The sequence below is a fragment of the Micromonospora sp. CMU55-4 genome, assembly GCF_011602315.1.
In the GTDB taxonomy this organism is placed as follows: Bacteria; Actinomycetota; Actinomycetes; order Mycobacteriales; family Micromonosporaceae; genus Micromonospora; species Micromonospora chalcea.
This window is the reverse complement of the sequence record NZ_JAAOLH010000007.1, coordinates 1-56,407: the sequence shown is the minus strand read 5'-3', so window position 1 is coordinate 56,407 and position 56,407 is coordinate 1. Positions and strand designations below refer to the sequence as shown.

Here is a 56,407-nt window from a genome sequence, read left to right as displayed (position 1 = left end):
GTGTCACCTCATTGGAAATTCGCGCGCTGGGGCGCCGGACGTGCCGGTACAGTCGCCCGGTCCAGCACGTCGTGGCTGCGGAAGGAGGGTAACGGCGTGGGCTCGGTCACCGCCACTGTGGCACCACCCACCGGCGCACACGTTACCCCATGGTTTCGGACATTCGGCGCGATCGCGGCGGCCGGGTTCCGGCGGCACGCGACCTACCGTCAGGCCGCCGTGGCGGGGCTGTTCACCAACACCGTGTTCGGCTTCCTGCGCTGCTACATCTTCCTCGCCGCGACCGGCGCGGCCGGCACCGTGGCCGGCTACGACAGGGCGCAGCTCGCCACGTTCGTCTGGGCCGGCCAGGGGCTGCTGGCGGTGATCGCCATCTGGGGCTGGACCGACCTGGCGGACCGGATCCGTACCGGTGAGGTGGCTGCCGACCTGCTGCGACCGGTGCACCCGGTGACCAGCTACCTCGCCACCGACCTGGGCCGGGCCGGGTTCGCGGCGCTGGCCCGGCTGGTGCCGCCGCTGGTGATCGGCCCGTTCTTCTTCGCGGTGTACGTGCCCCGGCACTGGGCAACGGTGCCGCTGTTCCTGCTCTCCGTGCTGCTCGCGGTGGTGGTCTGCTTCGGCTGCCGCTACCTGGTGAACGCCACCGCGTACTGGCTGCAGGACGTCCGAGGGCCGATGATCCTGTGGACGCTCGGCTCGGGCGTGCTGGCCGGGCTCTACTTCCCGCTCGGGTTCCTGCCCGGCCCGCTGGAGACAGTCCTGCGGTACGCGACCCCGTTCCCCAGCATCCTTCAGGTGCCGCTGGACGTGCTGGTGGAGCGGGAGCCGATGTCCACCGGTCTCGCCCTGGTCGGGGTGCAGGCCGCCTGGGTGGTGGCGCTGCTGGCGCTGTGCCGGCTGGTGCAGCGCCGCGCCGAGCGCCGCCTGGTGGTCCAGGGTGGCTGAGCGCGACAGCGCGCCCGGGGTGGCTGAACTGCGGGCGTACCGGGCGCTGCTCGGCGCGCAGGCGCGTTCGCAGGCGGCGTACCGCACGTCGTTCGTGGTGGACCTGGTCGGCAACGTGGGCGCGACGGTGTTCGACGTGGTCACGGTCCTGGTGATCTTCGGTGTGACGCGGGAGCTGGGCGGCTTCACGCTGCGCGAGACGCTCGTCGTGGTCGGGCTGTCGGCGTGCGGCTTCGCCACCGCCGACCTGCTGGTCGGCAACATCGAACGGCTTCCCCGGTACGTGCGCACCGGCCTGTTCGACGCGGTGCTGGTCCGTCCGCTCGGCGCGCTGCCGCAGCTGCTGCTGATGGACCTGCCGCTGCGTAAGCTGTCCCGGGCCGTGTTCGGGCTCGCCGTGCTGCTGTTCGCGCTGGTCTCGGCGGGGATCGACTGGACACCGGGCCGGGTGGCGCTGGCGGTCGTCGCGCCGCTGGCCGCCGTGGTCTTCTTCGCCTCGGTCTTCGTGCTGACCGCGACGGTGTCGTTCTACTGGGTCGACTCGGGCGAGCTGGCCAACTCGGTCACCTACGGCGGGCGTGACTTCACCTCGTACCCGGTCACCGTGTACGGCGGCTGGTTCCGCGCGTTGTTCGCGTACGGGATGGGGTTCGCCTTTGTCAGCTACCACCCGGCGCTGGCGTTGCTGGGCCGCGCCGACCCGCTCGGCCTGCCGTCCTGGGCGGGCTGGGCCGCGCCGGGGGTCGCGGTGGTCGCGGCGGCGCTGGCCGCCCTGGCCTGGCGCGTCGGGGTCCGTCACTACCGGAGTACGGGGTCATGAGCGTCATCGAGATGGACGGGCTGCGCAAGGAGTTCACGGTCCGGGTCCGGGCCGGGCGGTTGCGGCGTGAGAAGCGGACGGTGACCGCCGTCGACGGGGTCGACCTGCGGGTGGAGCGCGGCGAGATGCTCGGCTACATCGGCCCGAACGGGGCCGGGAAGTCGACCACGCTGAAGATGCTCACCGGCGTGCTGACGCCGTCGTCGGGGCGGGCCCGGGTGTGCGGGCTGCGCCCGGTGGCCGACCGGACCCGGCTGGCGCTGCGCATCGGCGTGGTGTTCGGGCAGCGTTCGCAGCTGTGGTGGGACCTGCCGCTGCGGGACTCGTTCGACCTGCTGCGGCACGTCTACCGGGTGCCGGCCGGCGAGCACGCGGCCCGGCTGGCCCGCTGCCGGGACCTGCTCGACCTGGACGGGTTCCTGGACACGCCGGTCCGGCAGCTCTCGCTGGGTCAGCGGATGCGCGGTGAGCTGACCGCGGCGCTGCTGCACGGCCCGGAGGTGCTGTTCCTGGACGAGCCGACGATCGGCCTGGACGTGGTGAGCAAGCAGGCGGTGCGCGGTTTCCTGGCCGAGCTGGGCCGGGCCGGCGACACCACGCTGGTGCTCACCACGCACGACCTGGCCGACATCGAGCGGCTGTGCCGGCGGCTCGTGGTGATCGACCACGGGCGGGTGGTGCACGACGGGTCGATCGCCGAGCTGCACCGCCGGTACGGCTCGCGCCGGATGGTGGTCGCCGAGCTGGACGCGGCGCTGCCCGAGCCGCCGGTGCTGCCCGGCGCGCCGGTGCAGCGGGTGGAGGCGGACGGGCGGCGGCTGGTCTTCGCGCTGGAACGGGCGAGCGTCGCCGAGGTGGTGGCCGGGCTGGCCGGCCTGGCCACGCTGCGGGACATCTCGATCGTGGAGCCGGACATCGAGGAGGTCGTGGCGCGGCTCTACCGGGCGCCGGCCGCGGTCACGGGTGCTCCATGACGAGTACGGCGAACGTGCCGGGGGCCAGCGCCTCGTACCGGTGCGGGGTGTCGCCGGGGAAGGTGACGTAGTCGCCGGGTCCCAGCTCGACCGGGTCGGTCTCCGGGCCGACGCGCATCCGTCCGGCGGCCACCACGACGTGCTCGACGCTGCGCGGGGTGTGCGCCTCGGCGATCCGTACCGCGCCGGGTTCCAGTTCCATCACGTAGACGTCCCGCCGGGCGTGCGGCGCTCCGGCGGCGAGCAGGGTGGCGGAGAAGTCGGCGTGCTCGGAGCGGATCCGGGGGCCCTCGCCGGCCCGGACCACCCGCACGGCGGCGGCGGGTGGTTCGACCAGGCGGCTGAACGGTACGTCCAGCGCCACGCCGAGCGCCCAGAGCGTCTCCACGCTGGGGTTGCCGGAACCGGACTCCAGCTGGGACAGGGTGGACTTGGCGATGCCGGCGCGGCGGGCCAGCTCGGTGAGCGACAGGCCGGCCCGTTCGCGTTCGCGGCGTAGCGCGGCGGCGATGGTCGCGAGTGGGGGAGCGGGGTCGATCGCCATGTGTTCGCTCCAACGGTCGGTTTGTTCGGTTTGACGAACAAGCGTTCTCGCGTTCAGGATAATGGACATGCGTACGGCATACCGAACGGGCGACGCCCGGGTGCTCCGCGACGTCGCCGCCATCGGCGCGGCGATGCTCGCCGTGGGCGCGTCGTTCGGCGCCGTGGCGGTAGCCGCCGGCCTGCCCGCCTGGGCCACGCTCGCCATGTCCGCGGTCGTCTACGCCGGTGGCGCCCAGTTCATGGCGGTGGGGCTCGTCGTGGCCGGCAGTCCGCTCGCGGCGGTCCTCGCCGGCCTGCTCCTCAACGCCCGCCACCTGCCGTTCGGCCTGGCCCTCGGCGGCGCGCTCGGCTCCCGGCGCTGGCAGCGGCTGCTGGGCAGCCACCTGATGACCGACGAGGCGACCGCGTTCGCGCTGGCCCGCCCGGCCGGTCCGGGGCGGCGCCGGGCGTTCTGGCTCGCCGGGGTGCTGCTCTTCCTGGCCTGGAACACCGGCACCGCGCTCGGCGTGCTCGCCGGCGGCGCGGCCGGCGACCCGGCCGCGCTGGGACTCGACGCCGCGTTCCCGGCCGGGCTGGCCGCGCTGCTGCTGCCCAGCCTGCGCGACCGGGAGACCCGCCGGGTGGCGCTGACCGGCGCCGGCCTGGCCGTGCTGGCCACGCCGCTGCTGCCGGCCGGGTTGCCGGTGCTGCTCGCGCTCGCCGCGCTGGCCCTGCCGCTGCTGGCCCGCCGCCGCCCGCCCGCCGCGCCACCCCGGACCGCTGACGAGGCGGCTGATGATCGGAGCGTGCGGGCCGGGGAGGTCTCGTGCTGATCGCCGTGATCCTCGCGCTGGCCGCCGGCACCTACGGCTTCCGCGTCGCCGGGGTGCTGCTGCGGGACCGGCTGGACCTGCCCGAATGGGCCCGCCACCTGCTGCCGGTCGGCGCCGCCACGCTGCTGGCCGCGCTCGCCGCCACCGCGGCGCTGACCGAGGCCGGTGGCTTCGCCGGGTACGCCCGCCCCGCCGGGGTGCTGATCGGCCTGGTGCTGGCCTGGCGCCGGGCGCCGTTCGTGCTGGTCGTGGTCGCGGCGGCGGCCACTACAGCGGTGCTGCGCCTGCTCGGGGTGGACTGACGCCGGCCCTCGCACGAGAACGGCCCCGCACCGCCGGAGCGGGAAGGGGCCGATTTCGGAGCGGGGCCGGTCAGACCTTGTCGCCGATGTTCACCCGGGGCGCGGGAGCGCGCATCCGGCGGAACGTGATCGACCGCATGATCGCGTAGAAGTAGAGCGAGCCGAGCTTCTCGGTGCTCTTCGGGAAGCGCTCGCGGACCAGCCGCTTGATCTTCCGGGAGATCAGCACCGAGTCGATCAGCACGCCGAGCGCCAGCGCGCCCCACAGCAGGTTGGACAGCAGCCGCACGATCGGCGGCATGGCCTGGTTGGAACCGACCAGCACGATCAGCGCGCCGCCGAAGAACCAGGTGCCGACCGTACGCCGGGAGTCGACCACGTTGCGGGCCAGCAGCCGCTCGGGCCCCCGGTCACGCGGGCCGCCCTCGCGCCGGAACTCGGCGGCGGCCTCGGCGCGGGCGGCGCGGCGCTGCGCGCGGGCCTCCTCCTTGGTCAGCGGCTTGGCCGGCGCGGTCGGCCGGCGGCCGGCGACGGGGCGCTTCGGCGTGACCTGCCCGAGTTCCTTCTTGCTGGGCGTGTAGCCCCGGGGACGGGCGGCGGCGGACTCCTCGTCGGTCGTCACAGTGGTGACGGACTCCTCGACGAGGTCGGCGGACTTGCGGCGAAACAGCGACGGCACGCGGCAAGGGTAGCCAACCGGCCGCGCCCGGTGCACATCACGGGTGCACCGGGCGCGGACGGACGGTTGAACGGGACGGTCAGGGACGCTCGACGTGCGCGCCGAGGTCGGCCAGCTTGGCCTCGAAGTCCTCGTAGCCGCGGTTGATCAGGTCCACGCCGTACACCCGGGAGGTGCCCTCGGCGGCGAGCGCCGCGATGAGGTGGCTGAACCCGGCCCGCAGGTCCGGGATGACCAGGTCGGCGGCGTGCAGCTTGCTCGGCCCGGCGATCACCGCGGAGTGCTTGAAGTTGCGCCGGCCGAAGCGGCACGGGGTGCCGCCGAGGCAGTCCCGGTAGACCTGGATGTTGGCGCCCATCGTGTTCAGCGCCTCGGTGTAGCCGAGCCGCTGCTCGTAGACCGTCTCGTGGACGATCGACAGGCCGCGGGCCTGGGTGAGCGCGACCACCAGCGGCTGCTGCCAGTCGGTCATGAAACCCGGGTGTACGTCGGTCTCCAGCGCCACCGCGTTCAGCTCGCCGCCCGGGTGCCAGAAGCGGATGCCGCCCTCCTGGCCGGGGCTGCCGCCGCGCGGCGGGCGCAGGTCGGTGACCTCGTACTCGCCGCCGACCGAGCGGAAGATGTTCAGGAAGGTCATCATGTCGGCCTGCTGGGCGCCCAGCACCTCGACGTGACCGCGGGTCGCCAGCGCCGCCGCCGCCCAGCTGGCCGCCTCGATCCGGTCCGGGATCGGCCGGTGGGTGTAGCCGTGCAGCTTCTTGACGCCCTGGATCTCGATCACCCGGTCGGTGTGCACCTTGATGATCGCGCCCATCTTCTGCAGCACGCAGATGAGGTCGATGATCTCCGGCTCGACCGCCGCGTTGCGCAGCTCGGTGACGCCCTCGGCCATCACCGCGGTGAGCAGCACCTGCTCGGTGGCGCCCACGCTCGGGTACGGCAGCGCGAACTTCGTGCCGTGCAGCCCGTTGGGCGCGGACAGGTGCAGGCCCTCCGGCGTCTTGTCGACGGTGGCGCCGAACTCGCGCAGCGCCTGGAGGTGGAAGTCGATCGGACGCGGGCCGATGTGGCAGCCGCCCAGGTCGGGGATGAAGGCGTGGCCGAGCCGGTGCAGCAGCGGGCCGCAGAACAGGATCGGGATCCGGCTGGAACCGGCGTGCACGTTGATCTGGTCGGTGCTGGCGCTCTCGACGTTCGAGGGGTCGAAGACCAGCTCGCCCTCCTCGTCGCCGTCGCTGACCTTGACGCCGTGCAGGCCGAGCAGACCGCGGACCACCTCGACGTCACGGATACGCGGCACGTCGAACAGCCGGCTGGGTGTGTCGCCGAGCAGGGCGGCGACCATCGCCTTGGACACCAGGTTCTTCGCGCCGCGGACGCGGATCCGCCCTTCCAGCGGAGTGCCTCCGTGTACGACCAGGACGTCGTCGGTCAACGCAACCTCCAGCGCGTTGGGTGCTGCCGTGTCTAGTGATGGGTGCACGAAGTTCATCGCTACCCGGAACGCGGTCATGGGAAAACGGGCCGCGTGTGTCGTCGCCCCGGCAGCATAGCCCTCCGTGACGAAAATGGAATCGGTCACATCACCAGCGAGGGCACGAACCGGGGTGTCCGGTGCGTTTACGTGCCAGTGGGGTGACCGAGGGTGATCACGCTCCCGGAAGCGCGAGCATCTGGTCCAGCGCCGACCGGGCGTGTCGGGCGGTCTCCGGATCGACGGTGATCTGGTTCACCACGCGGCCGGCGACCAGCTCCTCCAGCGCCCACACCAGGTGCGGCAGGTCGATCCGGTTCATCGTCGAGCAGTAGCAGACCGCCCGGTCGAGGAACATGATCTGCTTGTCCGGGTGGGCCAGCGCGAGCCGGCGTACCAGGTTCAGCTCGGTGCCCACCGCCCACGCCGAGCCGGCCGGGGCCGCCTCGATCGTCCTGATGATGAACTCGGTCGAGCCGACCAGGTCGGCGGCGTTCACCACCTCGTGCCGGCACTCCGGGTGCACCAGCACGTTCACGCCCGGCACCCGCTCGCGTACGTCGTTGACGCTGTCGAGCGTGAACCGGCCGTGCACCGAGCAGTGGCCGCGCCACAGGATCATCTTCGCGTCCCGCAGCTGCTCGGCGGTCAGCCCGCCGCCCGGCTTGTGCGGGTCGTAGAGCACGCAGTCGTCGAGCGAGAAGCCCATCTCCAGCACCGCGGTGTTGCGGCCCAGGTGCTGGTCGGGCAGGAACAGCACCTTGCGGCCCTGCTCGAACGCCCAGTCCAGGGCCCGCTTGGCGTTCGACGAGGTGCAGACCACGCCGCCGTTGCGGCCGACGAAGCCCTTGATGTCGGCCGAGGAGTTCATGTACGTCACCGGGACGGTCTCCGCCGCGATGCCCAGGTCGGTGAGCGTGTCCCAGGCGGCCTCGACCTGCGACAGCACCGCCATGTCGGCCATCGAGCAGCCGGCCGCCAGGTCGGGCAGGATCACCTTCTGCGCGTCCGAGGTGAGGATGTCCGCGCTCTCGGCCATGAAGTGCACGCCGCAGAAGACGATGTACTCCGCATCAGGGCGCGCCGCCGCCTCCCGGGCCAGCTTGAACGAGTCGCCCGTCACGTCGGCGAACTGGATCACCTCGTCGCGCTGGTAGTGGTGGCCCAGCACGAACACCTTCGTGCCGAGCGCGGCCTTCGCGGCGGCGGCGCGGGCCACCAGGTCGGGGTCGCTCGGCGCGGGGAGATCACCCGGACACTCCACGCCACGTTCGGTGGCGGGGTCGCTGCCGCGGCCGAGGAGCAGCAGCGCCGTGGCGGTGTTGGACGGCTCAACCCAGGTCGAAGTCACGCCCCCATGGTCCCACAGCGCGACCACCGCGCAGCCGTCCCCGATGTGGCCTGCCACACTGCTGCGCATGCGCGTGCTGCTCTGCCCGGACAAGTTCGCCGGCACGTTGTCCGCCCCCGAGGTGGCCGCCGCGGTGGCCGAGGGCTGGCGGGACGTCGCCCCCGGCGACGAACTGCTGGTCCGGCCGCTGGCCGATGGCGGACCGGGGTTCGTCGAGGTGCTCGCCGACGCGCTCGGCGGACGTCGGCTGCCGGTGCCCACGGTCGACCCGCTGGGCCGCCCGGCCACCGGTGAGATCCTGCTCACCGACGACGGCACGGCGTACCTGGAGAGCGCCCAGGCGTGCGGCCTGCACCTGCTCTCCGACGCCGAACGGGACCCGAAGGCCACCACCTCGTACGGGCTGGGGCTGCTGGTCACCGCCGCGGTCGAGGCGGGCGCGCGCACAGTGGTGGTGGGGCTGGGCGGCTCGGCCACCAACGACGGCGGCGCCGGGATGCTCGTACCGCTGGGTGTCACGCCGCTCGACGACGCCGGCCGGGCGCTGCCGTACGGCGGCGCGGCGCTCACCGCGGTGGCCGCGCTCGACGGCGAGCCGCGGCTGCGCGGCGCGACGCTCGTCGCCGCCACCGACGTGGACAACCCGCTGCTCGGGCTGCACGGCGCGAGCAGCGTCTTCGGCCCGCAGAAGGGCGCCGACCGGGCCGACGTGCTGCTGCTCGACGCCGCGCTGACCCGCTGGGCGGACGTGCTGACGCAGCGCCTGCCGGGCTGCCCGCCCGGTCTGGGCGCGCTGCCCGGCGGCGGCGCCGCGGGCGGCCTCGGCGCGGCCGTGCTGGCGCTGGGCGGCCGGTGCGAGTCGGGCATCGGGCTGGTCACCCGCGCGGTGAAGCTGGACGCCGCGCTCGACGCCGCCGACCTGGTGATCACCGGCGAGGGCTCGTTCGACCACCAGTCGCTGCGCGGCAAGGTGGTCGCCGGCGTGGCCGGCGCCGCCCGGGACCGGGGCGTGCCCTGCGTGGTGCTGGCGGGACGGGTGAGCACCGGGCGGCGGGAGGCCGCGGCGGCCGGCGTGACCGACGCGTACAGCCTGGTCGACCACTTCGGCGGCGAGGAGCGCGGGGGAGTGGACGCGGCGATGACCCGCCCGGCCGAAGGGCTGCGCGCGCTCGGCGCGCGGCTGGCCGGGCAGTGGAGCCGCTGACCGGTTCCGCTGGTCACGCCGCCGGGTGGTGACGCCGACGGCGGCGTACGATCGAAACGGACCACACCGGGAATCACTGGCGGACGTGCGGCGTTGGCCAGGACGTCCGGACCTATACCGCGCAGGGAGACTTCCACGTGACCACGCCAGCGCAGACCGAGTCGACCGAGGCCAAGGCCCCCAGCACCGTCGTCCTCACCGACGTCGCGGCGCAGAAGGTCAAGGCCCTGATCGAGCAGGAGGGCCGCGACGACCTGCGGCTCCGGGTCGCCGTGCAGCCGGGTGGCTGCTCCGGCCTGCGGTACCAGCTGTTCTTCGACGAGCGCTCGCTCGACGGTGACATCGTCACCGACTTCGACGGTGTCGAGGTCGTCGTCGACCGGATGAGCGCCCCCTACCTGACCGGCGCCACCATCGACTTCGCCGACCGGATCGACGCCCAGGGCTTCACCATCGACAACCCCAACGCGGGCAACTCCTGCGCCTGCGGCGACTCCTTCAGCTGAGTCGACGCACCGACCGCAAGCGGCGGGCCGTCCCGGTGGGGCGGCCCGCCGCTTCGTCGTACCCCCTGGGGGTGACGTCCGGATGTGCGCTGATCGACCGGTTGGTGACCGACCGCCGTCCGTCCGGTCCGGGGGCCGGTAGGCTGACCGCGCCGTGCTCCCGACCCCGAGGGTTGACATGAAGATCGCCGTGACCGGCTCGATCGCGACCGACCACCTGATGAGCTTCCCCGGCCGCTTCGCCGACCAGCTCATCGCCGACCAGCTCGACAAGGTCTCGCTCTCCTTCCTCGTCGACGAGCTGGTCCTGCGGCGCGGCGGCACCGCCGCCAACATCGCGTTCGGCATGGCCCAGCTCGGGCTGCGCCCGGTGCTGCTCGGCGCGGTCGGCGCCGACTTCGCCGACTACCGCTCCTGGCTGGAGCGCCACGGCGTCGACTGCGACTCGGTGCACGTCAGCGAGGTGGCGCACACCGCCCGCTTCGTCTGCACCACCGACACCGACATGTGCCAGATCGCCTCCTTCTACGCCGGGGCGATGAGCGAGGCCCGCAACATCGAGCTGCACCCGGTCGCGCAGCGCCTCGGCGGCCTCGACCTGGTGCTGGTCAGCGCCAACGACCCGGCCGCGATGATCCGCCACTCCGGCGAGTGCCGGGACCGGGGCTACGCCTTCGTCGCCGACCCGTCCCAGCAGCTCGCCCGGATGGACGGCGCGGACGTGCTCGGCCTGGTCGAGGGCGCCGACTACCTGATGACCAACGAGTACGAGAAGTCGCTGCTGCAGAGCAAGGCCGGACTGACCGACGAGCAGCTGCTCGACCGGGTCAAGGTGCGGGTCACCACGCTGGGCAAGCAGGGCGTGGAGATCGCCGGCCGGGACGTCGGCACGATCCGGGTGCCGATCGCGCGGGAGATCCAGGCGGTCGACCCGACCGGCGTCGGCGACGGCTTCCGGGCCGGCTTCTTCGCCGCGCTCGACTGGGGCGTCGGCCTGGAGCGGGCGGCCCAGGTCGGCTGCCTGCTGGCCACGCTGGTGCTGGAGAACTTCGGCGGCCAGGAGTACGAGGTCCGCCGTGACCTGTTCGTGAAGCGACTCGCCGAGTCGTACGGTGACGCGGCCGCCGAGGACGTCCGGCCGCACCTGCTGTGACCGGCGCGGCCGTCCCGGCGGGCGGGGTGGACCCGGAGGCGGTCCGCCCCGGCTCCGGCGGCCCGGTTCTGGTCGCCTTCGCCGGGCTGCCCGGCGTGGGCAAGACCACCCTGGCCGCCCGGGTCGGCGTCGCGCTGCGCGCCCCGGTCCTGCCGGTCGACCCGGTCGAGCGGGCCCTGCACCGCTACGGCCTCACCGGCGACGTGCCGGGCATGGCCGCGTACGGCGCGGTCGCCGGGCTGGCCGAGGTGCAGCTCGGTCTGGGGCTCAGCGTGGTGGTCGACGCGGTGAACCCGGTCGCCAGCGCCCGGGGCCTCTGGCACGACGTGGCCGAACGGGCCGGCGTGCCGCTGCGGGTGATCGAGGTGCACTGCGGCGACGAGGAGGAGCACCGGCGCCGGGTCGAGGCCCGCCCGCCCGAGGACGGCACCTGGGAGCTGACGCTGCGCCGCCGCGCCGAGTACGAGCCGCTGATCGGCCCCCGCCTGGTGGTCGACACCGCCGTGGCGGCCGACCCGCTGCCCGGCATCCTCGCGTACCTGAGCTGAACGTCGGGCGTTAAGAAGGGTCCCTTCCTCTACCCGAGGCGTTAACAAGGGGCCCTTCCTTACACCCGGACGTCGTAGGCGGGCCCGTCGTGCGCGGCGAGGAACTCGTGGCCGCGCATCCGGCACCACGCCGGGATGTCCACCGCCGCCGCCGGGTCGTCGGCCAGCACCCGCACCACCGCGCCGGCCGGCAGCCCGGGCACCAGCCGGGCGAGATTGATCACCGGCAGGGGGCAGCGCTGCCCCCGGCAGTCCAGCACCTGATCCGGCTCGCTCACAGGTCGGTCACCCCCGCCTGCGCCCGCAGGTCCGCCACGATTCCGGGCAGCTCGGCCAGGAACCGCTCCACGTCCGCCTCGGTGGTCTCCCGGTGCAGCGACACCCGCACGTTGCCGTGCGACAGCACCCCCATCGCCTCCAGCACGTGCGACGGGCGCACCGTCGACGACGTGCAGGACGAGCCGGAGGACACCGCGAACCCGCGCCGGTCCAGCGCGTGCAGCAGCGCCTCGCCGTCCACGTACAGGCAGGAGAACGTCACCAGGTGCGGCAGCCGGTCGACCGGGTCGCCGACCACCTCCACGTCCGGCACCTCGGCCGCCACCCGCGCCCGGATCCGGTCCACCAGCGGGCCCAGCCGCGCCGCCTCGGCCGCCGCGTCGGCCGCCGCCGCGCGCAGGCTCGCCGCCGCCGCGACCACCGCCGGCAGGTTCACCACCCCCGGGGTACGCCCCGACTCCCGCTCGTCGGCCGGGTACGGCGACTCCCACCGGGCGCCCTTGCGCACCACGAGCAGCCCGACGCCGGGCGGCCCGCCCCACTTGTGCGCGCTGGCGCTCAGCACCGACCAGCCCGCCGGCAGTGGCGCCCGGCCGGCCAGCTGCGCCGCGTCCACGTACAGCGGCACGCCCGCCTCGGCGCACAGCTCCGCCGCGGTGGGCACCGGCTGCACCGTGCCCACCTCGTGACTGGCAGCGATCAGCGCGGCGAGGGCCACGCCGGGCGTGGCCACCGCCGACGCCCAGGCGTCCAGGTCCACCCGGCCCAGCCGGTTCACCGGTACGGACACCGCCGCGCCGCCGGCGGCCGTGTGCCGCTGCGCGGCGTGCAGCACCGCCGAGTGCTCGACCGCCGAGTGCACAAGCGTCGCCCCGGCCCGCCGCCGCCCGGCCAGGCCACCGAGTACGGCGGCGTGCGCTGCCGCCGTACCGCTGGGGGTGAAGGACAGCTCGTCGGCGCGGACGCCGAGCGTCTGCGCGGCGGCCTCGCGCGCGGCGTCGAGGAGTTGGCGGGCCCGGCGGGCCGCCGAGTAGAGCCGGGCCGGGTCGGCCCAGCCGTCGTCCAGGGCGGCCAGCATCGCCTGCCGCGCGACCGGATGCAGCGGCGCCGCGGTGGCGGCGTCCAGGTAGACCGGGGAAGCGCTCATGACGTTCCACGCTATCGCCCGGTTACGCCCAAGATCCCCCCGATGGGGGTGGACAGCGACCCCAAGACGGCCTGGCCGGTCATGGTCGAGTAATCTGCGACCGTCGGTGACGCCTTTGCCGTCGGTGTCAAGGAGAACAACCGCCGCGGCGCGCTAGGGAGGCAGGACCAGGTGGTCGCAAGGAGTTCGGAGGTACGGCGCTCGGCCGTACGGGACAGCGCTTCCCCGGGGGCCGGTGGACGCCGGCGGCGTGGTGCTGGTCGAATCGCCGGGCTCGGTCTCGGCGCGGCGGCGCTGCTGGTCTCGCTCACCGGCTGTGACGTCGGCAAGGCGTTCGGCGGGTTCGGCTGGCCGCAGGGCGGCATCACGCCCGAGTCGCAGCGCATGTACGACCTGTGGATCGCGTCCTGCATCGCGGCGCTGGCCGTCGGTGTGTTCGTCTGGGGCCTGATCTTCTGGTGCGTGGTCCGCTACCGCAAGCGCGGCAACGAGCTGCCGGTGCAGACCCGCTACAACCTGCCGATGGAGTTCCTCTACACCATCGCGCCGATCCTCGTGGTCTCCGTGCTCTTCTACTACACCGCGGTCGTGCAGACCGACGTGATCAAGGAGTCGAAGAACCCGGACGTCACCGTCGAGGTCGTGGCGTTCAAGTGGAACTGGCAGTTCAACTACCGCGACGGCCAGGGCCGCGACGCCAACACCGTCGCCTCGGTGCTGGGCACCAGCGAGGTCATCCCGGTCCTGGTGCTGCCCAGCGGCCGCTCGATCCGGTTCGAGGAGACCAGCCGCGACGTCATCCACTCGTTCTGGGTGCCGGAGCTGCTGTTCAAGCGCGACGTCATGCCGGGCAACGTGCGCAACACGTTCGAGGTCTCCCGCATCGACCAGGAGGGCGCGTTCGTCGGCCGCTGCGCCGAGCTGTGCGGCAGCTACCACGCCTTCATGAACTTCGAACTGCGGGTCGTCTCGCCGGAGAAGTACGACCAGTTCCTCGCGGCCAAGAAGGCCGGCAAGTCGACCCAGGAGGCGCTCGGCGCGATCGGTGAGCCCGAGTACGCCACCGAGACGAAGCCGTTCGACACCCGGCGCGACGTGAACAACTTCAACCCGTCCGACGCCCAGGCCGGCGCGGGAAGCTGAGAGGTCCGGCATGAAGACCGAGTGGAAGATCTTCCTCACCATCGCCACGTTCCTCCTCGGCGCGACCATCCTCTACGGCGCCTGGACGTACGCGGACAGCGACGGCCGCATCGAGTGGATCGGCACCGTGGCGCTGCTGCTCTCCTTCCTGCTCTGCGCCATGTGCGGCGGCTTCTTCTGGTTCGTGTCCCGCCGGATCGACCTGCGCCCCGAGGACCGGCCGGACGGCGAGATCGCCGACGGCGCCGGTGAGGTCGGCTTCTTCAGCCCGGGCAGCTACTGGCCGTTCGCGTTGGCGCTGGCCGCCGCGATCGCCGGCCTGGGCCTGGTGTTCTGGCAGTTCTGGCTGCTGGGACTGGGCCTGGTGACGGTCGTCTTCGCCACCTGCGGGCTGCTCTTCGAGTACTACTCCGGCACCCGCCGCACCGCCGAGCACTGACCCAGAGCGCCACGGCAGGCCCGCACCCCCTCCGGGGGAGCGGGCCTGCCGCGTTCTGCGTCCCCCTCCGCCGTCCCCGTTGATCATGAAGTTGACGGCACCGGCGGTCCTTTTTGTCCCCGCCAACCTCATGATCACCGCCCGTGCGGCGCCGCTCTGGCGCTCTCCCGTTCCGCCTCCGGTGCGCACCACCGGCTCACGCCGGACTGTTCCATCAGCCGAGAGCGCCGTTCCGGTTGGCAGGACCACGAGAGATCTTGGAAGGAAACGGTCTCCATGACAGCCGTTTCCTTCCAAGATCTCGCCGCGCGGCTCGGCCAGGTGGGGCGAACCGCAGTCCGCTCCCCATGACGCGGTGCCGCCACCGGGTCATCGTTGACACTCACGCCCGAGCCCACCGCGCTCCCGGCGCCGCCCCGCCCCGTTGATCAAGGAGTTTGTGTCCGCCTGGACAGCCGTGGGGGACACAAACTCCTTGATCACGCGAGGCAGGCGGTTGGGCTGTCGGGCGTGGCGGGGAGGGAAAGGGCGCCGAAAGGGAGTGGAGGTCAGGCGGCCTGGGGGTGAGAAGGGCGGCGGGTGCGGCGGCCGGACAGGCGGGCCGGGCGGAAGGTGAACGTGGCGATCACCACTGCCGCGCCGCAGCGGGTGCAGATCAGCTCCGGGCAGTCGGCGCCGTGCCCCTCGCCGCAGGGCGGCGCCTCGAACAGCACGACGTCCTCGCAGGTGTCGCAGTGCAGCTCGCGGTCAGACACGGGTGGCTCCTCTCGCTCCGGGCCCGGGGCGAGGCGGTGTGGCGCCGGGCCGGTGGACCGAAGACCGAAAACGGATAGACCGAAAACGGAAAATAACTCCCGTGTAGTTTGGCACGCGGGTACGACACCCTCGCCGTCAGGCGGCGCGTGCCACCTCCAGCCAGCGCTCCAGCGCGGCCGCCGCGGCGCCCGAGTCGACGGCCTCGGCGGCCCGGTCCAGGTTGGTCCGCAGCGCCTCGTGCAGATCGCCGTCGAGCGGGCCCTGGGTGGACAGCGCCACAGCGGCGTTGACCAGCACCGCGTCCCGTACCGGGCCGGTCTCGCCGGCGAGCAGGCGGCGTACCACGTCGGCGTTGTAGGCCGCGTCTCCGCCGCGCAGGTCGGCCAGGGTGGCCCGGGGTACCCCGAGCTCCGCCGCGTCCAGCAGCGCCTCCGTGACGGTGCCCTGCTGCGCCACCCAGACCCGGGTGGGCGCGCCGGTGCTGAACTCGTCCAGGCCGTCCTCGCCGCGTACCACGATCGCGGAGTCGCCCCGGGCCGCGAACACGGCCGCCATCACCGGGGCCATCCGCTTGTCGAAGCAGCCCACCGCGCCCGCGCGGGGCCGCGCCGGGTTGGTCAGCGGGCCGAGGAAGTTGAACGCGGTGGGTACGCCGATCTCGCGCCGGACCGGGCCGGTGTGCCGCATCCCGGGGTGGAAGCGGGCGGCGAAGCAGAAGCCGATGCCGGCCTCGGTGACGCAGCGGGCCACCTGCTCGGGCTCCAGGTCCAGCGGTACGCCGAGTTCCTCCAGCACGTCCGCGGTGCCGCACGAGGAGGAGGCGGCCCGGTTGCCGTGCTTGACCACGCGGACGCCGGCCCCGGCGACCACGAGCGCCGCCATGGTGGAGATGTTCACCGTGTGCGCGAGGTCACCGCCGGTGCCGACCACGTCCAGCGCGGTGTCGCGTACCTCGTCGGGCAGGAGCACCGGCACCGCGCGGGTCAGCATGGTCTCGACCAGGCCGCCCAGCTCGGCGGGGGTCTCGCCCTTGGTGCGCAGCGCCACGGCGAACCCGGCGATCTGCGCCGGTGTCGCCGAGCCGGCCATGATCTCGCCCATCGCCCACGCCGTGTCGGCGGTGGAGAGCTCCTCGCCGCGCAGCAGCGCGTTGAGCAGAAGCGGCCAGGTCCGTTCGCCCATGACGGGCCTCCCGAGCGGCGTGAGGAAAGCGGTTGGGGCTTGCCACGGCCGCGTCGCCGTGGCGCGCGAGGGTCGGGGGATCAGGCCGCGGCGTGGGTGCGGCGCAGCAGCTCCGCGACGGTGCTGCCGGCGACCACCGGGTCCAGCGGGTGGGTCAGCGTCGCGTCGACCTCGGCGTACGCGGCCAGCCAGCGGTCGGCGGCGCGGGCCAGCACCACGCAGGTCGGCGGCGCGTCGTCCCGGTCGTCCTTGATCTGGCGGGCGATGCCGATGCCGCCGCCCGGGCTCGCCTCGCCGTCGAGCAGCAGCAGGTCGATCTCGTAGTCGTCGACCAGCCGGACGCAGGCGGCGTACTCGTCGGCCTCGACGAACTCGATCTCGATGCCGGGCGCCGGGCGGGTGCCCACGGCCAGCCGCATCCGGTCGCGGACCTTCGGGTCGTCGCTGTAGAGCAGGACGGTGCAAAGACGATCGCTCATCGTGACGTGGCTCCCACCTCGTAGCTGCCCGCTGATCGTAGCGGGCGTCACGTTCGGCCTGTCCTCCGCCCGGGCGGGGGAGGGCGTACCCCGTCAGGGGCCTCAGGCGCTCGCTTCCGCGGCGCGCTCGCGGGCCTCCTGGCGGTCCAGCTCGCGGTCGAGCCGGCGGGCCTCGCGCTCGGACTGTTTGACCCACTGGACGACCAGGACGGCGAGCATGGTGACGCTGACGAACTCGCCGCCGGCCCAGAGGACGCCTCCGGCCACCACCTGGTCGTTCCAGGGGTCGGACCAGGACAGGTTGAGCGACGGGTACCAGTCGCCGCCGAACAGCGTGGTGCTCTGCATGATGGTGAGCCCGAGCACGGTGTGGAACGGCACCGAGAGCAGCATGAGCAGCGCGCGCGCCGGGTACGGCCAGCGTCCGGGCAGCGGGTCGAGGCCGAGCAGCGGCCAGAAGAAGACGCAGCCGGTGGCGATGAAGTGCGCGTGGACGAGTTCGTGCGCCCACTCGTGGCGCAGGGTGAACTCGTAGAGGTCGGTGAAGTAGAGCGCGAACGGGTTCACCACGAAGATGGTGAACGCCACGAGCGGGAAGCTGTAGATCCGCGCGATCCGGCTGTGCACGATCGCGAGCAGGCGCTTGCGCGGGCGTACCGGCAGCGTGCGCAGCGCCAGCGTGACCGGCGCGCCGAGCGCCAGGAAGATCGGCGCGATCATCGACAGCACCATGTGCTGGACCATGTGCACCGAGAGCAGGGCGGTGTCGTACGCGCCGAGCCCGGTGAGCGTGACCAGCGCGATGCCGCCGAGGCCGGGGCCGAGGAACGACACGGTACGGATGACCGGCCAGCGGTCGCCGCGCAGCCGCAGCCGGTGCACCCCGTAGAGGTACAGGCCGGCGGCGAGCACGATGCCCAGCGTGAGCCAGCTGTCCAGCCGGGTCTCGGTGAACACCCGGGCCACGGTGAACGGCGGCGGGGCGCTCTCGCCTCCCGCCGCCAGCGTCGCCGGAACGGCCGAGGTGACGGCGAGGATCTGATCGACGTGCAGCACGCTTTTCAGGGTAGGTCAGGCGAAGCGGACCACCACGATCGGGCCACGGAAGGGCCGGGTTTGGCACCCCGCTGATCGTCGGTCCCGGTCAGGGGCAATAATGACCGCGTGACTGCGGCCCCAGCCATTGACAAGAGCCGGATCCACTCCCTGACGCGACCCAACATGGTCAGCGTCGGGACGATCGTGTGGCTCTCCAGCGAACTCATGTTCTTCGCGGCGCTGTTCGCGATGTACTTCTCCATCCGCGCGGCTGCGCCGGAGCAGTGGGAGAAGCACACCGAGGTGCTGAACATCCCGTACGCGACCACGTTCACGGTGATCCTGGTGCTCTCCTCGATCACCTGTCAGATCGGCGTGTTCGCGGCCGAGCGCGGCGACGTCCACGCCCTGCGCCGGTGGTTCACGATCACGTTCATCATGGGTCTGATCTTCGTACTCGGTCAGCTGAACGAGTACCGGACCCTGGTGCACGAGGGCGTGAAGATCAACGAAGACGGCTACGGGTCGATGTTCTACCTCACCACCGGATTCCACGGTCTGCACGTGACCGGCGGTCTGGTCGCCTTCATCATCTTCATGATCCGCACCACCATGGGTCGGTTCACCCCAGCCCAGGCGACCTCGGCGATCGTCGTGTCCTACTACTGGCACTTCGTGGACGTCGTGTGGATCGCGCTCTACGCCATGATCTACTGGCTCCAGTGATCTTGGCGCGTCACGAACCGCGCCGCTGCTCCGTCCCCTGAGACAAGGTCCAACCGGTTAAGGACACAGGTCATGACTTCTGACAACGACCGCCGACGCGGTCTGCTCGCGCGGCTGCGCGGGCGGCCCGTAGCGCGCAGCAGGGGCCGCCGCCGGCTGGGCGCCGCGGTCCGGCTGTTCGCCGCGCTGATGCTGGCCGGCGGTGCCTACACCGTCTTCGCCCCCGGCGTGCAGGCGCAGGACAACCCGCCGTTGACCGCCGCAGGCAACGAGGGTAAGGCGATGTTCGACGTGAGCTGTGTGACCTGTCACGGTCGCAATGCCCAGGGCGTCGAGGGCCGTGGTCCGAGCCTGATCGGCGTCGGGTCCGCCTCGGTGGAGTTCCAGGTGAGCAGCGGTCGCATGCCGATGGCCCGGCAGGAGGCCCAGGCCATGCGCAAGCCGCCGCAGTTCACCGACGAGCAGGTGCGCCAGCTCGGGCAGTACATCCAGGAGCTCGGTGGCGGTCCGGAGGTGCCCAACGGCGACCTGCGTGAGGGCGCCAACCTGGCCACCGGTGGCGAGCTGTTCCGGATCAACTGCTCGCAGTGCCACGCCTTCGGCGGTGGCGGCGGTGCGCTGTCCTCCGGCAAGTACGCGCCGAGCCTCGCGCCGGCCAGCGACCGGCAGATCTACGCCGCGATGCTGAGCGGTCCGCAGAACATGCCGGTGTTCGGTGACAACCAGATCACGCCGCAGGAGAAGGCGGACATCATCGCCTACATCCAGGACACGCTGAAGAACGACGGCGACCCGGGCGGGTTCAACCTGGGCCGGTACGGCCCGTCGACCGAGGGCATCGCGATCTTCCTGGTCGGCATCGTCGCGCTGGTCTTCGCGAGCCTGTGGATTGCGGGCAAGTCGTGACCGGACGGATCAATGGTTCCAGTGCTGTGGCGCCGACCCCCGGCGTCACCCGTAGCGAGGTGACGGCATGAGCACCCACACCGAGCACCAGGCCCAGCGGGGCCCGGAGCCGCTCGACGTGAACGACCCCCGGCTCTCCCGGTTCGAGGTCGTTCAGGAGGGCGCCCGGCGGGACGACATCGAGATCGTCCACTACGAGCCGCAGGTGGTCCCGGGCAGTAAGGCCGAGCGCCGGCTGACCCGTACCGTCGCCCTGATGTTCCTGCTGACCGGCGTCTTCGCGACCGCCTTCCTGGTGGTCTACATCTGGTGGCCGTGGCAGTGGGAGCCGGGTCGCGGCGGCGACAAGCTCTACACGCCGCTGCTCGGCGTGACGCTGGGCCTGGCGCTGCTGGGCATCGGTTTCGGCATCCTGACCTGGGGCAAGAAGCTGCTGCCCAAGGAGGTGTCGATCCAGGACCGGCACGACCAGGTCGACGACCCGGAGGGTCGCAAGATCACCGGTGAGACGATGCTCTACCTCGCCGACGAGATGGGCGTACGCCGCCGGCCGCTGCTGGGCATCTCGCTGCTCGCCGGCCTGGCGCCGGTGGGCGCGGTGGCCGCCGCGCCGCTGATCGGTGGCCTGATCGAGCAGCCGCACAAGAACAACCAGATGTTCACCACCGGCTTCCAGCCGGGCGAGGGCGGCAAGAAGATCCGGCTGATCCGTGAGGACGGCCGTCCGATCCGCCCGGCCGACGTCAGCGTCGGCGGCCAGCTCACCGTGTTCCCGGGCATCGACGGCGGCGTCAGCAACAAGCACGCCGACTCGCCCACCCTGCTCATCCACCTGCGGGAGGACGACGCGCAGAAGTCGCGCGCCGCGAACGAGCGCAAGGGCCACGGCGACTACATGTGGGGCAACTACGTCGCGTACTCCAAGATCTGTACGCACGCCGGCTGCCCGGCCAGCCTCTACGAGCAGCAGACCAACCGCCTGCTCTGCCCCTGCCACCAGTCCCAGTTCCTCATCACCGACAACGCCAAGCCGATCTTCGGCCCGGCGAACCGGCCGCTGCCGCAGCTGCCGATCGAGGTGGACGAGGAGGGCTTCTTCGTGGCGAAGTCCGACTACACCGAGACCATCGGTCCCGACTTCTGGGAGCGGCCATGAAGCGCCGAAAGTTTGATGCCGCCGCGCTGCCGGCCAAGAGCGCGCGGGCGGTGGACGACCGCTTCCAGGTGGCCACGCCCCTGCGCAAGCTGCTGAACAAGGTCTTCCCCGACCACTGGTCGTTCCTGCTGGGCGAGATCGCGCTGTTCTCGTTCATCGTCCTGCTGCTGACCGGCGTCTTCCTGACGTTCTTCTTCGAGCCGACGATGACCGAGGTCATCTACAACGGCAGCTACGCGCCGCTGCGGGGCACCCCGATGTCGGCCGCGTACGCCTCCAGCCTGGACATCTCGTTCGATGTCCGGGGTGGCCTGATCATGCGGCAGATGCACCACTGGGCGGCCCTGCTGTTCATGGCCGCGATCGTGGTGCACATGCTGCGGGTGTTCTTCACCGGCGCGTTCCGCAAGCCGCGTGAGACCAACTGGATCATCGGTTCGCTGCTGTTCTGGGTCGGCTTCCTGGCCGGCTTCACCGGCTACTCGCTGCCGGACGACGGCCTGTCCGGCACCGGTCTGCGCATCGCCTCCGCGATCATCCTGTCGATCCCGGTGATCGGTTCCTGGGTCAGCTCGTCGATCTTCGGCGGGGAGTTCCCCGGCACCATCATCATCAGCCGCTTCTTCATCGCCCACGTGCTGCTCGTCCCGGGTCTGCTGGTGGCGCTGATCAGCGTGCACCTCGGCCTGGTGTTCAAGCAGAAGCACACCCAGTGGCCCGGCCCCGGCCGGACCAACTCCAACGTGGTCGGCGAGCGGATGTTCCCGCGCTACGCGCTCAAGCAGGGCGGCTTCTTCATGGTCGTCTTCGGCGTGATCGCGCTGATGGGCGGCCTGTTCCAGATCAACCCGATCTGGCTGTTCGGCCCGTACGAGGCGTGGGTGGTCTCGGCCGCCAGCCAGCCCGACTGGTACGTCATGTTCCTCGACGGCTCGACCCGGCTCATGCCGGGCTGGGAGATCCACATCCCGATCGGCAACGGGTACGTCATCCCACCGCTGTTCTGGCCGACGGTGGTCCTACCCGGAATCCTGGTGGGCCTGTCGACGATGTACCCGTTCCTGGAGGCGCGCCGTCTCAAGGACTACAAGCACCACAACCTGCTCCAGCGGCCCCGGGACGTTCCGGCCCGGACCGCCGTGGGCGCCATGGCGCTGGCCTTCTACATCGTGCTGACGCTCTCCGGCGCCAACGACGTCATCGCCGACAAGTTCCACATCAGCCTGAACGCGATGACCTGGGCCGGCCGGATCGGCCTGCTGATCCTGCCGCCGATCGCGTACTACATCACGTACCGGATCTGCCTGGGTCTGCAGCAGCACGACCGGGAGGTGCTGGCCCACGGCGTGGAGACCGGCATCATCAAGCGGCTGCCCGACGGCCGGTTCGTCGAGGTCCACCAGCCGCTCACCTCGGCCGAGGGGCACGACGGCCACCCGCCGGCACTGGACTACGTCGGCTGGGTGGTGCCGAAGAAGATGAACCGGCTCGGCGCCCTCGGCCCGGCGATCCGGGGCTTCTTCTACCCGATCGAGAAGCCGGCCGAGGCGCCGGTCTCGCCGGGGCACCCGCCGGTCGAGGACCGGCCGGAGCGGGAGGAGATCGGCAGCGGCGAGAGCCGTCGCTGACCTTCCCGGTACGACTGGCAGTGGCGCCCGCCGGATCATCCGGCGGGCGCCACTGCCGCTTTACGTACCTGTCGTCCGGTTGTGCCCGCCCGGTGCCCGACGTGCGGTGCACCGGTCCCCGCCGCCCCCCGACACGGACGGGTGGAATCGCAGGAATAACCCCGGTCAGCCGGGTATCCGTGCGGTCCGACGTCTCATGGGGGAGGAAAGATGCTGGGAATCAAACGCCTGGGCCTGATGGCCGCGCTGGTGGTCGTGGGGCTGGCGCCCGCCGCCGCGGCACAGGCCGCGGCGCAGCCGTCGACGCAGGACACGCAGTACCTGCAGGCGGTGCACCAGGTCAACCTGTTCGAGATCACCGCCGGTAACCTGGCCCAGCAGAAGGGTCAGAACCAGCAGGTCAAGGACCTGGGCAAGATGTTCGTCACGGACCACACCCAGCTGGACCAGACGGTGCAGTCGACCGCCCAGCAGCTCAACGTGCAGCTGCCGGCCGACCCGACCGCCGACCAGCAGAAGGTCCTCGACAAGCTGAACAACCTCAACGGGGCCGAGTTCGACAAGGCCTGGGTGACCGCGCAGCTCGCCGGCCACGTCCAGGCCATCCAGGCCACCCAGACCGAGATCTCGCAGGGCTCGGAGCAGTCGGTGGTGCAGATCGCGCAGGACGCGCTGCCGGTCCTGCAGGCGCACTACGACGCGCTGGTGGCCCTGGCCCAGACGCTGGGTGTCCCGGTTCCGCAGACCAGTGCCAGCGGCACGCCCAGCCCGGGCGGCACCACCTCGCCGGGTGGCACCGAGTCGCCGGCTCCGGGCGGCACCGAGACCGAGGAGCCCGCTCCGGGCACCACGGAGACCCCGGTGCCCAGCCAGAGCTGACGTACCGCACGGTCGACGGTGGCCGGTCCGCCCACGGGGCGGGCCGGCCACCGGCTCGTGTCAGTCGGCGCTCGCGAGCCCGATCGCGAACGCCTCCTCCAGGTCGTGCTGCGAGTACGCGCGGAACGCGATGTGCGACTCGGTGTTCAGCACGCCCGGCACCTTCGAGATGCTGCCGGCGATGACCTGCGCGATCTGCTCGAACTCCCGGACGCGGACCATGGCGATCAGGTCGACGTGCCCGGCCACCGAGTAGACCTCGCTGACGCCGGGCAGGTTGGCCAGGGTCTCGGCCACCTCGGGGATGGAGTCGGTGGCGCAGTCGATCAGCACGATCGCGGTGATCACGGGACGGTTCTCCGTTCGTCGGCGACGAGGCCCATGCTAGATCCCGCGGCCCTCACCGCGCCGCCGGGACGGTCAGGTCGTCCCCGGCCCGGATCACCCGGTGGAGGCTCTCCCCGGCCGCGACGGTCGCGCCCGGCCACACCACGGACCGGTCCACGTCGCCGTCCACCCGCGCGCCCGCGCCCACCACCGAGCCGGTGACCCGGCCGGTCACCGTCGCCGCCGTGTCCACCAGCCCGTCCGGTCCGGCGGCGTGCAGGTTGGCGTCCAGGTAGTCGGCCGGGGTGCCGGTGTCGTAGAACGTGCCCCGGTAGGGCACCACGGTGAGCGCGCCGGCCGCCTCCGCGGGCCGCCACACCGCCCGGACCAGGTCGCCGAACGTGGCCGGCAGGTCGCGGACCAGCCGCCAGGGCAGCAGCGAGAAACCCACGAACTCGTGGCCGTCGAACGTCCCGGGGGCGTCCGGGTCGTCGGCGGGCCGGCCGAGCAGGCGTACGCCGTGCCCGTCCCAGCCGTCCAGCAGCGCGGCGATGTCCGGCCCGGGCGGGGCCGCCGGATCGGCCAGGTACGCGTCGGCGTTGCCCACCAGCACGCCCCGGCCGGCGATCCAGTCCCGCAGCCGGCCGACGCCTCCGGCGGTGCCCAGCGGGGCGTCCGGCTCGACCGACAGGTGGGCCCGGCCGCCGACCCGCGCGACCACCTGGTCACCCAGGTAGCAGGCGTTCACCGCGACCCGTTCCGGACCGGCCAGGCCGAGCCCGGCCAGCCGGGCCAGCGCCCGGTCCAGCAGCGGGACGTTGCCGACCGGGCAGAGCGCCTTCGGCACCCGCTCGGTGAGCGGGCGCAGCCGGGTGCCCTCACCGGCGGCCAGCACCACCGCGCACACCTCGCCCCCCGGCGCCGGAGCGCCCGCGTACGGGGTGCTCACGCGGCCGGTGGGCGCTCGCCGGCGCGCGGGCCGATGCCGTAGAAGCCCAGCAGGTTCGCGGTGGCGCGGCTGAGCCGGGGCAGGTCGTCCAGCGGATGGAAGGCGGCCTCGAAGACCTCGGCCCCGTCCACCTTCAGCTCGGTGGTCGACGCCGGCACCTCCGCCTCGAAGACCACGTCCACCCAGCCCTTGGCGTGCACCACCGCGTTCGGCACCGCCGGGCGCAGCGCGTCGGGGGACAGGCGGACACCTGATTCCTCGTACAGCTCCCGGGCGGCGCCGACCACCGGGGCCTCGCCGCGTTGCAGCAGCCCGGCGGGCAGCGTCCAGCTGTAGCCGGGCGGCTGGCGCAGCAGCAGGATCCGGCCCGCGCCGGTGGCCTCCGCGTCCTTGACCAGCGTGACCGCGCCGACGACGTACTTCGGCACGGCCAGCCGCACCAGCCGCCGCCGCAGCGGGACCGGAAGCCGGTAGAAGATCTGGTAGCCGAGGGCCCGTCCGGTGGCACGCGCGCGGGGGATCATGCCGTCCAGGCTAGTGGTCCCGGCGCGGACCGGCTTCGTCTACTGCCTGTGGTCGACCAGATCGATCAACTGCTGGACCACGGTGTCCGGCTCGACGGTGCGGTCGAAGACCGCCACCAGCATCGTCTCCAGGTCGGGGTAGCCCAGTTCCTCGGACAGCCGCAGCAGCGGCAGGTCGCTGGCCAGACCCCGGTTGTGCTTGCGCAGCGCCAGCCCGATGGAGGCCCGGCCGAGGCGTACCTTGTCGGCGATCGAGATGCCCGGCTCGGTGTGCTCGGCGAACCAGCGGTTGATCTGCATCTGGGCGTGCGGCGACTTGACGAAGCCCAGCCACTCCCGGCGCGGGCCGCGCGGGGCCACGTCGGCCTCGAAGCCGCTCTCCGCGTCGCGCTCGGTGTAGATCTCCACCACGTCGCCCTCCTCCAGTTCGGAGGAGAGCGGGGCGAGCCGGCCGTTGATCCGGGCCGCCAGGCAGTGGTCGCCGCGCTCGGTGCCCAGCTCGTACGCGAGGTCGACCGGCGTGGCCCCGGCCGGCAGCACCACCTGCCGCCCGTCGGCGACGACCTGGATCTGCGCCTCCGACAGGTCGCAGCGCAGCGACTCCATGAACTGGGTCGGGTCGACGGTCTCCTGCTCCCAGTCGAGCACCCGGCGCAGCCAGGCCAGCTCGTCCGCCCGGTCGACGGACCGGCCCGCGGCGCGGGGGAAGCGGTAGTGGGCGGCTACGCCGTACTCCGCGGAGCGATGCATCTCGGTGGTGCGGATCAGCACCTCGACGGTGCGGTCCTGCGGGCCGCAGACGCTCGTGTGCAGAGAGCGGTAGAGGTTGTTCTTCGGGGAGGCGATGAAGTCCTTGAAGCGGCCCGGCACCGGCCGCCAGAGCCCGTGCACGGCGCCCAGCGCGGCGTAACAGTCGGTCGCCGGACCGTCCACCACGATCGCGATACGCGGCAGGTCGTACGGGGCCGTGTGACCGCCGGCGACGGTGTCCTTCCAGATCGAGTAGAGGTGGCGGGGGCGGGGGGAGACGTCGGCGTCGACCCGGTTGCGGCGCAGCGCCACCCGGGTGCGGGCCACCACGTCGGCGAGGTAGGCGTCCCAGCCGGGCCGGTCGTGCACGAAGCGGGCGAGCCGCGCGTGCTCCTCCGGCCGCAGGTGCAGCAGGACCACGTCGTCCAGCTCGCGTTTGAGCGTCTGGATGCCGAGCCGGTCGCAGAGCGGGACCAGCACCTCCTGGGTCTTGCGGGCGATCCGCTCCCGGGACGCGGCCGAGCGGACGCCGAGCGTACGCATGTTGTGCAGCCGGTCGGCCAGCTTGATCACCAGCACCCGGACGTCCTTGCCGGCCGCCACGATCATCTTGCGGACGGTCTCCGCCTCGGCGGCCTTGCCGTAGAATGCCTTGTCGAACTTCGTCACGCCGTCGACCAGGTGGGCGACCTCGCGGCCGAAGTCCTCCTGGAGCGCCTGGAGCGTGTAGCGGGTGTCCTCCACCGTGTCGTGCAGCAGCGCGGCGACCAGCGTGATGGTGTCCATGCCGAGGTCGGCGCAGATCTGCGCCACCGCCAGCGGATGGGTGATGTACGGCTCGCCGCTCTTGCGGAACTGGCCGCGGTGCATGTTCTCGGCGATCGTGTAGGCGCGGCGCAACACCGAGGCGTCGGCGCTCGCGTGGATGCCGCGATGGGCCCGGACCAGCGCGGTGACCGGGTCGCCGTCGGAGGTCGGCCAGGTGAGCAGGGAACGCAGGCGGCGGGTGAGTGGCAGTTCGCCCTGGGCTGGAAGCGCGCCACCCAGGGCGGCGCCGTGTCCGGCGTCGACGTCCACCTGGGACACCTCCTCACCCCGGCCCTCGGCCGCCGGGAACCGGCGACCGGGAGCAGAGCCCGCGAATCGGGCAGGTCTGCACTCCTTTAACAGACTAAGGGAGTCGAGGTAGTCCGATCGGTCAGTTGGTCATGAGCGTTCGGTCGAGACTTTGTGGGTTCCGCCGCTCTCCGCCTTCGTCAGGAGGTCGCGGAAACGCCCCGCGCCGGCCACCGGCGAGGCCCATCCGGCGCTCGCCTCGACCAGGCGGGTCTCCGGTCGCTCCAACCAGGACAGGATCCGTTCGGTCTCCTCGGCGGTCGCGGCCGGCACCGGCCCGTGCCCGGGCAGCACCGTCTCGGCGGTGGCCCGGATCGCGTCGATCGTCGGTCGCGGATGGACACCCGGCGGGGACACCCCGGCCCCCGCCAGCCGCCCGTGCCGCACCAGCGCCAGCTCCCAGCCGCCCCGGGCCGCCGGCCGGGCGGCGGCCAGCTCGGCGATGCCGGTCAGCGCGGCCAGCCGCTGCATCCGGACCGCCGCGCGCAGCACCGCGACCAGCCGCCCGCGCACCACAGCCGCCTCCTCGTAGCGCTGGGCGGCCGACAGCACCTCGATGCGGGCGAGCAGCGCGTCCACCACCACGCCGGGATCGTCGCTGGTGGCGGTGCGGAACGGCGTCGCCGCCCGGTCGTCGTACTCCTCGGGGGTGATCCGGTGCTCGCAGGGCGCCGGGCAGCGACCCAGCTCGGCCAGCGCGCAGGCCGGCATGGTGGTGCGCCGGGACAGCCGGTGCGTGCACTGCCGCAGCGGCACCGCGTCGTGGAAGCCGGCGGCGGCCAGCTCCGCCGCCTGCCGGGACCGGAACGGCCCCAGGTAGGCCGTGTCGGTGGGCGCGATGTCGCGCACGATCGACAACCGGGGGTACGCCTCGTCGGTGAGCTTCAGCCACACCTGGCGCTCCGGATACTTCGACCTGCGGTTGTACGGCGGCGCGTGCGCCGCGATCAGCCGCAGCTCGCGGACCTCCGCCTCCAGCGAGTGGGCGCACTCCACCGCCTCCACCCGCTCGGCGGCGGCGAGCATCTCGGAGATCCGGGCCCGCTTCTCCGCGGCGGTGAAGTAGCTGCGCACCCGGGTGGCGATGTCGCCGGACGTGCCGACGTAGAGCGGCCGGTCGTCGGCGGCCCGGAAGATGTAGACGCCCGGCACCTTCGGCAGCCCGTCGGCGAGGTGCCGCTTGCGGCGCTGGGTGGGTGTGACCGCGCGGGCGAACTCGATCGCCTCGCCGACCGTGTCGACGCGGTGCCCGCCGAGCCGGCCGATCAGCCCGTGCAGCACGTCGACGGTGGCCTTGGCGTCGTCCAGCGCCCGGTGGGTGGGCTGGGTCGCGGTGCGGAAGTAGGCGGCGAGCGTGCCCAGCTTGCGGTTGGGCACCTCGTCGCGGGTCAGCACCCGCCGGGCCAGCGCGGCCGTGTCCAGCACCCGCGGGTTGGGCCAGCGGTAGCCGTGCTTCGCGCAGGCCGCCTTGAGGAACCCCACGTCGTACGGCGCGTTGTGGGCGACCAGCACGGCGTCGCCGACGAACTCCAGGAAGCTCGGCAGCACCTGCTCGATCGGCGGGGCGGGCAGCAGCATGGCCTGGGTGATGCCGGTGAGCACGGTGATGAACGGCGGGATCGGCACGCCCGGGTTGACCAGCGTGGCGAGCACGCCCAGCTCCTCGCCGCCGCGCACCTTCACCGCGCCGATCTCGGTGATCCCGCCGCCGTCGGGCGCGCCGCCCGTGGTCTCCAGGTCGACCACCACGAAGGTGGTCGCGTAGAGCGGCAGCGCCGGGTCCACGCCGCTGCCCGCCGCAGTGTCCAGGCCGGCCAGCGACTCCTGGACGTACTCCGCTCGTGTCACCCGCGGGACGCTAGCGGCACGGTCCGACACTTGCGTCACTGCGGCCCCAGGAGATACCACGGGGGTACGATGAGAGATCGGCTCACTCACCGGGCGGTGGGCCCGTTCGGGGTGGGAGACTTGCCTCATGCCCCTCACCGAGCCGCACGACGACCACTCCTCCGCGGAGGAGCCGGTCCTCGGCGTGCCCGGCGCCGGTGAGGACGCGCCGACCCCGGTCGAGCCCGAGCCCACCCTGCCCGAACCGGTCCGGCAGCGGATCGTGACGCTCACCGCGGCCGTGCTGCCCGGCCTGCCCGCCGACGAGGTGCCGGTGCCGCTGCGGCGGGTCGCCAAGTTCGCCCCGAACCGCCGCGCCCGGCTCGGCGCGCCCGCGATCGCCGCCCAGCTCACCGCCGACCCGCTGTTCCGGCAGCGGGTCACCGCCCGGGTGCTCGCCGACGCCGGCGACCTCGGCGCGGCGGTGGTGGAGGGCACCGCCCCGGCCGCGGCCGACCCGGTCGAGGTGGCCGCGCTGGCCTACCTGGCCCGGCCCCGGGGCTGGCGGGAACTGATCGAGGCCAGCGGCGAGGCGGTACGCGCCGAGGCCGACAGCGCTGTGGTGGCCGAACTGGTCCGCGAGGCCGAGCAGCGGGCCGCCCGCGCCGAGCACGACCGGGCGGTGGCCCGGATCGAGGCGGAGAAGCTGCGCGACGAGCTGGCCCGGGTCCGCGAGGAGCTGGGTCAGCTCCGCGAGGAGGCGCGCCAGCTCGCCCGTACCCTGCGGGAGACCCAGGCCCGCGAGCGCAAGGCCACCGAACTGCTCGCCACCGAGCGGGGCCGGGCGGCCCGCGCGGCGGCCGACGCGGACGCCGAGCTGCGCCGCGCCCGGGCCCGGCTGGCCGAGGCGGAGGCCGCCGCCGGCGTGGCCCGGGCCAGCGCCAAGGAGGCCCGGTCGGTCGACGACGCCCGGCTGTGGCTGCTGCTGGAGACGATCGGCCAGGCCGCGGTCGGGCTGCGCCGCGAGCTGGCGCTCGACCCGGTGGACAAGCTCCCGGCCGACTTCGTCGCCGACGCGTTCGCCGAGCAGCCGGGCGCCGCGCAGGCCGGCCCGTCGACGCGGGCCCGCGACACCGACGACCCGGCCCGCCTCGACCAGTTGCTCGCGCTGCCCCGGGCACACCTGGTGGTGGACGGTTACAACGTGACGAAGCGGGGCTTCGGCGAGATGTCGCTGGAGCAGCAGCGCAAACGGCTGATCACCGGGCTGGGCGGGATCGCCGCGCAGACCGGGGACGAGGTCACAGTCGTCTTCGACGGCGCCGAGCGGATCCACGGCCTGCCCCCGGCGCCGCGCGGCGTGCGGGTGCTGTTCTCCCGTAAGGGCGAGACCGCGGACGAGCTGATCCGCCGGCTGGTCCGCGCCGAGCCGGCCGGGCGGCCGGTGGTCGTGGTCTCCTCCGACCGCGAGGTCGCCGACGGGGTACGCCGGCACGGCGCGTACCCGCTGGGCGCCGACTCGCTGCTGCGGCGCCTGGCCCGGTCCTGAGCCTTCTCTCTCCCCCTTGATCGACTCCAGATCGGGGGAGTGGTGGGGTGGGGCGCGTGCTGATCGCGCCACTTCGGCGTACTGGTTGGGGTTCGCGGCGGGTGCTGCATCGTTGTCCGGTTCTGTCGTACCCCGGCGTTAGCGTTCTGGTGACCGACGGTGGTGGTCCCTTCCCCGAGCGCCACCGGCGACCCGTCAGGAGGCGTTGATGCTGATCGACTGCGACACCTGCGGCAACCGTGGCGCCGGCTGCTCCGGCTGCCTGGTGACCGCACTGCTCGACTCCGACCCGGCCGACCTGGGCCCGGCCGAGCACCGGGCGATCGAGGTGTTCGCGCGGGCCGGGTTCGAGGTCGAGGTGCTACCACCCCCCGCGCCCGCGGAGGCGCTGGCGCCGATGCCCCGCCGCCCCGGCCGTCGCCGCCGGGTCGCCTGACGCCGCCCGCTGCCCGCCGCCCGCCGGCTTCCGCCTGCCACTAAAGGAGGGCTGCCCCCGGGGTGCTCAGGGCGGCCGTCGGGATCACCCCGGCCACTGCTTGCCGATCGGGCCCGTGCCGCCGTCTGCCGCATCGGCCCACCCTGGCATGCGCTGCTCCTCGATCCCCCGAGTCTGGATCCCAGCCACATCTGACGCTCCTTCTCGTCCCCGCCCCGGCAAGGGCCGTCGATCTTGGAGTTGTGGTGCCCAGGATGTCCGAGTAGCCACGTTTGTCAGCCGCCACAACTCCAAGATCGGCGCGCGGGGCGGGCTGGGGCCGCGCGGGGGCAGGACGGGGCGGGGGCGGGGCCGCGGGGCGGGCACGGCGGTCTTGCTTGCGCGGCCGGGCAATAGGATGAGCGGTCACGGCGGGAGGGGGCGGGATGACGCGGACCGGGCACGACGGCGGGGTGGAGCGGTGACCCCGCGCGCGTGGGCCCTGCTGACCCTGGCCGGCCTGGCGGTGGCGCTGCTCGTGGCGGTGGCGCTTCTGGTGCCGTGGAGCCGGCCGCCCGCGCCCCGCGCCGACCAGCTCGCGGCGCTGCGTGACCTTCCGGCCGAACAGGTGACCCGGGGCCGCGCGTTCCACGGCGCGCTGCGCCCGGCGGCCTGGTCGGCGCTGGCGGTCGGGCTGGTGGTGGCGTTGCTGCTCGGCCTGACCCCGCTGGGCGGGCGCCTGGTCGAACTGGCGGGCCGGCCCTTCGGCGGGCACTGGATCGCGCAGGCGGTGCTCGGCGGGCTGGCCGTCATGTTCCTCGCCGACCTGCTCACCCTGCCGTTCGCGGCCTGGCGGCGCACCGTGCTGGTCCGCTACGGGCTGAGCACCCAGAGCTGGGGCGGCTGGGCGGTCGACCTGCTCAAGTCGTACGCGGTCAGCGCCGTGATCGGCGCGCTGGTGCTGCTCGGCTTCTACACCGTGATCCGCCTGGCGCCGCGCTGGTGGTGGGCGTTCGGCGCGGCCGGCGCGGCGGCGCTGGTGGTGGTGCTGTCGTTCGTGCTGCCGGTGCTCGTCGAGCCGGTGTTCAACAGGTTCACGCCGATGGAGCCGGGCCCGCTGCGCAGCGAGCTGACCGCGATGGCGGCCCGGGACGGCGTACCGGTGCGCGACGTGCTCGTCGCCGACGCGTCGCGGCGCACCCGGGCGGTGAACGCGTACGTCTCCGGGCTCGGGCCGACGCGGCGGGTGGTGGTCTACGACACGCTGCTGCGCGAGGCGGAGCCGGCCGAGGTGACGAGCGTGGTCGCCCACGAGCTGGGCCACGCCAAGGACCGGGACGTGTGGACCGGCACGCTGCTCGGCGCGCTCGGCGCCGCCGCCGCGGTGGTGGCGCTCTACCTGATCGGCTCCTGGACGCCGCTGCTGCGGCTCGCCGGCGTCGACTCGATCGCCCAGCCGCGGGCGTTCCCGCTGCTGATCGCGCTGGTCACGGTCGCCGGGCTGCTCACCACGCCGGTGCAGGCGCTGGTCTCCCGGCGGATCGAGGCCCGCGCCGACGCCCACGCGCTGGCGCTCACCGGCGACCCGGCGACGTTCGAGGCGATGCAGCGCCGGCTGGCCGGGGTGAACCTGGCCGACCCCGACCCGCCGCGCTGGGAGCACCTCTGGTCGGCGACCCACCCGTCCACCGTGGAGCGGATGGCCGCCGCCCGCGCCTACGCCAGGGAGTCCGGCCGATGAGCCGCACCTTGCTGATCACCAACGACTTCCCACCGCGCCCCGGTGGCATCCAGTCCTTCGTGCACAACCTCGCGGTGCGACAGCAGCCGGGATCGGTGGTGGTCTACGCGTCGAGCTGGCGCGGGGCGGAGAAGTTCGACGCCGACCAGCCGTTCGAGGTGGTGCGGGAACGTACCCGGGTGCTGCTGCCCACGCCGCTGATCGCGCGGCGGGCGGCACGGCTGGCCCGCGCGTACGACTGCGACACGGTCTGGTTCGGCGCGGCGGCCCCGCTGGGGCTGCTCGCGGCGGGCCTGCGGCGGCGGTCCGGGATCCGCCGGGCGGTGGCGTTGACCCACGGGCACGAGGTCGGATGGGCGGCGCTGCCCGGCGCCCGCTCGGCCCTGCGCCGCATCGGCCGGGGCGTGGACGTGACCACCTACCTCGGCGAGTACACCCGGACGCGGCTGGCGCGCGTGCTGGACGGGCTGACCGAGCTGCGACGGCTCGCGCCCGGCGTGGACGTGGACACCTACCACCCGGACGTCGACGGCACGAAGGTCCGCGAACGGCTCGGGCTGGCCGACCGGCCGGTGGTGGTGTGCGTGTCGCGGCTGGTGCCCCGCAAGGGCCAGGACATGCTGATCCGCGCGCTGCCGGAGATCCGCCGCCGGGTGCCCGGCGCCGCGCTGCTGGTGGTCGGCGGCGGACCGTACCGCTCGACGCTGGAGAAGCTGGCCCGGCAGAGCGGGCTGGAACGCGACGTGGTGTTCACCGGTTCGGTGCCGTCGGCCGACCTGCCCGCCCACTACGCGGCCGGTGACGTGTACGCGATGCCCTGCCGCACCCGTAACCGGGGCTTGGACGTGGAGGGCCTCGGGATCGTCTACCTGGAGGCGGGCGCCACCGGGCTGCCGGTGGTGGCCGGCGACTCCGGGGGCGCGCCGGACGCGGTCCGCGACGGCGAGACCGGGTACGTGGTCGGCGGCCGGGACGTGGCCCAGCTCGCCGACCGGGTGGCCACGCTGCTCGCCGACCGGGACCTGGCCCGGCAGTTCGGCGCCGCCGGCCGGGCCTGGGTGGAACGGGAGTGGCGCTGGGAGACGCAGGCGCAGCGGATGGCCGCGCTGCTGGCCGGCTGACCGCCGCCCCCGGCCCGCAAGCGGCTCCGGCACGACCGCCGAGCCGCCTCAGGAGACGGCTTCGACGTGCACGGGCACCCGGCCCAGGTGCGGTGCCGCCGGGCCGGGGCGGCCGAAGTGCCAGCCCTGCCCGGCGTCGCAGCCGATCGCGCGCAGCCGGTCCGCCTGGTCGGCCGTCTCCACGCCCTCGGCGGTGACGGTCAGGTCCAGCGCGTGCGCCAGCGACACGAGCGAGGCGAGGATCCGCTCGTCGGTGCCGCTGTCCGGCGCGCGCAGGCCGGTGACGAACTCACCGGCCACCTTCAGCTCGTCGACCGGCAGGTCCCGCAGGTACGCGAGGTTGCAGTAGCCGGTGCCGAAGTCGTCGATGGCGACCCGGACCCCCAGGTCACCGAGCACCCGCAGCGCCCGCACCGGCTCGACCACGGTGCTCATCATGGTGCTCTCGGTGATCTCCAGTTGCAGCCGGCGCGGCGGCAGGCCGGTGCGGCCGAGCACGCCGCGTACCTCGGGCACCAGGTCGGCCCGGTGCAACTGGCGTACGGCGAGGTTGACGCTGACGAACGGCGCGTCGCCGTCGACCGCCGACCAGGTGCCCGCCTCGCGGCACGCCTCGGCCAGCACCCAGCTGCCGAGCGGGACGATCAGCCCGGTCTCCTCGGCCAGCGGGATGAAGCTGTCCGGCCGCAGCACGCCCAGTTCGGGGTGGCGCCAGCGGACCAGCGCCTCCATGCCGAGGACCCGCCCGTCGCGCAGGGACGTCAGCGGCTGGTAGTCGAGGTAGAACTCGCCCCGGTCCAGGGCGGCGGGGATGGCCGCGGACAGCGCGTACCGGGCCAGGTCGCGGCGGTTGCGGTCGGCGTCGAACAGCGACCAGCGGGCCCCGCCCGCGGCCTTGGCCCAGTGCAGCGTGCTGTCGGCCGCGCGCATCAGCTCCATCGGGGAGGTGCCCGCGACCGGGCGCTCCACGATGCCGATGCTCGCCGAGACGGTCAGCTCGTGGCCGTCGACCAGCGCCGGCTCGCGTACCGCGGCCAGCGCCGCCTCGGCGACCTGCACCGCGTCGTCGGTGCCGGTCGTGCGCTCGATCAGGATCACGAACTCGTCGCCGCCGAGCCGGGCCACCAGATGCTCGCCGAGCGCCTCGTGCAGCCGCTGCGCCACCGCGACCAGCAACGAGTCGCCGACCTGGTGGCCGAGGGAGTCGTTGACGACCTTGAACCGGTCCAGGTCCAGGAAGCAGACGCCGACCCGGTCGGCGCCCCGGTTGATCGCGGCGGCCAGCCGCTCGGTGAACAGCGTGCGGTTGGGCAGGCCGGTGAGCGGGTCGTGGGTGGCCTGGTGCCGGAACCGGGCCTCGCTGTCGCGCAGCGCCCGTTCCGCCTGCGCACGGGCCATCATGGCGGCCCGGCGGATGGACTCCTGCTCGTCGAGCGTGCGGTCGCGCAGCGCGCGGGCGTACCCGGTGGCGACGGTGGCGAGCAGCCGGGCCATCCGGTCCTCGACGTCGTCGACGACCAGGTCGAGGTCGCGGACCAGGCGCAGCTGGATCACCTCGACGGTGCGGCCCAGCCCTTCGGCGGAGGCGATGTGCGCCTGCACCAGCTCCGCGCCGACCTGCTGGCCGATCCGCAGGTCGAACGGCTCGGCACGCAGCGCCTGGGCCAGCCGTTCGGTGAGCCGTTGCAGCATCTCCTCCAGCTGCGACTGGGTCATCGGCAGGTAGCTGGTGCCGGACACCGCCTTGGCCCAGGCCCGGGCGAACACGCCGGGCCTGCTGCGGGCCGCGTCGTCACCCACCGAGCCGCCCGACCCCGCCCATGAACACGGCCCGCTCGGCGTTCTCGGCCTGGTCGGGGGAGTCCGGCCGCCACTGCGGCACCCACACCACACCCGGGTCGACCAGTTCGAAGCCGTCGAACAGCGCGGTCAGTTCGGCCCGGCTGCGGATCCAGAGCTGGCTGTCGGTGCGCCGGTAGACCCGCTCCGCCTCGGCCCGCTCGCCGGTGCCGTCGCGGCCCTCCTCGCTGGCCTGGGAGAGCACCAGGTGGCTGCCGGGCGCCAGTGCTCCGCGCAGCGTCCGCAGGATCTCCTCGGGGCGGTCGCTGTCCGGGATGAAGTGCAGCACCGCCACGATCATCACCGCGACCGGACGGCTGAAGTCCAGCAGCCGGGTGACCTCCGGATGGGTCAGGATCGCCTCCGGGCGGCGCAGGTCCTCCTGGAGCACGGTGGCGTGCTCGTTGCCGGCCAGGATCTCCTGGCTGTGCGCCACCGCCACCGGGTCCACGTCGACGTAGACGACGCGCGACTGCCCGTCGATCCGCTGGGCGATCTCGTGCACGTTGCCGACGGTGGGGATGCCGGAGCCGATGTCGAGGAACTGGCGGACGCCGGCCTGGGCGAGGTACTGCACGGCCCGGCGCAGGAACGCGCGGTTGGCCTGGGCCATCAGTGGCGCCTCCGGCACCGCCTCCACCATCGCGCGGGCGGCCGCCCGATCGGCGGCGAAGTTGTGCGAGCCGCCGAGGTAGTAGTCGTACATGCGGGCGACGCTGGGGCGTTCGATGTCGATCGTCTCGGGTGCCCAGTCCGGCCGCTGCATGTCCTGCCCCTCGGGTGTCGACGGCGCGCGGTGGTCACCGCCGCGCGGATCACCCGGGTATTCTGCCCCTCCGCCGTCGTGGTGCAAAGACCGTCGTCGCTATGCGTCCGGCCGTTCACCGTACGCGGTCAGCCGCACCCACGACGCCGGAGAGGCCCGCGTCCGCGGTGGACGGGGCCTCTTCCGGCGGTGTGCCTCAGAACTTGGGCGCGTCCGGTGCCTCGAGCAGGCCCAGCCGCAGCGCGGTCATCAGCGCCTGGGCCCGGTTGGCGGCGCCCAGCTTCTCGTAGAGCTTGGAGATGTGGGTCTTGGCGGTCGACTCGCTGACGAACAGCTGCTTGGCGATGCCCGCCACGCTCATGCCGTCGGCGAGCAGCCGCAGCACCTGGCCCTCACGGGGGGACAGCTGCGGGCCGGACGGGGCCAGCCGGCGCTTCATCGCCTCGGCCAGGTCGGCGGCGGTGAACGCGCTGGGGGAGGAGGCGGCGTGCCGGGCGGCGGCGACCACCTCGTCGGCCGGCGCGGTCTTCGGCACGAACGCGCTCGCGCCGGCTTCCAGGGCGCCGAAGAGCTGGTCGTCGCCGGCGTACATGGTCAGCACGACGATGCCCATCGACGCGCTGGACTTGCGCAGGGCGCGGGTGGCCTCCAGGCCGCTGCCGTCGGGCAGGCGAAGGTCCATGATCACCACGTCGGGCTGGAGCGCGCCGGCCTGGCGCACGCCCTCCGCGGCGGTGGCGGCCTCGCCCACGACCTCGAACTGGCGGTCACGCTCGAACGCGTGACGAAGACCCTTACGGATGAGGTCGTGGTCGTCGACTAGGAGAACCTTGGTACGGGTGGCCGGTGTCGGACTGCTGGTCATCCTCGGGTTACTCCCCTTCTGCTGCTGCGGCGCTGCCGCGCACCTTATCGCGCCGGGGCGACGAGCCGAGCACCACGGCCACTGTCGTCCCACTGGGTCGACGTGGCCTGATCTCCAACCGGCCTCGGATACGTTCCGCCCTCTCGGCCATGATCGCAAGGCCATAGTGCCCGTCCGGGCGCTGGTCACCGATGCCGTGACCGTCATCCGACACTTCGATTCGGGTGTACGGGGGATCCACCTCGCACGTGACCCACAGATTCGACGCGCCGGCGTGCTTACGGGCGTTCGTCACCGCCTCCTGCGCGATGCGCAGCAACTCGGCCTCCGTGGCGGCCGGCAGCCGGGCGGTGGACTCGTCGAGTGACAGGTGCACCCGCAGGCCGCCGGAGGCGCCGACGGTGCGGGCGTACTCGGCGATGGCGGCGGCCAGGCCACCGTGCCGGTCCACCTCGCTGCGCAGCTCGAACAGGCTCAGCCGCAGCTCGGTGATCACCCGGGTCACCTCCTGGCGCAGCGTGCGCAGCGAGTCGGCGGTCTCGTCGGCGTCCTCGTGCACGGTGGCCAGGGCGTTGTCGATGCCGTACCCGACCATGACCAGTTCCTGGGCGACCCCGTCGTGGATCTCCCGGGCCAGCCGCTGCCGCTCCTCGTTGGTCGCCAGCGAGCGCACCTCGTCGAAGAGCAGCGCCGCCTCCAGCCGCAGCGCCGCCGGGCCGGTCAGCGCCGTCACCCGGGACACCACCGGCGGCGGGTACGCGGCGGCGGTGTCCGCCTCGATCACCACCAGGCCGACCGTGCGTACGCCCGCCACCAGCGGCACGATCAGCGCGGAGACCTCGCCGGAGTGCCGGGACCGGGCCTGCGACCGGGACGAGACGGTCGGCTGCTGGCTGGCCCAGGCGTCGGCGATGGCCGAGTCGGCGTCGAGCGTGGTCTCCCAGTCGACCCGGTCCGCGCCGATCTGGGCCAGCACCACCAGCCGGCCGCCGCCGCTGGCGGAGAGCACCGCGCCCCGGTCGGTCTTCGCCACCACCCGCAGCTCCTCCAGCAGGTGCTCGGAGATGCCGCCCGGGTCGAGCGTGGCGCCGGGCAGCTGGCGGGCGACCGTACGCAACTGGGTGAGCAGCCGGGTCGCCTCGGCGTACGGCTGGGGTTTGCCCTCGCCGCGGACCCGCATCACGCGCTGGAGCGTGCCGGCGGTGTAGAGGCCGAGACCGGCCAGGATCAGCCACTGGGCGCAGACCGCCAGGTAGCCGACCTGACCGAGCTGCGCGCCGCCGTCGACCCGGGTGAACGCGGCGCTCGCCACGAGCGTCGCCGCCGCCACCGCGAGCAGCGCGGCGCCCTCGCGGAACCGGCGGCTCAGCGCGGTCACGGTGACCGGCACCGCGAGGTACGGCAGCACCGCCGAGGCGCCCACCCCGCCGGTGACACCGGTGAGGTGGGTGTCGGCGGCGACCTGGCTGGCGGCCAGCCCGAGCACCACCACCTCGGCGAACCTGCTGATCGGGGTGAGCAGCCGGTGCTGTGGGGCGAGCACGGCGGGCAGCCCCGCGACGCCCAGCAGGGCGATCCACCAGAGCTGGGCGGCGTCGCGGGTGGCGAACAGGGTCAGGGCGGCGACCAGCGCGAGGAGGACCGCGCGGGCCGCGACCGCGAGGGGCTGCGTCTGCGGCTGGCCGGATGTGGAGGCGGGCACGTGACGGATCGTAGTCAGCGTTGGTAGATCTCCGCGATCTCCGAGGCGTACGTCTTGTGCACGACCTGCCGCTTGACCTTCAGCGACGGGGTCAGCTCACCGGTGGTCTCGGTGAAGTCCTGCGGCAGGATCCGGAACACCTTGATCGCCTCGGCCTTGGAGACCGCCTGGTTGGCCTGGTCGATCGCGCCCTGCACCTCGGCGCGCAGCGTCGCGTCCTCGCGCAGCTCGGCGATGCTCGTGGTCTCCGGGCGGCCCTGCGCGGCGAGCCACTTCGGCAGCGCCTCCTCGTCGATGGTGACGAGCGCGGCGATGAACGGCTGCCGGTCGCCGACCACCACGCACTGGCTGATCAGCGGGTGCGCCCGGACCTGGTCCTCCAGCACCGCCGGGGCGACGTTCTTGCCGCCGGCGGTCACGATGATCTCCTTCTTGCGGCCGGTGATGCTCAGGTAGCCGTCCTCGTCGAGGTGCCCGAGGTCGCCGGTGCGGAACCAGCCGTCGGCGCTGATCGCCTCGGCGGTGGCCGCCTCGTTGTGCCAGTAGCCCTGGAAGACGATGTCGCCGGCGATGAGGACCTCGCCGTCGTCCTCGATCCGGATGGTGACGCCGGGCAGCGGGCGGCCGACGGTGCCGATCCGGGTGCCGGTGGGCAGGTTCGCGGCGGCGGCCGGGGAGGTCTCGGTCAGGCCGTACCCCTCGCAGATGGTCACCCCGATGCCGCGGAAGAAGTGCCCGAGGCGCGCGCCCAGCGGCGCGCCGCCGGAGATGGCGTCGCGGCACCGGCCGCCCATCGCCGCCCGCAGCTTGCGGTAGACCAGCTTGTCGAAGAGGGCGTGCTGCGCGCGCAGGCCCAGGCCGGGACCGCCGGGCAGCTCCTGCGCCTCGCTCCAGGCGATGGCGACCTTCTCCGCCCGGTCGAAGATCTTGCCCTTCCCCTCGGACTCGGCCTTCTGCCGCGCGCCGTTGTAGACCTTCTCGAAGACCCGGGGTACGGAGAGCACGAACGTCGGCTTGACGTCCTGCAGTTCGGCGACCAGGTTCTTGGTGTCCGCGCAGTGCGCCATGGTGGCCCGGGCGTGCACCACGCCGACCTGGATGAGCCGGGCGAAGGCGTGCGCGAGCGGCAGGAACAGCAGCGTCGAGGCGCCCGGGCGGAACAGGTTCGGCAGCACCGGCACCGCGTTGGCGATGTCGGTGTAGATGTTGCGGTGGGTCAGCACGCAGCCCTTCGGCCGGCCGGTGGTGCCGCTGGTGTAGATGATCGTGGCGACGTCGCCGGCCTTGAGCATGGAACGGCGCGTCTCGACCTCGGCCGGGTCCACCGCCTCGCCGGCGGTGACCAGGTCGTCCACCGCGCCCAGCTCGATCTGCCAGACCTCGCGCAGCTCGGGCAGCCGGTCCCGGACGCCGGCGACCAGGGTGGCGTGCGCGGTGCTCTCCACCACCACGGCGACGGCGCCGGAGTCGCCGAGGATCCAGGCGGCCTGCTCGGCGCTGGAGGTCTCGTAGATCGGCACGGTGACCGCGCCGGCGGCCCAGATCGCGTAGTCGAACAGGGTCCACTCGTAGCGGGTGCGGCTCATCAGGCCGACCCGGTCGCCGGGGGAGACGCCCGCCGCGATCAGGCCCCGGGCCACCGCGACCACCTCGTCGCGGAACTGCCGGCAGGTCACCTCCTCGCGCGCCGTCCCCGCGCCGGGACGGACGAACTGCACGGTGTCCGGGGCGACCTCGGCGTTTTCCCAGACCGGGTCGGTCAGGTTGGCCGCGTCGCCGACGGTGACGATCGGCGGGACGGAGAACTCGCGCACCTGCACTCCCTCGTGCTCTACCGGCGGGGGCCGGCCTGGTCGGCTCTGTCGAAACCTACCCGCACACCCCGGGGGGTCGGCCAGGGAGGTTGGCCGACCGGCTGGTGGGAGGCCCGTCGGCGGGTGGAGCGGCGCCGGGCGGGACGCGGCCGGGTAGCCTCCCCCCATGGCGGACTCCTCCACCCAGTCGATCATCATCGGCGCGTCACCGGATCGGGTGGCGGCCGTCATCTGCGACTTCCCCAGTTACCCCGAGTGGACCGAGGCGGTACGCGAGGCCGAGGTGATCGAGGAGTACGAGGACGGCTATGCCAGCCAGGTCCGGTTCACCCTCGACGCGGGCGTGCTGGCCGACGAGTACGTGCTGGCCTACGAGTACGCCGAGGACATCTCCCGGATCGAGTGGCGCCTGGTCGCCCCGTCGAAGATGCAGCGGTCCCAGCGCGGGTCGTACGACCTGGTGGGCAACCCGGACGGGACGACCACGGTGACCTACACGCTGGAGGTGGAGCTGTCCGTGGCGATGCTCGGCATGTTCCGCCGCAAGGCCGAGAAAATGATCATGGATACGGCGTTGAAGCAGCTCAAGCGCCGGGTAGAAGCACCCGGTGCGGCGCACTGACCCGACCGTCCCGACCGTCCCGGTAGTCACGCTGGAGGAGCCGAACCATGGGCACCACTGATCCGGGTTCGGCCCGGGAAGAGGCCGAGCGCCTCGTCGCCACCCTGCTCGCCGGCGCGAAGATGGCCGCCGCGGCGCCCGGCTCCGGCGCCTGGGGTCCGCTCGGTGGGATCCTCTCCGGTGTCCTCGGTCACACCCCGCCCGGCGCCGGGCCCGCTCCGGAGACGCCCGCGCCCGCCGGTTTCGCCACCGGCTCGCCGGAATGCTGTGTCTGCCCCGTCTGTCGCGGTATCGCCGCGTTGCGCGACCCGAGTCCGGAATTCGCCGAGCGGCTCGCCACCGGCGCCGGGGACCTGGCGGCCGGCGTGGCGAGCCTGCTGCGCGCGTTCACCCCCGCCGAGCCGGAGCGAACCGCCGACGACGGCACCGCCGCGGCGGACGGATCCGGGGACCACGTGTGGCGCGAGGCGACCCGTACCGGGCATGATTCTCAGCCGGCACCCGAGCAGGACGTGTGGTCCGCCGCCACCCGGGGGGAGGGCGCGGCCGATTCGGGTGCCGCCGCCGACGCCGCCGGGCCGCCGGAGCCGGCGACGAGCCGGCCACCGGCCGGCCGTCCCGTGGTGCCCGCCTCGCGGGCGTCCGGAGAGGTGGGCGCGGACGCACCAGGCGACGGGGCCTGACCACCGGACATCCCGGGACCGTACGGCTGGTTCGGCCGGTCCCCGGGCAGCACAGCAGAGGGGAGTGGCAGCGGTGACGCTGACCATCGGAGTCGACGTCGGTGGCACGAAGGTGGCCGGCGGTGTCGTGGACGACGCCGGCACGGTACTCGTGCAGACGCGACGGGACACCCCCGCCGACGACGTGGCCAAGACCCGCGACGTCATCATCGAGGTGGTCACCGAACTGGCCGCCGGGCACGCCGTCGAGGCGGTCGGCATCGGCGCCGCCGGCTGGATCGACGCCTCCCGCTCCACCGTGCTGTTCGCCCCGAACCTGGCCTGGCGGGACGAGCCGCTGCGCACGTACGTCGGGGACGCCACCGGCCTGCCGGTGATCGTGGAGAACGACGGGAACGTGGCCGCGTGGGCGGAGTTCCGCTACGGTGCGGCCCGCGACGCCGACGACTCGATGGTCATGTTCACCATCGGCACCGGCGTCGGCGGCGGCATCGTGCTCGGCGGCGGCCTGGTCCGCGGCGCCAACGGCATCGCCGCCGAGCTGGGGCACATGCTCACCGTGCCGGACGGCCACCAGTGCGGCTGCGGCCGGCTGGGCTGCATCGAGCAGTACGCCAGCGGCAGCGCCCTGGTCCGCTTCGCCCGCGCCGCCGCCCGGCAGGAGCCGCACCGGGCCACCGCGCTGCTGGAGCTGGCCGACGGCGAGGCCGAGTCGATCACCGGCCCGATGGTGACCGCCGCGGCCAAGGGCGGCGACCCGGTCTCCACCGAGGCGTTCGCCCAGGTCGGCCGCTGGCTCGGCACCAGCCTCGCCGACATGGCGCAGATCCTCGACCCGCAGGTGCTGGTGGTGGGCGGCGGCGTGATCGACGCCGGTGACCTGCTGCTCGGCCCGACCCGCCGGTCGTTCGCCGAGGCGCTGGCCCAGCGCAGCCGCCTGCCCGTCGCCGAGGTGCGTCCGGCCGAGCTGGGCAACACCGCAGGTGTGATCGGCGCCGCCGACCTGGCCCGGCGGATCTGACATGACGGACTCGGGTGTGCCGCTGCGGGTGCTGTCGTACAACGTCCACGGCCAGCGGGACGACACCGCCGCGCTGGCCGAGGTGGTCCGGGGCGCGGAGCCGGACGTGGTGATCGTCCAGGAGGGACCGCGCCGGTTCCGGTGGCGGCAGAAGTGCGCCGCGCTCGCCGAGTCGTTCGGCATGGTCGTGGCGGCCGGTGGCCTGCCGTCGCTGGGCAACGTGCTGCTGACCAGCCTGCGGGTGCGGGTCACCGACACCAGCTGCCAGCGCTATCCGCTGACGCCGGGGCGGCACATGCGCGGCGCCGCGTACGCGCGCTGCCGGGTCGGCGGCGTCGACGTGCTGCTGGCCGGCTCGCACCTGTCCACCGACCCGGCCGAGCGGCCCGCGCAGGCGGCCGCGTTCAAGCGGGAGCTGGCCGCGTCGACGCTGCCCGTGGTGGCCGGCGCGGACCTCAACGAGGGCCCGGACGGGCCGGCCTGGCGGACGGTCGCCGAGGGGCTCACCGACGCGGCGCTGGCCGCCGACCGGGCCGACCGGCACACGTTCTCCTGCGCCGACCCGCGCCGCCGCATCGACGCGCTGTTCGTCGACCCCCGGATCACAGTGGTCGACTACGACGTGGTGGACACGCCGCTGACCCGCCGCGCCAGCGACCACTTCCCGGTCCTGGTGGACCTGCTGCTGCCCACCGCCTGACGGCCGCGGACCGCCGGTCGTGACGCACGGTCACGGACCCGGCGGCCGGCAGGACAACCGCTTCGCCGCCTTTGCTCTGCCGCCACATGCGCATCAGTTACCCGTCGTGATCGGCGGCCGCTTCCCGGCCGGCCGACCGAGAGGCGTCAGGCCAGCTCCCGCCGGTGCCGCGTCCGTGGCGGCAGAGCAAAGGGCGCACGAGGTACGCCTCCGGCGCGGCCGGTCCATTCACGCTCGGTGACCGGGTCGGCGGTGACGCTGTGTCAAGCGAGTCGAGCGGGTGGGCGGCGGCGAAATCGGTGGCTGGACAACCGCTGGCATTCTCGGCAGGATTTCGCGGTGTCCTCCTCCACCGACCCCGGCCACCCCGATCCGGACTCCACGGTCGCATCGAGCCGTGCCGAACGCCCGGTCTCCGACCGGGGTGACACGGTCTGCGTCATCGGCGCCGGCGCCAGCGGCCTGACCGCCGTCAAGAACCTCCGCGAGGCCGGCTTCGGCGTGGACTGCTACGAGCGGGAGACAGGCGTCGGCGGCGCCTGGAACTGGCGGCACGACCGCAGCCCGGTGTACGCCAGCACGCACCTGATCTCGTCCCGGCCGTTCACCCAGTTCCCCGACTTCCCGATGCCGGACGACTGGCCGGACTACCCGCACCACAGCCAGCTGCTGTCCTACTTCGAGCGGTACGCCGACCACTTCGACCTGCGCCAGCACGTCTGGTTCGGCACCGAGGTGGTCCGGGTCGAGCCGGTCGAGGGGGACCGGTGGGACGTGACCACGCGCAGCACCGGCGGCTACGGCCCCGAACGCACCTCCCGGTACGCCGCCGTGGTGCTCGCCAACGGGCACAACTGGTCGCCGAAGCTGCCCCGCTACGAAGGGCTGGAGCAGTTCCGGGGCGAGGTCATGCACGCCTCGTCCTACAAGGACCCGGCGCAGCTGCGCGGCAAGCGGGTGCTGGTGGTGGGCGCCGGCAACACCGGCTGCGACATCGCGGTCGAGGCGGCCCAGCAGGCGTCGCACTGCTGGCACTCCACCCGGCGCGGCTACTGGTACGCCCCGAAGTACGTCCTCGGCCGCCCCGCCGACCAGGTCAACGACACGCTGCTGGCGCTGCGGGTGCCACTGCGGGTCCGGCAGTGGCTCTACCACTGGACGCTGCGGCTGACCGTCGGCGACCTGACCCGGTTCGGCATGCCCGAGCCCGACCACCGCGTCTACGAGACGCACCCGATCGCCAACAGCCAGCTCGTCTACTACGTCGGGCACGGCGAGGTCACGCCGGTGCCGGACGTGGCCCGGTTCGACGACCGCGCGGTCGAGCTGACCGACGGCCGGCGCATCGACCCGGAGCTGGTCGTCTTCGCCACCGGCTACCTGCCGCGCTTCGAGTTCCTCAAGGGACAGGTGCTCGGCGACGAGGACGGGTCCGGGCGGCCCCGGCTGTGGCTCAACGCGTTCACCGCCGGGTATCCCACGCTCGCCGTGGTCGGCCTGGTGCAGCCGGACTCCGGCATCTTCCCCATCTCGCACTGGCAGAGCGTGCTGTTCGCCCGGCTGCTCACGCTGCGCGCCACCCGGCCGGAGCGGGCCGCCGCGTTCGAACGCAAGGTCCGCGCGGGCCTCGGCGAGCGGTACTCGGCCAAGGTCAAGGACAGCACCCGGCACTGGTTCGAGGTCGGGCACGCCGACTACCTGCGTGCGCTCCAGCGGGCGCTGCACGAGCTGGAGGGTGTCAAATGACGGTTGAGCGTGTGCGGGTCGTCCGGTCCTGGGAGTGGGCCCGGCCGGAGCGGGCCGTCCGCCGCGAGGTTCTCGCCGCCGTACCCGAGCGGGAGGAGGCGAAGCCGCCGCTGCTGTTCGTGCCCGGCTTCGGCCACGGCGCGTGGGCGTTCGCCGAGCACTGGCTGGGGCACGCCGCCGGTCGCGGCTTCCCGGCGTACGCGCTGAGCCTGCGCGGGCACGGCGGCAGCGAGCCGGCGCCGGAGGCGACGCTGCGGTCGTACACCCATGACGTGACGCAGGTGGCGGCGAGCCTGCCGCGGCAGGCGGTGCTGGTGGGGCACGGCGCCGGTGCCCGGGTGGTGGCGCACGCGCTGGCCCGCTACCCGGCGCGGGCCGCGGTGCTGGTGGCGCCGGTGCTCGGCGGTTGGGCGACGTTCGGCACGGCGTTGCGGCGAAATCCGGCCGGGACCCTGCCGGCGGTCTTCGGCGCCGGGCTGCGGCTGCACCGGCGGCAGCTGTTCAGCCGGGAGCTGCCCGACGCCGACGCCCGGCGGCACCTGGCCCGGCTGGGCCGGGCCGGGCGGCGGGCGCAGTGGCAGCTGCTGACCGGCCGGGGGCCGGAGCCGGCGGTGGGCCGGCCACCTGTGCTGGTGCTGGGCAGCCCGGACGACCGGGTCGTGCCGGCGTCCGCGCTGATCCGGGCCGCCCAGCGGTACGCCTCCGCGCCGCTGCTCTTCCCCGGCATGGGGCACGACCTGATGCTCGACGCCCGCTGGCGGGAGCCGATCGACGCGATCCTGGACTGGCTGGACAAGGACCCGGCGTCCGCGGCGGGGTGAGCGCCGGGGCGCCGGCTCAGCGGGTTGCGGCGCGGCGGCCGGCGAGCGACCCGCTCTCCTCCAGCGCGCTCAGGTAGGACGCCGCCCAGGCGTGGATGTCGTTGCGCGCCAGATGGTCGCGCATCGCGCGCATCCGCGCCGACACGTCCTCCGGGCCGGCCCGCAGCGCGGCCAGCAGCCCCTGCTTGAGGCCGTCGAGGTCGTGCGGGTTGACCAGGTACGCCTGCTCCAGCTCGGAGGCGGCGCCGGCGAACTCGCTGAGCAGCAGCGCGCCGGTGCCGTCGACCCGGGCCGCCACGTACTCCTTCGCGACCAGGTTCATCCCGTCGCGCAGCGGCGTCACCGCCATCACGTCCGCGACGCGGTAGAGCGCGACCAGCTCGGCCCGGTCGAACGGCTGGGAGAGGTAGTGGATCGCCGGCTCGCCGACCCGGCCGAACTCGCCGTTGATCCGCCCGACCTGGTGCTCCACCCGGTCCCGCAGGATCTGGTACTGCGCCACCCGGTCACGGCTGGGCACCGCCACCTGCACCAGCACGGTGTCGCGGACCTTGATGTCGCCGCTGGCGAGCAGCTCGCGGTACGCCTTGAGCCGCTGCTCGATGCCCTTCGTGTAGTCCATCCGGTCGACGCTGAGGATCACCTGCTCCGGCTGGCCCAGGTCCTGCCGCAGGCGGCGGGCCCGCTCGGCGACCTCCGGGCGGGCCGCGAGCGCGGACATCTCGGCGGTGTCGATGGCGACCGGGAAGGCGCCGATGCGCACCACCCGGCCGTCGACGCCGATCCGCCGGTCGGTGGCGGGCAGGCCGAGCACCTTGGTGGCGAGCTGGGCGAAGTTGTGCGCGGCCTGGGCCCGCTGGAAGCCGATCAGGTCGGCGCCGAGCATGCCGCGCAGCAGCTCGGCGCGGCGCGGCAACTGCATGAACAGCTCCGGCGGCGGGAACGGCACGTGCAGGAAGAAGCCGATCCGCAGGTCCGGTCGCAGGTCGCGGAGCAGGCCGGGCACCAGCTGGAGGTGGTAGTCCTGCACCCAGACCAGGCCGCCGGGCTCGGCCGTCTCGGCCGCGGCCTCGGCGAAGCGCTGGTTGACCCGCTGGTACGCCTCCCACCACCGGCGGTGGTACTCCGGCTGCTCGACGGCGTCGTGGTAGAGCGGCCAGAGGGTGGCGTTGGCGAAGCCCTCGTAGTGGTCGCGGAAGTCCTCGGCGCTCAACGGGACGGTGTGCATCCGGACGCCGTCCACGTCCGGCAGCGCGGGGGCGGGACCGGTGCCGCCGGCCCAGCCGACCCAGGTGGCGGGCGTCTGCCGCAGCAGCGGGTGCAGGGCGCTCACCAGGCCGCCGGGGCTGCGGCGCCACTCGAAGGCGCCGTCGGGCGCCACACTGTCGTCGATGGGGAGGCGGTTGGCCACCACCACCAGGGGGCTCTGTCGCATCGGGCATTCCGCTCAGCAGGGGACCGGCGACCCGGAAGAGACGCAAGCCGGACAGCCGGTGCGGGACGTGACGTTCAGCCTATTCCTACTGACTGTAAGTTACACGCTTGTTACGTCCCGGCCCAGGGGCGAGCGGCGTCCCGCCATCCGGGCAGAGCCGGGCGGCGCGACCTCAGACGACCGCGCCGTCGTCCGGGTCGTGGTCGTCCCGGTCGCCGGGGCGCAGCCGCCAGATCAGCATCACGAAACCGGCCAGGATGCCGGAGAAGCCGAGCAGCGTCACCACCGACGGGTCGACCAGCGACACCACGGTGGGGGACAGGAACAGCAGGAAGCCGAGCACGATGCAGGCCACGCCGAGCACCGCGTACTTGGAGAAGCGGGGCAGCGGCGGCGGCGGGGGCGGGGTGTAGTGCTCCTCGTCCGACGCCTCGTCGGGCAGGTTGGCGCCGAACGTGTCCAGGCCGTCCAGCAGCGAGGGCTCGTCGTGCCGGTCCCGGCTGAGCGAGACGCCGGAGATGTCGGCCGCGTACGGCAGCCGGCGCACGTCGGTGGCGGTCGGGCCGGCCGGCTCCTCGGGGCGGCTGCCGGCGGCGGCGCCCGGCGGGGGCGGGTCGTCCACGTCCTCGGCCGCGGGCCAGGGGTGGCTGCCGGCGCTCGGCGCGGTGTGGAACCCGGCGACGATCTTCGCCCACTCGGCCTCGATGTCCGGCTCGTCGGCGCGCGGCTGCTCGCCGCCGCCCTCGTCGGCGAGCTGGGTGAGGTAGTCCCGGGCGGTGGTCAGGTGCGACCTGTCGACGTAGAGCCGGTCGACCGGGCGGGCCGGGACGGTGGTGGTGCGGGTCACCGGGTTCAGGTCGGCCGAGGGCTGGAGGTAGGCCGCGATGCCACCGGCGGCGAGCACGTCGAGCAGGTGCTCGCCGACGCGTGGATCGACGTCGCCCGCGACCGCGTACTCGGCCGCGTCGAGCCCGTTGTCCCGCCGTCCCCGACGGGGCCCGCCCCCTGACACCGGACACCCCCTTCGCCGATCCCTGCCCGTGCCCTGAATCGTGACACGTCGGCACCCGGTTCCGGGAGTGCGTTGTGGCGTGCCGCTCGTCGTTCGTACCCTCTTCCCGGACTCCTCCGGGCGCCGACGGTGCCTCCGGGGCCACGCGGCGACCCGCCCGCCGCCACCGACACGGGAAGGACGCCGGTGCTGTACTGGCTGCTGAAGTACATCATCCTCGGCCCGCTGCTGAGGCTGATCTTCCGCCCGCAGGTCGAGGGACTGGAGCACGTGCCGGACACCGGGCCGGTGATCCTCGCCAGCAACCACCTCTCCTTCTCGGATTCGATCTTCACTCCGTTGATCGTCAAGCGAAAAGTCACATTCATCGCCAAAGCCGAATACTTCACGGGTAGGGGCCTCAAGGGCTGGCTCACCAAGATGTTCTTCGTCGGCTCCGGCACCATCCCGGTCGACCGCTCCGGCGGCCGGGCCGCCCGTGCCGCCCTCGACACCCAGCTGTCGGTGCTGCGGGCCGGCGGCATCGCCGGCATCTACCCGGAGGGCACCCGGTCGCCGGACGGCCGGCTCTACCGGGGCAAGACCGGGGTGGCGCGGCTGGCGCTGGAGAGCGGCGCCCCGGTGGTCCCGATGGCCATGCTCAACTCCGACGCCATCCAGCCGACCGGCCAGATCATCCCCAACCTGGGCCGGGTGCGGATCCGGTTCGGGCCGCCGCTGGACTTCTCCCGCTACGCCGGGATGGCCGGTGACCGGTTCGTCGAACGGGCCGTCACCGACGAGATCATGTACGAGCTGATGGAGCTGTCCGGCCGCGAGTACGTCGACACGTACGCGCAGAAGGCCAAGGGCGCCGGGGCGCGCCAGCCGGTACCGGCCTGACCCTCAGCCCGCCCCGGCGATCCGCAGCAGCCCACCGGCGGCGTGCCGGCCGGCGAACGCGCGTACCCGGGCCAGCGTCGCCGCCGCGGCCGGCGGGTCCGCCTCGGTCAACGGCCCGACCGCCAGCGCGGACGCGATCATCTGGTCGGTCACGTCGGTCATCTCCGCGTACCCCTCGGCGGCGGTGGTGAGCAGCCGGCCCGCCCGCGCGGCGTCCCCGGCCCGCCGGGCCAGCGCCGCCTCGGCCGACCCCCCGGCCGCCCGCGCCCAGCGGGTCACCCGTGGCGCGTGGGCCAGCAGGTCGCGCACCAGCTCCGCGGCGTCGCCGCCGAGCAGCGCGGCGACGTGACCGACCGCCGGCACCCACTCGGCGAACGGGATCATCTTGGTCTGCCGCCAGTCCTCGTCCAGCTCGGTGAGCAGCGCCATCGCCTCGTCCCGGCGGCCCTGCACGGCGCGGCAGAGCGCGGCGTGCGCCAGCGTGGAGCGCAGCACGCGCTGGAAGCCGCTGCGCCGGGCCGCGACGAGCGCCTGGTCCACCAGGTCCTCGCCGGCGCCCGGGCCGGCCGGGTCGTCGCCGAGCGCCCGGATCCAGCCGGACACGGCCACGATGTGCAGGTCCCACTCGTCGGTCGGGCGTCGCGTCGACCCCTCGGCCATCCGCAGCGCCGCCGTCCAGTCCCCGCTGTAGTACGACTGGGCCCACTGGTCGCTGAAGCTCACCGTCAGCGCGTGCTCGCCGGCCAGGTCCAGGGACCGCTGCTCGTCGACCAGCCGGGCCGAGCCGGTCAGGTCGCCCTCCTCCTGCAGCACCCAGGCCAGGTTGTGCACCGCGCGGCGGCGGCTGGTCAGCCGCTCCACCCGGCACTCCTCGGTCACCTCGGCCAGTTCCGCGTACGCCTCCTCGGCGCCGGCCTGGTAGCGGACCACGGCGAGCGTGATGCGCGCGTTCGCCCGCGCCTCGGGCAGCCCCAGCCGCTCGGCCAGCTCGGCGGCGCTGCGCGCGGCCACGCACGCCGGCTCGGTCTCCGCGTCGAGCATGTGCGCCCGGGCCAGCTCCAGCAGCACGCCCACCTTGTCCTCGCTGTCCGGCAGCGTGGCGTGCAGCCCGATCGCCTGATCCAGGCAGCGCATCAGCTCCGAGCGGTCGGCCCGGGCGAAGGCCGCCGTGGCCAGCAGCCGCCACGCCTTCGCCGCGCCGGGCCGGTCACCGGCGTCGGCCAGCCGGCCGGCCAGCGTGGTGAGCAGCGCGGTCCCGCCGCCGTCGAGGAACCCGTCGCGGTCCCGGTAGAACGCCAGCTCGGCCTGGAACAGCTCCAGCGCCGGGTCCGGTCCGCACTCCACGCTCAGCGCGCGCTCCACGAGCGTGGCAGCGGTCTCCAGCGCGTGCAGCTCGTACGCCCGGCGGGCGGCCCGGTGCAGCGCGGACCGGGTCGCGGCGGCGTGCGGGGCCTGGTCCAGCCCGACGGTACGGGCGATCTCGTGCGCCGCCCACCTGTGGTTGGCCAGCACCTCGGCCCGGTCGTGCTGCCGGCCGTCGGCGAGCTGCTCCAGCCAGTCGGCGGTGCGCTGGTGCCGGGCGACCCGCTCGGCGCGGGGCAGCCGCTGGTAGCAGACGTCCCGGACCAGCACGTGCCGGAACCGGTACTCGGCCTGGCCGGGCATGGTCGAGACGGGCAGCTCGTAGACCAGGTCCCGGCGCTGGAGGTGGTGCAGCGCGCGCTCGACCCACTCCGTCGGGCGGCCGAGCGCCAGCGCCACCGGCGCCGCCCAGAACTGCACGCCCACCACCGAGGCGGCCTGGAGCACCGCGCGGTCGGCCGGGTCGAGCAGGTCCAGCCGGTTGGCGATGACCGCCTGCACGGTACGCGGCATCCCGGCGACCCCGGCCGGGTCGACGAGCGCGAGCCCGGCGGTCCGCTCGGCGAGCCCGCCGTCGAGCAGCATCCGCGCGTACTCCTGGGCGTAGAGCGGGTTGCCGTCGGCGAACTCGATCAGCGGCGCCCGCGCGTCCTGCGGCAGCGTGGCCTGGCCGAGCAGCAGCGAGTAGAGCGTGTCGATGTCCCCGTCGTGCATCGGCGGCACCGAGATGGACATCGCCCCGCTGATCGTGCCGGTCCAGGCCGGGTGCCGCTCGCGCAGCTCCGGCCGGGCGGTCGCGACGACGAGCAGCGGCACGTTGCGCGCCGCCGCGCCGAGCTGCTCGACGAAGGACAGCATCGCCTCGTCGGCCCAGTGCATGTCCTCGAAGACGAGCACCGTGGGGCCGGTCGCGGCCAGGGCGAGCAGGAAGCGCCGCCACGCCGCCTCGGTCTCGGCCGAGGTGAGCCGTTCGCCGGAGACGCCGACGAGCGGGCCCAGCGCCTCGGCCAGCCGTACCGCGTGCGGCTCGGCGAGGCGGCCCAGCCGCTCGCGCAGCCGGTCCCGGACGGTGGCCGGGTCGTCGGCGCCGGTCAGCCCGGCCCAGCTGCGGACGATGTCGGCGAGCGCGGCGTAGGTGACGTTCTCGCCGAACGGCGGGCACTGGCCGGTCAGCCAGGTGACCCGGGCGCCGGGCAGGCTGGCGGCGTGCCGGGCCAGCTCGCGCAGCAGCCGGCTCTTGCCCACCCCGGCCGGGCCGAAGACGGTGAGCAACTGCGAGGTGCGCTCGGTCAGCGTGCGGTGCAACGCGCTGACCAGCAGGCCCCGCTCGTGGTCCCGGTCGACCATCGGGGTCAGCTCGGCGGTCTGCCCGTCGCGCCGGGGCCGTGCCCGCACGGCCAGCCAGATCCGGCTCACCGTGGACCGGCCGCGCAACGTCACCGGCGGCTGGTCCGCGTACTCCATCTCGCGCCGGGTGGCCGCCCACGTGCTCTCGTCGACCACCACACCGCCGACCGGGGCGAGCGCCTGCAACCGGCTGGCGGTGTTCACCACGTCGCCGGTGACGAACGCCTGGCCGCCGTCGCGCGCCGCGGCCAGGTCGACGAGGGCCTCGCCGGTGGCGATGCCGACCCGGAAACCCAGCGGCGGGTGCGGCCCGGCCGGCTGGCGGGCCAGGCTGCGCTGCAGCTCCAGCCCGGCGCGTACGCAGCGCAGCGCGTCGTTGTCGGTGGCCACCGGCGCGCCGAACAGCGCCATGACGGCGTCGCCGATGTACTTCTCCACCACGCCGCCGTACTGGTGCACCAGCCGGCGCACCGTGGCGAAGTAGACCTGTTGCAGGCTGCGTGCCTGCTCCGGATCGGCCCGCTCGGCGTACGTGGTGAAGTCGACGATGTCGATGAAGAGCACGCTGACCTGCCGGCGGTCCTCCTGTACCGCCACCGCGTGGTCGCGCAGCGGCTGACCGCAGTTGGTGCAGAAGTTCGCGCCGGTGTCGTTGGCGTGCCCGCAGCCCGGGCAGGACGCCGCCAGCGGACGGCCGCACCCGCCGCAGAAACGGTCGTCCGGCCCGGCGGTCCGGGCGCAGTGTCCACAGGTGAGGTCGATGTCCGGCTCCGTACGCGTGAGGTCCCCAGTGTCCCGCGCGGCCGCCGCAGTCGGGTACCCGACGGGTCGGCGGGACGTCACGGCTGTTCGGCCGGGTCTAGTCTCCCCTAGCAGGAAGTCCCGTCGACAGGGAGATTGCCGTGCACGTCCGGCTGTCCGCCTCATGGACCGATCCACGGGGGACGGTGTGGGCCGTCGGCGACACGGTCGACGTGGACGCCGTAACCCTCGCCGAACTGGAGGAAAAAGGAATGGTGGAGCAGCCCGCGGGTAGCGGATCGACCGAGACCACGACCACCACGACGACCCCGCCGAAGAAGACCGACCCCTCGAAGATCGGCCCGGGCCCGAGCGCGCCCCCGGCCGACAGCGACAAGGACTGACGGTCCGACCACGACGACGCGGGGGCCGGCGGGACGACCGCCGGCCCCCGCGTCGTCGTCGCTCAGCGGTCGTTCATGCCGGCCCGGCGCCGCAGCGCGGCCACGTCGGTGACCACGATGCGGCGCCCTTCGGTACGCAGCCAGCCCCGGCTGGCGAACGAGCCGATGGCCTGGTTGACGCTCTGCCGCGAGCCGCCGGCCATCTCGGCGAGCTGGCTCTGGTTCAGCTCGATGGTGATCATCGGGGCCTGGCTCTCGCCGGCCAGCCGGACCAGCGTCTTGGCCACCCGGCCCGGCAGGTCGAGGAAGACGTGGTCGGCGTTCTGCTCGGTGAGCCGGCGGATCAGCTGGCCGAGCGAGCGCATCACCGCGTCCAGGATGCGCGGGTTGGAGTGCACCAGTTCCATGAAGGCGGGCCGGGACAGCGCCAGCGCGGCGCAGTCCTCGATCGCCTCGGCCGAGGCGGACCGGGTGGAGGCGTCCAACAGGGACACCTCGCCGAGCACGTCCGGGGGTCGGATCACCGACAGCACCGCGCGCTCGCCGGTCGGCGCGGTACGGAACACCGCGACCGCGCCGCGGCGCAGGACGATCAGCGACTCGCCGGGGTCGTTCTCGACGAAGAGCAGCTGCCCCTTGCGGTAGGTGCGCGGTACGGCCGCGGCGATGACCCGCTGCCGCACCTCCGGCTCGAGCCCGGCGAACATCTCCACGCCCGTGAGCGCGTCACCCGGCTCCGGCAGGCGAGACTCCACGGCTCAACCCCTCCCCGGTCAGAAGTCACGACTCGCACACCGGGTGAAGCTGTCAGTCCCGGTACGAAGGCAGCTCAACCGGTTCGGCGCCCGACGGCGGTACACATCAGATCATGACGGTCCCGTCGCGTGCTGTACACCCCCGGAGACACTTCCGTGACCATGGCCCGGCCGTGTCCGGCACGCCGCCGACCTCGGCGGACGCCCCGGCGGGCGGTCCCCGGCGGTGATGGGCGAGGATGAGGGCGATGGTCTACCGCTATTTCTACGACTGCGAATTCATCGAGGACGGCCGGATCGTCGACCTGGTGTCGATCGGCGTCGTCGACGAGTACGGCCGCGAGTTCTACGCGGTCTCCACCGAGTTCGACGACTCCCGGGCGGTGCCCTGGGTGCGGCGCAACGTGCTGGACAAGCTCCCCTCGCCGGCCGACCGGGCCTGGCGCTCGCGCGCGCGCATCCGTGACGACCTGCACGACTTCCTGCTGGAGCCGGTGCGGGACCGGCCGGGCGAGCAGCTGGAGCTGTGGGCCTGGTACGCCGCGTACGACCACGTCGTGCTGGCCCAGCTCTGGGGCGCGATGCCGGCGCTGCCCCGGGAGATCCCCCGGTTCACCAAGGAGCTGCGTCAGCTCTGGGACGACCGGGGGCGTCCCCGGCTGCCGGACGCCGAGGCGGACCGGCACGACGCGCTCGTCGACGCCCGGCACAACCTGGCTCGGTGGCGGGCGATGACCGCGCGGGAGGTTTGACCCGTTCCGGCCCGGGCACCGCAGCGGCATCACGCCGATCTGAGACAGGAGTGCCCATGAGCAACGAGCCGACCACCGCAGCGGACGCCCGCCGCCGGGTCACCGAGCTGATCCGGGACGCCCGGATCTGCCTGCTCACCACCACCGGCGTGGACGGGCGGCTGGTCAGCCGGCCGATGGGGCTGCAGGAGGCGGAGTTCGACGGGGACCTGTGGTTCTTCGCGTACGCCGACTCCGCCAAGATCCGGCAGATCCGGGTCAACCCCCAGGTCAACGTCGGTTTCTCCGACCAGCGGCACCACGCCTGGGTGTCGGTGGCCGGCACCGCCACCGAGGAGTGGGACCCCGAGCGGGCGAAGGAGCTGTGGAACCCGCTGCTCAAGGTGTGGTTCCCGGACGGTCTGGACACGCCGGGGGTCACGTTGATCAAGGTGCACGCCGGCTCGGCGGAGTACTGGGACTCGCCCGGCAGCACAGTGGTGAACCTGCTCGGGTTCGCCAGGGCGGCGGTGACCGGCAAGCCGCCGAAGGCGGGGGAGAACCACGAGGTCAGCTACTGACGGGTAGGGCCGTCCGTCGTCCGGAACGGCCCGGGGTGCGGTGTCGGCGTACACCTGTGGCGACTACAGTGCGCACTGACGGCCCGCCCCGGGCCGGCAACGGCGCCGATGGTCTGATCTGACACATATCCTGGGGCTTATCCGGGCTTCACCTGATGCTCCAGGAGGATGAGCAGATCATGCGTATCGGCGTGCTCACCGGCGGCGGCGACTGCCCAGGTCTCAACGCGGTGATTCGGGCGGTGGTCCGCAAGGGCGTCGCCACCTACGGTCACGAGTTCGTGGGCTTCCGGGACGGCTGGAAGGGCCCGCTCGAGGGCCTGACCAAGCCGCTGGGCATCCCCGAGGTGCGCGGCATCCTGCCCCGCGGCGGCACCATCCTCGGCTCGTCCCGCACCAACCCGTTCAAGATCGAGAACGGCGTCGAGCGGATCAAGGAGAACCTGGCCGCCCAGGGCGTGGACGCGCTGATCGCGATCGGCGGCGAGGACACGCTCGGCGTCGCCACCAAGCTGCACGAGCTGGGCGTCCACGTCATCGGCGTGCCGAAGACGATCGACAACGACCTGGGCGCCACCGACTACACGTTCGGCTTCGACACCGCGGTGAACATCGCGATGGAGGCGATCGACCGGCTGCACACCACCGCGGAGAGCCACCACCGCACGCTCGTGGTCGAGGTCATGGGCCGGCACGCCGGCTGGATCGCGCTGCACGCCGGCCTCGCCGGTGGCGCCAACGTGATCCTGCTGCCGGAGCGGCAGTTCGACGTCGAGCAGGTCGCCGGCTACGTCGAGAAGCGCTTCCAGCACCAGTACGCCCCGATCGTCGTGGTCGCCGAGGGCGCCCAGCCGCTGGACGGCCAGATGGTGCTGCACAACCAGGAGCTGGACGCGTTCGGCCACGTCCGCCTGGGCGGCATCGGCCAGTGGCTCGCCGAGCAGCTGGAGGCCAAGACCGGCAAGGAGGCCCGCACCGTGGTGCTCGGCCACATCCAGCGCGGTGGCACGCCGACCGCGTTCGACCGGGTGCTCGCCACCCGGCTCGGCCTCCACGCGATCGACGCCGTGAACGAGGGCGACTGGGGCAAGATGGTCGCGATGCAGAGCACTGACATCGTCCGGGTCCCGCTGGCCGACGCCACCCGCGAGCTGAAGACCGTGCCGCTGGAGCGGTACGCCGAG

Annotated in this window: 55 protein-coding genes; 31 read left to right on the top strand and 24 right to left on the bottom strand. The window is 73.4% G+C overall.

The window, feature by feature from the left end; genetic code table 11:
* Nucleotides 1–96: 96 nt before the first annotated feature.
* Genes HA073_RS14275 through HA073_RS14265 form a run of 3 tightly spaced genes read left to right on the top strand, consistent with a single transcriptional unit; the run spans nt 97 to nt 2,742 of the window.
* Nucleotides 97–948, top strand: a complete 852-nt coding sequence (locus tag HA073_RS14275) for an ABC-2 family transporter protein (RefSeq protein WP_064448306.1) — start codon at nt 97–99, stop codon at nt 946–948.
* A gap of 19 nt (nt 949–967) precedes the next feature.
* Nucleotides 968–1,768: an ABC transporter permease gene (locus tag HA073_RS14270; protein ID WP_113972724.1), complete on the top strand. Its 801-nt coding sequence runs from the start codon at nt 968–970 to the stop codon at nt 1,766–1,768.
* Nucleotides 1,765–2,742: an ATP-binding cassette domain-containing protein gene (locus HA073_RS14265; protein WP_064448308.1), complete on the top strand. Its 978-nt coding sequence runs from the start codon at nt 1,765–1,767 to the stop codon at nt 2,740–2,742. Before HA073_RS14270 ends, HA073_RS14265 begins: the two co-directional genes overlap by 4 nt.
* Here HA073_RS14265 and HA073_RS14260 read toward each other — a convergent pair.
* Nucleotides 2,726–3,286 carry a helix-turn-helix domain-containing protein gene (locus HA073_RS14260; RefSeq protein ID WP_043329354.1) on the bottom strand — a complete coding sequence of 187 codons (561 nt, stop codon included), beginning with the start codon at nt 3,284–3,286 and terminating at the stop codon, nt 2,726–2,728. The genes HA073_RS14265 and HA073_RS14260 overlap by 17 nt on opposite strands.
* A 67-nt stretch (nt 3,287–3,353) precedes the next feature.
* Between HA073_RS14260 and HA073_RS14255 the strand changes: the two genes are divergently transcribed.
* Together HA073_RS14255 and HA073_RS14250 are read left to right on the top strand one after the other, a co-directional pair.
* The gene (locus HA073_RS14255; RefSeq protein WP_069088990.1) at nt 3,354–4,100 is read left to right on the top strand and encodes an AzlC family ABC transporter permease; all 747 of its coding nucleotides are present in this window, start codon (nt 3,354–3,356) and stop codon (nt 4,098–4,100) included.
* A complete protein-coding gene (locus tag HA073_RS14250) occupies nt 4,094–4,402 on the top strand; it encodes an AzlD domain-containing protein (protein WP_069088991.1) in 309 nt (102 codons plus the stop codon). Before HA073_RS14255 ends, HA073_RS14250 begins: the two co-directional genes overlap by 7 nt.
* A gap of 70 nt (nt 4,403–4,472) precedes the next feature.
* Here HA073_RS14250 and HA073_RS14245 read toward each other — a convergent pair whose 3' ends face one another.
* The 3 genes from HA073_RS14245 to nadA all read right to left on the bottom strand — a co-directional run bounded on the left by HA073_RS14245 (nt 4,473) and on the right by nadA (nt 7,906).
* Nucleotides 4,473–5,081, bottom strand: a complete 609-nt coding sequence (locus HA073_RS14245; RefSeq protein ID WP_043329355.1) for a DUF3043 domain-containing protein — start codon at nt 5,079–5,081, stop codon at nt 4,473–4,475.
* A gap of 79 nt (nt 5,082–5,160) precedes the next feature.
* Nucleotides 5,161–6,516, bottom strand: a complete 1,356-nt coding sequence (gene murA / locus HA073_RS14240; protein ID WP_030500128.1) for a UDP-N-acetylglucosamine 1-carboxyvinyltransferase — start codon at nt 6,514–6,516, stop codon at nt 5,161–5,163.
* Between the two features lie 214 nt (nt 6,517–6,730).
* A complete protein-coding gene (nadA, locus tag HA073_RS14235) occupies nt 6,731–7,906 on the bottom strand; it encodes a quinolinate synthase NadA (protein ID WP_187693530.1) in 1,176 nt (391 codons plus the stop codon).
* Between the two features lie 43 nt (nt 7,907–7,949).
* Between nadA and HA073_RS14230 the strand changes: the two genes are divergently transcribed.
* The 4 genes from HA073_RS14230 (at nt 7,950) to HA073_RS14215 (ending at nt 11,317) form a co-directional block, all read left to right on the top strand.
* Complete coding sequence (locus tag HA073_RS14230) at nt 7,950–9,110, top strand: glycerate kinase (protein ID WP_205797307.1); 1,161 nt, start codon at nt 7,950–7,952, stop codon at nt 9,108–9,110.
* A 137-nt stretch (nt 9,111–9,247) separates the two neighbouring features.
* Nucleotides 9,248–9,616 (top strand): iron-sulfur cluster insertion protein ErpA, encoded by a 369-nt coding sequence (gene erpA, locus HA073_RS14225; protein WP_043329360.1) that lies wholly within the window; start codon nt 9,248–9,250, stop codon nt 9,614–9,616.
* 178 nt (nt 9,617–9,794) lie between these two features.
* The gene (locus tag HA073_RS14220) at nt 9,795–10,769 is read left to right on the top strand and encodes a carbohydrate kinase family protein (protein WP_069088993.1); all 975 of its coding nucleotides are present in this window, start codon (nt 9,795–9,797) and stop codon (nt 10,767–10,769) included.
* Nucleotides 10,766–11,317, top strand: a complete 552-nt coding sequence (locus tag HA073_RS14215) for an ATP-binding protein (protein ID WP_166456611.1) — start codon at nt 10,766–10,768, stop codon at nt 11,315–11,317. The genes HA073_RS14220 and HA073_RS14215 overlap by 4 nt, the downstream gene beginning before the upstream one ends.
* Before the next feature lie 59 nt (nt 11,318–11,376).
* Here the strand turns inward: HA073_RS14215 and HA073_RS14210 are convergent, their stop codons facing one another.
* Both HA073_RS14210 and HA073_RS14205 read right to left on the bottom strand, forming a co-directional pair.
* Nucleotides 11,377–11,595, bottom strand: coding sequence for a sulfurtransferase TusA family protein (locus HA073_RS14210; protein WP_043329366.1), 219 nt, complete (start codon nt 11,593–11,595; stop codon nt 11,377–11,379).
* Complete coding sequence (locus HA073_RS14205; RefSeq protein ID WP_166456610.1) at nt 11,592–12,743, bottom strand: cysteine desulfurase family protein; 1,152 nt, start codon at nt 12,741–12,743, stop codon at nt 11,592–11,594. The genes HA073_RS14210 and HA073_RS14205 overlap by 4 nt, the downstream gene beginning before the upstream one ends.
* Nucleotides 12,744–12,914: 171 nt before the next feature.
* Here HA073_RS14205 and coxB point away from each other — a divergent pair, with 171 nt between their 5' ends.
* Nucleotides 12,915–13,886 (top strand): cytochrome c oxidase subunit II, encoded by a 972-nt coding sequence (gene coxB / locus HA073_RS14200; protein WP_064445179.1) that lies wholly within the window; start codon nt 12,915–12,917, stop codon nt 13,884–13,886.
* A 10-nt stretch (nt 13,887–13,896) separates the two neighbouring features.
* Nucleotides 13,897–14,325 carry a cytochrome c oxidase subunit 4 gene (locus tag HA073_RS14195; protein WP_064445180.1) on the top strand — a complete coding sequence of 143 codons (429 nt, stop codon included), beginning with the start codon at nt 13,897–13,899 and terminating at the stop codon, nt 14,323–14,325.
* Nucleotides 14,326–14,873: 548 nt separating this feature from the next.
* On the opposite strand, the gene HA073_RS14190 is transcribed toward HA073_RS14195, so the two are convergent.
* The 4 genes from HA073_RS14190 to HA073_RS14175 form a co-directional block, all read right to left on the bottom strand.
* Nucleotides 14,874–15,080, bottom strand: coding sequence for a hypothetical protein (locus HA073_RS14190; protein ID WP_166456609.1), 207 nt, complete (start codon nt 15,078–15,080; stop codon nt 14,874–14,876).
* Nucleotides 15,081–15,216: 136 nt separating this feature from the next.
* The gene (gene trpD, locus HA073_RS14185) at nt 15,217–16,263 is read right to left on the bottom strand and encodes an anthranilate phosphoribosyltransferase (RefSeq protein ID WP_043329373.1); all 1,047 of its coding nucleotides are present in this window, start codon (nt 16,261–16,263) and stop codon (nt 15,217–15,219) included.
* An 80-nt stretch (nt 16,264–16,343) separates the two neighbouring features.
* The gene (locus HA073_RS14180) at nt 16,344–16,742 is read right to left on the bottom strand and encodes a chemotaxis protein CheY (protein WP_030500140.1); all 399 of its coding nucleotides are present in this window, start codon (nt 16,740–16,742) and stop codon (nt 16,344–16,346) included.
* Between the two features lie 102 nt (nt 16,743–16,844).
* Nucleotides 16,845–17,798 (bottom strand): cytochrome c oxidase assembly protein, encoded by a 954-nt coding sequence (locus HA073_RS14175; protein ID WP_043329374.1) that lies wholly within the window; start codon nt 17,796–17,798, stop codon nt 16,845–16,847.
* 108 nt (nt 17,799–17,906) lie between these two features.
* Here HA073_RS14175 and HA073_RS14170 point away from each other — a divergent pair, with 108 nt between their 5' ends.
* From HA073_RS14170 to HA073_RS14150, 5 genes are all read left to right on the top strand, one after another.
* A complete protein-coding gene (locus tag HA073_RS14170; RefSeq protein ID WP_043329376.1) occupies nt 17,907–18,506 on the top strand; it encodes a heme-copper oxidase subunit III in 600 nt (199 codons plus the stop codon).
* A gap of 72 nt (nt 18,507–18,578) precedes the next feature.
* Nucleotides 18,579–19,412 carry a cytochrome c gene (locus HA073_RS14165; protein ID WP_166456608.1) on the top strand — a complete coding sequence of 278 codons (834 nt, stop codon included), beginning with the start codon at nt 18,579–18,581 and terminating at the stop codon, nt 19,410–19,412.
* A 67-nt stretch (nt 19,413–19,479) separates the two neighbouring features.
* The gene (locus HA073_RS14160) at nt 19,480–20,568 is read left to right on the top strand and encodes a ubiquinol-cytochrome c reductase iron-sulfur subunit (RefSeq protein ID WP_030500144.1); all 1,089 of its coding nucleotides are present in this window, start codon (nt 19,480–19,482) and stop codon (nt 20,566–20,568) included.
* Nucleotides 20,565–22,196, top strand: coding sequence for a cytochrome b N-terminal domain-containing protein (locus HA073_RS14155; protein WP_030500145.1), 1,632 nt, complete (start codon nt 20,565–20,567; stop codon nt 22,194–22,196). Before HA073_RS14160 ends, HA073_RS14155 begins: the two co-directional genes overlap by 4 nt.
* Nucleotides 22,197–22,406: 210 nt before the next feature.
* On the top strand, nt 22,407–23,075 hold the full coding sequence (locus tag HA073_RS14150; protein ID WP_030500146.1) for a DUF4142 domain-containing protein: 669 nt from the start codon (nt 22,407–22,409) through the stop codon (nt 23,073–23,075).
* 60 nt (nt 23,076–23,135) lie between these two features.
* On the opposite strand, the gene HA073_RS14145 is transcribed toward HA073_RS14150, so the two are convergent.
* The 5 genes from HA073_RS14145 to HA073_RS14125 form a co-directional block, all read right to left on the bottom strand.
* Entirely contained in the window at nt 23,136–23,423 is a 288-nt protein-coding gene (locus HA073_RS14145; protein WP_043329379.1) for an Lrp/AsnC family transcriptional regulator, read from the bottom strand.
* 52 nt (nt 23,424–23,475) lie between these two features.
* Nucleotides 23,476–24,351 carry a sugar phosphate nucleotidyltransferase gene (locus HA073_RS14140; RefSeq protein ID WP_166456607.1) on the bottom strand — a complete coding sequence of 292 codons (876 nt, stop codon included), beginning with the start codon at nt 24,349–24,351 and terminating at the stop codon, nt 23,476–23,478.
* Entirely contained in the window at nt 24,348–24,875 is a 528-nt protein-coding gene (locus HA073_RS14135; protein WP_064445183.1) for an NUDIX hydrolase, read from the bottom strand. The genes HA073_RS14140 and HA073_RS14135 overlap by 4 nt, the downstream gene beginning before the upstream one ends.
* A 39-nt stretch (nt 24,876–24,914) precedes the next feature.
* Nucleotides 24,915–26,702, bottom strand: coding sequence for a bifunctional (p)ppGpp synthetase/guanosine-3',5'-bis(diphosphate) 3'-pyrophosphohydrolase (locus tag HA073_RS14130; RefSeq protein ID WP_166456606.1), 1,788 nt, complete (start codon nt 26,700–26,702; stop codon nt 24,915–24,917).
* Nucleotides 26,703–26,831: 129 nt separating this feature from the next.
* The gene (locus tag HA073_RS14125) at nt 26,832–28,589 is read right to left on the bottom strand and encodes a DEDD exonuclease domain-containing protein (RefSeq protein WP_043329382.1); all 1,758 of its coding nucleotides are present in this window, start codon (nt 28,587–28,589) and stop codon (nt 26,832–26,834) included.
* A 127-nt stretch (nt 28,590–28,716) separates the two neighbouring features.
* Here HA073_RS14125 and HA073_RS14120 point away from each other — a divergent pair, with 127 nt between their 5' ends.
* The 4 genes from HA073_RS14120 to HA073_RS14105 all read left to right on the top strand — a co-directional run bounded on the left by HA073_RS14120 (nt 28,717) and on the right by HA073_RS14105 (nt 33,394).
* Entirely contained in the window at nt 28,717–30,117 is a 1,401-nt protein-coding gene (locus tag HA073_RS14120; RefSeq protein WP_166456605.1) for an NYN domain-containing protein, read from the top strand.
* Nucleotides 30,118–30,325: 208 nt separating this feature from the next.
* A complete protein-coding gene (locus HA073_RS14115) occupies nt 30,326–30,553 on the top strand; it encodes a hypothetical protein (RefSeq protein ID WP_043329386.1) in 228 nt (75 codons plus the stop codon).
* A gap of 460 nt (nt 30,554–31,013) precedes the next feature.
* Nucleotides 31,014–32,273 (top strand): M48 family metallopeptidase, encoded by a 1,260-nt coding sequence (locus tag HA073_RS14110; RefSeq protein ID WP_166456604.1) that lies wholly within the window; start codon nt 31,014–31,016, stop codon nt 32,271–32,273.
* On the top strand, nt 32,270–33,394 hold the full coding sequence (locus HA073_RS14105) for a glycosyltransferase family 4 protein (RefSeq protein WP_069089000.1): 1,125 nt from the start codon (nt 32,270–32,272) through the stop codon (nt 33,392–33,394). Before HA073_RS14110 ends, HA073_RS14105 begins: the two co-directional genes overlap by 4 nt.
* A 48-nt stretch (nt 33,395–33,442) precedes the next feature.
* Here the strand turns inward: HA073_RS14105 and HA073_RS14100 are convergent, their stop codons facing one another.
* The 5 genes from HA073_RS14100 to HA073_RS14080 all read right to left on the bottom strand — a co-directional run bounded on the left by HA073_RS14100 (nt 33,443) and on the right by HA073_RS14080 (nt 40,380).
* Complete coding sequence (locus HA073_RS14100; RefSeq protein ID WP_205797365.1) at nt 33,443–35,110, bottom strand: bifunctional diguanylate cyclase/phosphodiesterase; 1,668 nt, start codon at nt 35,108–35,110, stop codon at nt 33,443–33,445.
* Nucleotides 35,111–35,186: 76 nt separating this feature from the next.
* Nucleotides 35,187–35,999 carry an SAM-dependent methyltransferase gene (locus tag HA073_RS14095; RefSeq protein WP_043329389.1) on the bottom strand — a complete coding sequence of 271 codons (813 nt, stop codon included), beginning with the start codon at nt 35,997–35,999 and terminating at the stop codon, nt 35,187–35,189.
* 196 nt (nt 36,000–36,195) lie between these two features.
* On the bottom strand, nt 36,196–36,864 hold the full coding sequence (locus HA073_RS14090; protein WP_013287678.1) for a response regulator transcription factor: 669 nt from the start codon (nt 36,862–36,864) through the stop codon (nt 36,196–36,198).
* Between the two features lie 7 nt (nt 36,865–36,871).
* Entirely contained in the window at nt 36,872–38,566 is a 1,695-nt protein-coding gene (locus HA073_RS14085) for a GAF domain-containing sensor histidine kinase (protein WP_043329391.1), read from the bottom strand.
* Between the two features lie 14 nt (nt 38,567–38,580).
* Entirely contained in the window at nt 38,581–40,380 is a 1,800-nt protein-coding gene (locus HA073_RS14080; protein WP_064446408.1) for a long-chain fatty acid--CoA ligase, read from the bottom strand.
* 166 nt (nt 40,381–40,546) lie between these two features.
* On the opposite strand from HA073_RS14080, the gene HA073_RS14075 reads away from it, so the two are divergent.
* The 6 genes from HA073_RS14075 to HA073_RS14050 all read left to right on the top strand — a co-directional run bounded on the left by HA073_RS14075 (nt 40,547) and on the right by HA073_RS14050 (nt 45,973).
* The gene (locus HA073_RS14075; protein WP_043329393.1) at nt 40,547–41,002 is read left to right on the top strand and encodes an SRPBCC family protein; all 456 of its coding nucleotides are present in this window, start codon (nt 40,547–40,549) and stop codon (nt 41,000–41,002) included.
* A 47-nt stretch (nt 41,003–41,049) separates the two neighbouring features.
* Nucleotides 41,050–41,685, top strand: coding sequence for a hypothetical protein (locus HA073_RS14070; RefSeq protein WP_043329396.1), 636 nt, complete (start codon nt 41,050–41,052; stop codon nt 41,683–41,685).
* 73 nt (nt 41,686–41,758) lie between these two features.
* Nucleotides 41,759–42,706 (top strand): ROK family glucokinase, encoded by a 948-nt coding sequence (locus tag HA073_RS14065; RefSeq protein WP_030500161.1) that lies wholly within the window; start codon nt 41,759–41,761, stop codon nt 42,704–42,706.
* Nucleotide 42,707: 1 nt separating this feature from the next.
* Nucleotides 42,708–43,406, top strand: coding sequence for an endonuclease/exonuclease/phosphatase family protein (locus HA073_RS14060; RefSeq protein ID WP_166456603.1), 699 nt, complete (start codon nt 42,708–42,710; stop codon nt 43,404–43,406).
* Nucleotides 43,407–43,745: 339 nt separating this feature from the next.
* A complete protein-coding gene (locus HA073_RS14055; RefSeq protein WP_043329402.1) occupies nt 43,746–45,152 on the top strand; it encodes an NAD(P)/FAD-dependent oxidoreductase in 1,407 nt (468 codons plus the stop codon).
* Entirely contained in the window at nt 45,149–45,973 is an 825-nt protein-coding gene (locus tag HA073_RS14050) for an alpha/beta hydrolase (RefSeq protein WP_064445189.1), read from the top strand. Before HA073_RS14055 ends, HA073_RS14050 begins: the two co-directional genes overlap by 4 nt.
* 16 nt (nt 45,974–45,989) lie before the next feature.
* On the opposite strand, the gene HA073_RS14045 is transcribed toward HA073_RS14050, so the two are convergent.
* Together HA073_RS14045 and HA073_RS14040 are read right to left on the bottom strand one after the other, a co-directional pair.
* Nucleotides 45,990–47,408 carry a trehalose-6-phosphate synthase gene (locus HA073_RS14045; RefSeq protein WP_043329406.1) on the bottom strand — a complete coding sequence of 473 codons (1,419 nt, stop codon included), beginning with the start codon at nt 47,406–47,408 and terminating at the stop codon, nt 45,990–45,992.
* A 172-nt stretch (nt 47,409–47,580) separates the two neighbouring features.
* Complete coding sequence (locus tag HA073_RS14040) at nt 47,581–48,420, bottom strand: DUF308 domain-containing protein (RefSeq protein WP_043329408.1); 840 nt, start codon at nt 48,418–48,420, stop codon at nt 47,581–47,583.
* A 186-nt stretch (nt 48,421–48,606) separates the two neighbouring features.
* On the opposite strand from HA073_RS14040, the gene HA073_RS14035 reads away from it, so the two are divergent.
* Nucleotides 48,607–49,302, top strand: a complete 696-nt coding sequence (locus HA073_RS14035; RefSeq protein WP_043329411.1) for a 1-acyl-sn-glycerol-3-phosphate acyltransferase — start codon at nt 48,607–48,609, stop codon at nt 49,300–49,302.
* A gap of 3 nt (nt 49,303–49,305) precedes the next feature.
* Here the strand turns inward: HA073_RS14035 and HA073_RS14030 are convergent, their stop codons facing one another.
* Nucleotides 49,306–52,854 (bottom strand): AAA family ATPase, encoded by a 3,549-nt coding sequence (locus tag HA073_RS14030; protein WP_205797305.1) that lies wholly within the window; start codon nt 52,852–52,854, stop codon nt 49,306–49,308.
* A gap of 59 nt (nt 52,855–52,913) precedes the next feature.
* On the opposite strand from HA073_RS14030, the gene HA073_RS14025 reads away from it, so the two are divergent.
* Nucleotides 52,914–53,156: a hypothetical protein gene (locus HA073_RS14025; protein ID WP_043329413.1), complete on the top strand. Its 243-nt coding sequence runs from the start codon at nt 52,914–52,916 to the stop codon at nt 53,154–53,156.
* Between the two features lie 62 nt (nt 53,157–53,218).
* On the opposite strand, the gene HA073_RS14020 is transcribed toward HA073_RS14025, so the two are convergent.
* Nucleotides 53,219–53,911 (bottom strand): Crp/Fnr family transcriptional regulator, encoded by a 693-nt coding sequence (locus HA073_RS14020; protein ID WP_013287664.1) that lies wholly within the window; start codon nt 53,909–53,911, stop codon nt 53,219–53,221.
* Nucleotides 53,912–54,159: 248 nt separating this feature from the next.
* Between HA073_RS14020 and HA073_RS14015 the strand changes: the two genes are divergently transcribed.
* The 3 genes from HA073_RS14015 to HA073_RS14005 all read left to right on the top strand — a co-directional run.
* Nucleotides 54,160–54,663, top strand: coding sequence for a polyadenylate-specific 3'-exoribonuclease AS (locus HA073_RS14015; RefSeq protein WP_043329415.1), 504 nt, complete (start codon nt 54,160–54,162; stop codon nt 54,661–54,663).
* 56 nt (nt 54,664–54,719) lie between these two features.
* Nucleotides 54,720–55,223: a pyridoxamine 5'-phosphate oxidase family protein gene (locus HA073_RS14010; protein WP_064445191.1), complete on the top strand. Its 504-nt coding sequence runs from the start codon at nt 54,720–54,722 to the stop codon at nt 55,221–55,223.
* 179 nt (nt 55,224–55,402) lie between these two features.
* A partial coding sequence (locus HA073_RS14005) for a 6-phosphofructokinase (RefSeq protein WP_166456728.1) occupies nt 55,403–56,407 on the top strand: 1,005 nt, incomplete at its 3' end.

Bases quoted from the DNA above. Each gene is read 5' to 3' on its own strand.
- HA073_RS14115 (WP_043329386.1), top strand. From the start codon at position 30,326: ATGCTGATCGACTGCGACACCTGCGGCAACCGTGGCGCCGGCTGCTCC.
- HA073_RS14260 (WP_043329354.1), bottom strand. From the start codon at position 3,286: ATGGCGATCGACCCCGCTCCCCCACTCGCGACCATCGCCGCCGCGCTA.
- HA073_RS14155 (WP_030500145.1), top strand. From the start codon at position 20,565: ATGAAGCGCCGAAAGTTTGATGCCGCCGCGCTGCCGGCCAAGAGCGCG.
- HA073_RS14165 (WP_166456608.1), top strand. From the start codon at position 18,579: ATGACTTCTGACAACGACCGCCGACGCGGTCTGCTCGCGCGGCTGCGC.
- HA073_RS14015 (WP_043329415.1), top strand. From the start codon at position 54,160: ATGGTCTACCGCTATTTCTACGACTGCGAATTCATCGAGGACGGCCGG.
- HA073_RS14090 (WP_013287678.1), bottom strand. From the start codon at position 36,864: ATGACCAGCAGTCCGACACCGGCCACCCGTACCAAGGTTCTCCTAGTC.
- HA073_RS14265 (WP_064448308.1), top strand. From the start codon at position 1,765: ATGAGCGTCATCGAGATGGACGGGCTGCGCAAGGAGTTCACGGTCCGG.
- HA073_RS14050 (WP_064445189.1), top strand. From the start codon at position 45,149: ATGACGGTTGAGCGTGTGCGGGTCGTCCGGTCCTGGGAGTGGGCCCGG.
- HA073_RS14070 (WP_043329396.1), top strand. From the start codon at position 41,050: ATGGGCACCACTGATCCGGGTTCGGCCCGGGAAGAGGCCGAGCGCCTC.
- HA073_RS14075 (WP_043329393.1), top strand. From the start codon at position 40,547: ATGGCGGACTCCTCCACCCAGTCGATCATCATCGGCGCGTCACCGGAT.
- HA073_RS14195 (WP_064445180.1), top strand. From the start codon at position 13,897: ATGAAGACCGAGTGGAAGATCTTCCTCACCATCGCCACGTTCCTCCTC.
- HA073_RS14060 (WP_166456603.1), top strand. From the start codon at position 42,708: ATGACGGACTCGGGTGTGCCGCTGCGGGTGCTGTCGTACAACGTCCAC.
- HA073_RS14120 (WP_166456605.1), top strand. From the start codon at position 28,717: ATGCCCCTCACCGAGCCGCACGACGACCACTCCTCCGCGGAGGAGCCG.
- HA073_RS14045 (WP_043329406.1), bottom strand. From the start codon at position 47,408: ATGCGACAGAGCCCCCTGGTGGTGGTGGCCAACCGCCTCCCCATCGAC.
- HA073_RS14095 (WP_043329389.1), bottom strand. From the start codon at position 35,999: ATGCAGCGGCCGGACTGGGCACCCGAGACGATCGACATCGAACGCCCC.
- HA073_RS14230 (WP_205797307.1), top strand. From the start codon at position 7,950: ATGTGGCCTGCCACACTGCTGCGCATGCGCGTGCTGCTCTGCCCGGAC.
- HA073_RS14135 (WP_064445183.1), bottom strand. From the start codon at position 24,875: ATGATCCCCCGCGCGCGTGCCACCGGACGGGCCCTCGGCTACCAGATC.
- HA073_RS14105 (WP_069089000.1), top strand. From the start codon at position 32,270: ATGAGCCGCACCTTGCTGATCACCAACGACTTCCCACCGCGCCCCGGT.
- HA073_RS14255 (WP_069088990.1), top strand. From the start codon at position 3,354: ATGCGTACGGCATACCGAACGGGCGACGCCCGGGTGCTCCGCGACGTC.
- HA073_RS14150 (WP_030500146.1), top strand. From the start codon at position 22,407: ATGCTGGGAATCAAACGCCTGGGCCTGATGGCCGCGCTGGTGGTCGTG.
- HA073_RS14160 (WP_030500144.1), top strand. From the start codon at position 19,480: ATGAGCACCCACACCGAGCACCAGGCCCAGCGGGGCCCGGAGCCGCTC.
- HA073_RS14010 (WP_064445191.1), top strand. From the start codon at position 54,720: ATGAGCAACGAGCCGACCACCGCAGCGGACGCCCGCCGCCGGGTCACC.
- HA073_RS14180 (WP_030500140.1), bottom strand. From the start codon at position 16,742: ATGAGCGATCGTCTTTGCACCGTCCTGCTCTACAGCGACGACCCGAAG.
- HA073_RS14205 (WP_166456610.1), bottom strand. From the start codon at position 12,743: ATGAGCGCTTCCCCGGTCTACCTGGACGCCGCCACCGCGGCGCCGCTG.
- HA073_RS14220 (WP_069088993.1), top strand. From the start codon at position 9,795: ATGAAGATCGCCGTGACCGGCTCGATCGCGACCGACCACCTGATGAGC.
- HA073_RS14100 (WP_205797365.1), bottom strand. From the start codon at position 35,110: ATGACCCAGTCGCAGCTGGAGGAGATGCTGCAACGGCTCACCGAACGG.
- trpD (WP_043329373.1), bottom strand. From the start codon at position 16,263: ATGGGCGAACGGACCTGGCCGCTTCTGCTCAACGCGCTGCTGCGCGGC.